This window comes from Vreelandella vilamensis, from assembly GCF_031451755.1.
GTDB lineage: Bacteria > Pseudomonadota > Gammaproteobacteria > Pseudomonadales > Halomonadaceae > Vreelandella > Vreelandella vilamensis.
This window is the reverse complement of sequence record NZ_JARWAN010000001.1, coordinates 115,343-173,013: the sequence shown is the minus strand read 5'-3', so window position 1 is coordinate 173,013 and position 57,671 is coordinate 115,343. Positions and strand designations below refer to the sequence as shown.

General features: G+C 55.1%; 50 protein-coding genes and 5 tRNA genes (2 of these 55 running past the window's edge). 22 read left to right on the top strand and 33 right to left on the bottom strand.

The window, feature by feature from the left end; genetic code table 11:
• The 16 genes from QC823_RS00800 to QC823_RS00725 all read right to left on the bottom strand — a co-directional run.
• Positions 1 to 479: the 5' portion of a DUF2189 domain-containing protein gene (locus tag QC823_RS00800; RefSeq protein WP_309654451.1), read on the bottom strand. The gene continues 340 nt to the left of window position 1, outside the view; the window shows 479 of its 819 coding nt (coding positions 1-479); its start codon is at positions 477 to 479; the stop codon falls past the left edge of the window.
• A gap of 233 nt (positions 480 to 712) precedes the next feature.
• The gene (locus tag QC823_RS00795; protein WP_309654450.1) at positions 713 to 1,141 is read right to left on the bottom strand and encodes a universal stress protein; all 429 of its coding nucleotides are present in this window, start codon (positions 1,139 to 1,141) and stop codon (positions 713 to 715) included.
• A gap of 13 nt (positions 1,142 to 1,154) precedes the next feature.
• Positions 1,155 to 3,749: a TRAP transporter permease gene (locus tag QC823_RS00790; protein ID WP_309654449.1), complete on the bottom strand. Its 2,595-nt coding sequence runs from the start codon at positions 3,747 to 3,749 to the stop codon at positions 1,155 to 1,157.
• Between the two features lie 136 nt (positions 3,750 to 3,885).
• A complete protein-coding gene (locus QC823_RS00785; protein ID WP_309654448.1) occupies positions 3,886 to 4,866 on the bottom strand; it encodes a TAXI family TRAP transporter solute-binding subunit in 981 nt (326 codons plus the stop codon).
• Between the two features lie 300 nt (positions 4,867 to 5,166).
• A complete protein-coding gene (locus QC823_RS00780) occupies positions 5,167 to 6,555 on the bottom strand; it encodes a KamA family radical SAM protein (protein ID WP_309654447.1) in 1,389 nt (462 codons plus the stop codon).
• 166 nt (positions 6,556 to 6,721) lie between these two features.
• Positions 6,722 to 6,961 carry a DUF2798 domain-containing protein gene (locus QC823_RS00775; RefSeq protein ID WP_309654446.1) on the bottom strand — a complete coding sequence of 80 codons (240 nt, stop codon included), beginning with the start codon at positions 6,959 to 6,961 and terminating at the stop codon, positions 6,722 to 6,724.
• Between the two features lie 93 nt (positions 6,962 to 7,054).
• A complete protein-coding gene (locus tag QC823_RS00770; RefSeq protein WP_309654445.1) occupies positions 7,055 to 8,356 on the bottom strand; it encodes a TRAP transporter large permease in 1,302 nt (433 codons plus the stop codon).
• Positions 8,346 to 8,825 (bottom strand): TRAP transporter small permease, encoded by a 480-nt coding sequence (locus tag QC823_RS00765; protein WP_309654444.1) that lies wholly within the window; start codon positions 8,823 to 8,825, stop codon positions 8,346 to 8,348. Before QC823_RS00765 ends, QC823_RS00770 begins: the two co-directional genes overlap by 11 nt.
• Positions 8,826 to 8,926: 101 nt before the next feature.
• Positions 8,927 to 9,937, bottom strand: a complete 1,011-nt coding sequence (locus tag QC823_RS00760; protein ID WP_309654443.1) for a DctP family TRAP transporter solute-binding subunit — start codon at positions 9,935 to 9,937, stop codon at positions 8,927 to 8,929.
• 118 nt (positions 9,938 to 10,055) lie between these two features.
• A complete protein-coding gene (locus QC823_RS00755; protein ID WP_309654442.1) occupies positions 10,056 to 10,604 on the bottom strand; it encodes a DUF192 domain-containing protein in 549 nt (182 codons plus the stop codon).
• Positions 10,605 to 10,634: 30 nt separating this feature from the next.
• The gene (locus QC823_RS00750) at positions 10,635 to 11,744 is read right to left on the bottom strand and encodes an ABC transporter ATP-binding protein (RefSeq protein ID WP_309654441.1); all 1,110 of its coding nucleotides are present in this window, start codon (positions 11,742 to 11,744) and stop codon (positions 10,635 to 10,637) included.
• On the bottom strand, positions 11,737 to 12,417 hold the full coding sequence (modB, locus tag QC823_RS00745; protein WP_309654440.1) for a molybdate ABC transporter permease subunit: 681 nt from the start codon (positions 12,415 to 12,417) through the stop codon (positions 11,737 to 11,739). The genes QC823_RS00750 and modB overlap by 8 nt, the downstream gene beginning before the upstream one ends.
• Complete coding sequence (gene modA / locus QC823_RS00740; protein WP_309654439.1) at positions 12,417 to 13,214, bottom strand: molybdate ABC transporter substrate-binding protein; 798 nt, start codon at positions 13,212 to 13,214, stop codon at positions 12,417 to 12,419. The genes modB and modA overlap by 1 nt, the downstream gene beginning before the upstream one ends.
• A 24-nt stretch (positions 13,215 to 13,238) precedes the next feature.
• On the bottom strand, positions 13,239 to 14,720 hold the full coding sequence (gene pyk / locus QC823_RS00735) for a pyruvate kinase (protein ID WP_309654438.1): 1,482 nt from the start codon (positions 14,718 to 14,720) through the stop codon (positions 13,239 to 13,241).
• A 211-nt stretch (positions 14,721 to 14,931) separates the two neighbouring features.
• A complete protein-coding gene (locus QC823_RS00730; protein ID WP_309654437.1) occupies positions 14,932 to 15,324 on the bottom strand; it encodes a phasin family protein in 393 nt (130 codons plus the stop codon).
• 128 nt (positions 15,325 to 15,452) lie between these two features.
• Entirely contained in the window at positions 15,453 to 16,154 is a 702-nt protein-coding gene (locus QC823_RS00725; protein WP_309654436.1) for a glutathione S-transferase N-terminal domain-containing protein, read from the bottom strand.
• 368 nt (positions 16,155 to 16,522) lie between these two features.
• On the opposite strand from QC823_RS00725, the gene QC823_RS00720 reads away from it, so the two are divergent.
• The 6 genes from QC823_RS00720 to QC823_RS00695 all read left to right on the top strand — a co-directional run bounded on the left by QC823_RS00720 (position 16,523) and on the right by QC823_RS00695 (position 24,702).
• Positions 16,523 to 18,226: an L-lactate permease gene (locus tag QC823_RS00720; RefSeq protein WP_309654435.1), complete on the top strand. Its 1,704-nt coding sequence runs from the start codon at positions 16,523 to 16,525 to the stop codon at positions 18,224 to 18,226.
• Positions 18,227 to 18,506: 280 nt separating this feature from the next.
• Positions 18,507 to 20,189, top strand: coding sequence for a D-lactate dehydrogenase (gene dld / locus QC823_RS00715; protein WP_309654434.1), 1,683 nt, complete (start codon positions 18,507 to 18,509; stop codon positions 20,187 to 20,189).
• Between the two features lie 167 nt (positions 20,190 to 20,356).
• Positions 20,357 to 21,856 (top strand): glycolate oxidase subunit GlcD, encoded by a 1,500-nt coding sequence (glcD, locus tag QC823_RS00710; RefSeq protein WP_309654433.1) that lies wholly within the window; start codon positions 20,357 to 20,359, stop codon positions 21,854 to 21,856.
• A gap of 19 nt (positions 21,857 to 21,875) precedes the next feature.
• Complete coding sequence (glcE, locus tag QC823_RS00705; protein ID WP_309654432.1) at positions 21,876 to 22,976, top strand: glycolate oxidase subunit GlcE; 1,101 nt, start codon at positions 21,876 to 21,878, stop codon at positions 22,974 to 22,976.
• Positions 22,977 to 23,005: 29 nt separating this feature from the next.
• Positions 23,006 to 24,238, top strand: coding sequence for a glycolate oxidase subunit GlcF (gene glcF / locus QC823_RS00700; protein WP_309654431.1), 1,233 nt, complete (start codon positions 23,006 to 23,008; stop codon positions 24,236 to 24,238).
• A 59-nt stretch (positions 24,239 to 24,297) separates the two neighbouring features.
• Positions 24,298 to 24,702 carry a heme-binding protein gene (locus QC823_RS00695; RefSeq protein ID WP_309654430.1) on the top strand — a complete coding sequence of 135 codons (405 nt, stop codon included), beginning with the start codon at positions 24,298 to 24,300 and terminating at the stop codon, positions 24,700 to 24,702.
• A 155-nt stretch (positions 24,703 to 24,857) separates the two neighbouring features.
• On the opposite strand, the gene QC823_RS00690 is transcribed toward QC823_RS00695, so the two are convergent.
• From QC823_RS00690 to QC823_RS00665, 6 genes are all read right to left on the bottom strand, one after another.
• Positions 24,858 to 24,934 (bottom strand) — tRNA-Asp (locus tag QC823_RS00690).
• Positions 24,935 to 25,002: 68 nt separating this feature from the next.
• Positions 25,003 to 25,078, bottom strand: a tRNA-Val gene (locus QC823_RS00685).
• Between the two features lie 19 nt (positions 25,079 to 25,097).
• A tRNA-Asp gene (locus tag QC823_RS00680) sits at positions 25,098 to 25,174 on the bottom strand.
• 41 nt (positions 25,175 to 25,215) lie between these two features.
• A tRNA-Asp gene (locus QC823_RS00675) sits at positions 25,216 to 25,292 on the bottom strand.
• An 88-nt stretch (positions 25,293 to 25,380) separates the two neighbouring features.
• Positions 25,381 to 25,456 (bottom strand) — tRNA-Val (locus QC823_RS00670).
• A 75-nt stretch (positions 25,457 to 25,531) separates the two neighbouring features.
• Positions 25,532 to 26,269, bottom strand: a complete 738-nt coding sequence (locus QC823_RS00665; RefSeq protein ID WP_309654429.1) for an alpha/beta fold hydrolase — start codon at positions 26,267 to 26,269, stop codon at positions 25,532 to 25,534.
• Positions 26,270 to 26,434: 165 nt separating this feature from the next.
• Between QC823_RS00665 and ccoN the strand changes: the two genes are divergently transcribed.
• From ccoN to fnr, 11 genes are all read left to right on the top strand, one after another.
• Entirely contained in the window at positions 26,435 to 27,862 is a 1,428-nt protein-coding gene (gene ccoN / locus QC823_RS00660) for a cytochrome-c oxidase, cbb3-type subunit I (RefSeq protein WP_309654428.1), read from the top strand.
• 18 nt (positions 27,863 to 27,880) lie between these two features.
• Entirely contained in the window at positions 27,881 to 28,489 is a 609-nt protein-coding gene (ccoO, locus tag QC823_RS00655; protein ID WP_309654427.1) for a cytochrome-c oxidase, cbb3-type subunit II, read from the top strand.
• Between the two features lie 3 nt (positions 28,490 to 28,492).
• Positions 28,493 to 28,711 (top strand): cbb3-type cytochrome oxidase subunit 3, encoded by a 219-nt coding sequence (locus tag QC823_RS00650; RefSeq protein WP_309654426.1) that lies wholly within the window; start codon positions 28,493 to 28,495, stop codon positions 28,709 to 28,711.
• Positions 28,708 to 29,637 (top strand): cytochrome-c oxidase, cbb3-type subunit III, encoded by a 930-nt coding sequence (gene ccoP, locus QC823_RS00645; protein ID WP_309654425.1) that lies wholly within the window; start codon positions 28,708 to 28,710, stop codon positions 29,635 to 29,637. Before QC823_RS00650 ends, ccoP begins: the two co-directional genes overlap by 4 nt.
• A 129-nt stretch (positions 29,638 to 29,766) precedes the next feature.
• Positions 29,767 to 31,206 (top strand): cytochrome c oxidase accessory protein CcoG, encoded by a 1,440-nt coding sequence (gene ccoG, locus QC823_RS00640; protein ID WP_309654424.1) that lies wholly within the window; start codon positions 29,767 to 29,769, stop codon positions 31,204 to 31,206.
• Between the two features lie 4 nt (positions 31,207 to 31,210).
• The gene (locus QC823_RS00635) at positions 31,211 to 31,717 is read left to right on the top strand and encodes a FixH family protein (RefSeq protein WP_309654423.1); all 507 of its coding nucleotides are present in this window, start codon (positions 31,211 to 31,213) and stop codon (positions 31,715 to 31,717) included.
• An 11-nt stretch (positions 31,718 to 31,728) separates the two neighbouring features.
• Positions 31,729 to 34,209, top strand: a complete 2,481-nt coding sequence (locus tag QC823_RS00630; RefSeq protein WP_309654422.1) for a heavy metal translocating P-type ATPase — start codon at positions 31,729 to 31,731, stop codon at positions 34,207 to 34,209.
• Positions 34,206 to 34,439, top strand: coding sequence for a cbb3-type cytochrome oxidase assembly protein CcoS (gene ccoS, locus QC823_RS00625; RefSeq protein WP_309654421.1), 234 nt, complete (start codon positions 34,206 to 34,208; stop codon positions 34,437 to 34,439). Before QC823_RS00630 ends, ccoS begins: the two co-directional genes overlap by 4 nt.
• On the top strand, positions 34,436 to 35,134 hold the full coding sequence (locus tag QC823_RS00620) for a sulfite exporter TauE/SafE family protein (protein ID WP_309654420.1): 699 nt from the start codon (positions 34,436 to 34,438) through the stop codon (positions 35,132 to 35,134). Before ccoS ends, QC823_RS00620 begins: the two co-directional genes overlap by 4 nt.
• Before the next feature lie 182 nt (positions 35,135 to 35,316).
• Entirely contained in the window at positions 35,317 to 36,744 is a 1,428-nt protein-coding gene (gene hemN, locus QC823_RS00615; protein WP_309654419.1) for an oxygen-independent coproporphyrinogen III oxidase, read from the top strand.
• Between the two features lie 129 nt (positions 36,745 to 36,873).
• Positions 36,874 to 37,626 (top strand): fumarate/nitrate reduction transcriptional regulator Fnr, encoded by a 753-nt coding sequence (gene fnr, locus QC823_RS00610; protein ID WP_309654418.1) that lies wholly within the window; start codon positions 36,874 to 36,876, stop codon positions 37,624 to 37,626.
• Here the strand turns inward: fnr and ttcA are convergent.
• The 3 genes from ttcA to QC823_RS00595 all read right to left on the bottom strand — a co-directional run bounded on the left by ttcA (position 37,613) and on the right by QC823_RS00595 (position 41,094).
• On the bottom strand, positions 37,613 to 38,518 hold the full coding sequence (gene ttcA / locus QC823_RS00605) for a tRNA 2-thiocytidine(32) synthetase TtcA (protein WP_309654417.1): 906 nt from the start codon (positions 38,516 to 38,518) through the stop codon (positions 37,613 to 37,615). The genes fnr and ttcA overlap by 14 nt on opposite strands.
• An 88-nt stretch (positions 38,519 to 38,606) precedes the next feature.
• Positions 38,607 to 39,203: a 3'-5' exonuclease family protein gene (locus QC823_RS00600; RefSeq protein ID WP_309654416.1), complete on the bottom strand. Its 597-nt coding sequence runs from the start codon at positions 39,201 to 39,203 to the stop codon at positions 38,607 to 38,609.
• Between the two features lie 73 nt (positions 39,204 to 39,276).
• Positions 39,277 to 41,094, bottom strand: coding sequence for a putative nucleotidyltransferase substrate binding domain-containing protein (locus tag QC823_RS00595; protein ID WP_309654415.1), 1,818 nt, complete (start codon positions 41,092 to 41,094; stop codon positions 39,277 to 39,279).
• 886 nt (positions 41,095 to 41,980) lie between these two features.
• On the opposite strand from QC823_RS00595, the gene QC823_RS00590 reads away from it, so the two are divergent.
• The 4 genes from QC823_RS00590 to QC823_RS00575 all read left to right on the top strand — a co-directional run bounded on the left by QC823_RS00590 (position 41,981) and on the right by QC823_RS00575 (position 48,877).
• The gene (locus tag QC823_RS00590; RefSeq protein ID WP_309654414.1) at positions 41,981 to 42,241 is read left to right on the top strand and encodes a DUF4212 domain-containing protein; all 261 of its coding nucleotides are present in this window, start codon (positions 41,981 to 41,983) and stop codon (positions 42,239 to 42,241) included.
• A gap of 6 nt (positions 42,242 to 42,247) precedes the next feature.
• Complete coding sequence (locus QC823_RS00585; RefSeq protein WP_309654413.1) at positions 42,248 to 44,044, top strand: sodium:solute symporter family protein; 1,797 nt, start codon at positions 42,248 to 42,250, stop codon at positions 44,042 to 44,044.
• A 130-nt stretch (positions 44,045 to 44,174) separates the two neighbouring features.
• Positions 44,175 to 44,690 (top strand): hypothetical protein, encoded by a 516-nt coding sequence (locus QC823_RS00580; RefSeq protein ID WP_309654412.1) that lies wholly within the window; start codon positions 44,175 to 44,177, stop codon positions 44,688 to 44,690.
• Positions 44,691 to 44,935: 245 nt separating this feature from the next.
• The gene (locus QC823_RS00575) at positions 44,936 to 48,877 is read left to right on the top strand and encodes a hybrid sensor histidine kinase/response regulator (RefSeq protein WP_309654411.1); all 3,942 of its coding nucleotides are present in this window, start codon (positions 44,936 to 44,938) and stop codon (positions 48,875 to 48,877) included.
• A gap of 65 nt (positions 48,878 to 48,942) precedes the next feature.
• On the opposite strand, the gene QC823_RS00570 is transcribed toward QC823_RS00575, so the two are convergent.
• The 3 genes from QC823_RS00570 to QC823_RS00560 all read right to left on the bottom strand — a co-directional run bounded on the left by QC823_RS00570 (position 48,943) and on the right by QC823_RS00560 (position 52,556).
• On the bottom strand, positions 48,943 to 49,605 hold the full coding sequence (locus QC823_RS00570; RefSeq protein WP_309654410.1) for a response regulator transcription factor: 663 nt from the start codon (positions 49,603 to 49,605) through the stop codon (positions 48,943 to 48,945).
• Between the two features lie 242 nt (positions 49,606 to 49,847).
• Positions 49,848 to 51,797 carry an acetate--CoA ligase gene (acs, locus tag QC823_RS00565; protein WP_309654409.1) on the bottom strand — a complete coding sequence of 650 codons (1,950 nt, stop codon included), beginning with the start codon at positions 51,795 to 51,797 and terminating at the stop codon, positions 49,848 to 49,850.
• Between the two features lie 177 nt (positions 51,798 to 51,974).
• Positions 51,975 to 52,556 carry a SprT family zinc-dependent metalloprotease gene (locus QC823_RS00560; protein WP_309654408.1) on the bottom strand — a complete coding sequence of 194 codons (582 nt, stop codon included), beginning with the start codon at positions 52,554 to 52,556 and terminating at the stop codon, positions 51,975 to 51,977.
• A gap of 35 nt (positions 52,557 to 52,591) precedes the next feature.
• On the opposite strand from QC823_RS00560, the gene QC823_RS00555 reads away from it, so the two are divergent.
• On the top strand, positions 52,592 to 53,248 hold the full coding sequence (locus tag QC823_RS00555) for a YecA/YgfB family protein (protein WP_309654407.1): 657 nt from the start codon (positions 52,592 to 52,594) through the stop codon (positions 53,246 to 53,248).
• Between the two features lie 5 nt (positions 53,249 to 53,253).
• Here the strand turns inward: QC823_RS00555 and QC823_RS00550 are convergent, their stop codons facing one another.
• The 5 genes from QC823_RS00550 to aceF all read right to left on the bottom strand — a co-directional run.
• Positions 53,254 to 54,378, bottom strand: coding sequence for a phospholipase D-like domain-containing protein (locus QC823_RS00550; protein ID WP_309654406.1), 1,125 nt, complete (start codon positions 54,376 to 54,378; stop codon positions 53,254 to 53,256).
• Between the two features lie 41 nt (positions 54,379 to 54,419).
• Positions 54,420 to 55,124, bottom strand: a complete 705-nt coding sequence (locus QC823_RS00545) for a class I SAM-dependent methyltransferase (RefSeq protein ID WP_309654405.1) — start codon at positions 55,122 to 55,124, stop codon at positions 54,420 to 54,422.
• On the bottom strand, positions 55,121 to 55,819 hold the full coding sequence (tsaB, locus tag QC823_RS00540; RefSeq protein WP_309654404.1) for a tRNA (adenosine(37)-N6)-threonylcarbamoyltransferase complex dimerization subunit type 1 TsaB: 699 nt from the start codon (positions 55,817 to 55,819) through the stop codon (positions 55,121 to 55,123). Before tsaB ends, QC823_RS00545 begins: the two co-directional genes overlap by 4 nt.
• A 123-nt stretch (positions 55,820 to 55,942) precedes the next feature.
• A complete protein-coding gene (adk, locus tag QC823_RS00535) occupies positions 55,943 to 56,599 on the bottom strand; it encodes an adenylate kinase (protein WP_309654403.1) in 657 nt (218 codons plus the stop codon).
• A gap of 271 nt (positions 56,600 to 56,870) precedes the next feature.
• A protein-coding gene (gene aceF, locus QC823_RS00530; protein ID WP_309654402.1) for a pyruvate dehydrogenase complex dihydrolipoyllysine-residue acetyltransferase crosses the window boundary here: on the bottom strand, positions 56,871 to 57,671 show its 3' end. Its footprint extends 1,242 nt past the window's final position; 801 of the gene's 2,043 nt are visible here — the last part of the coding sequence; its start codon lies off the right edge, out of view — the gene reads right to left on this strand; the stop codon is at positions 56,871 to 56,873.

Here is a 57,671-nt window from a genome sequence, read left to right as displayed (position 1 = left end):
GATGCATAAAGCACGTCAGCGCTTGGCGCCTCCAAGCCAAAAAATAGCGCAAACAGCAGTGTCGCAAGCCGAATCCAAGCGAGGAAAAAGATCATCATCATCACGCCCATCATCGCCAACTGCCCCGCGTGCGGTTTCCAACTGCCAAACGCATCGCCCAAATTGGGTGGGCGTCCCCGCTCAAGGGCTTGGCTTACGCCGTAAGCCCCCACGGCCACAAGCGGGCCAATAAACATAAAGCCCGCAATCAGCGGCAACAACCAATGCCAGTAACCCAATTTCAGGGCACCTACCGTGACCCCAATGCTTAGCCCCACCCAAAACATACCGTAAACAAGGCTAATGACCGGTGCACGCCGGAAGTCTTCTATGCCCGCCGTCAGCCATGCTCTGGGTCGATCCATGCCTACCGGGTTGATGCTAATTTTTACCGTCGGCCCATCTGCACGCTCGCGTGTTTTCGTTGTCGTTGAGCTCATCGCATGTCTCCTTCTGTGAGCATTGTAATATTTTCTTAATCACATTCTTTCTTCACTGTAGTTGACTTGCGTCAGTTAACGAGCCGAGTAAGCAACTTATGTACAAAAAATCCACCAGTGAGCTCTGTTGCGATAAAAAAGTTGGTGCATTAGCCATCATTAATAAAAAACCCCAGGCGTATACCTAGGGTTAAGGGCGTATCACTTGCTGACGTATCAGCTGCTTTGTGGTATTAACGCACGATCATCACCGACATTTTAGCGTGATGTACGACGTGCTCAGCATTGGGGCCGAGCACGTAATCGACAAATTTACGTTTGTTGTGCGAGGCCATCACGATGAGGTCAATATCAAGCTGCTTACCGGCTTTGATGATCGCCTCCCACGGCGAGCCATCCACAATGACACTTTGGGTCTGAATATCCTCTGGTACGTTCTCTTGAATAAACGCATGCTGTGCCTCTTTAATGGCGTCATGTGCCTTCTTTGAGAAGTTTTTGGGAAAATAAGCCCCCACCATCGGCATTTTAAAGTCCGGCAACACGGTCACCACATGCAGAGAGGCCCCAAACGTCTGGCACAGGGTAATGGCCGTGGGCAGCGCTTTTTTCCAGGACGCCTCTTCATTGAGGTCCACCGGCAACATGATCTTATGGTACATGACGATCTCTCCTTCAGGCGGACGTCGCGACGGTAACGCTGTCACGCCGCCGGCGTTGCATCATGACAATCAGGCCGAACACCAGAAAGGCCGGAATCCACATCAGCTCCTTGGTCCAGCGATCCACCGGGGCCAGCACCTCAATGATTTCCTGATCGAAATCAAATCCTAAATCCGAGGCCTGGCTGCCATAAGCCACCATATCGACCACGGCCCGCTCATCCTCGAAAAACAGCTCCAGGCCCAGATTTTCCAGACGTTGCTCACCGGTATCGCCGTCCGGTACTGGCAAGGTCATATAGGTAGTCATGGGGTCGCCGTAGGCGTCGGTCCCTGCAATTTGCAAGCGCATGGTGGCGTCATCATCGACATCGCCCAGGGCCTGGACGAATTGTGCCGGCGGCACGGATTCGTAGGGGTCATGGATCATGTCCATCCAGAATCCGGGCCGGAAGAGTGTAAACGCCACCAGCAGCAACACGATGGACTCATACCAGCGATTGCGGGCAATCATGAAGCCCTGAGTGGCCGCGGCGAAGATCAACATGGCAATGGTCGATACCACGAAAATCAAGATCCCCTGTAGGAATGACACATTGATCAGTAGCAGGTCGGTATTGAAGATAAACAAAAACGGCAGTGCCGCGGTACGCAGACTGTAGTAGAAGGCCTGAAAACCAGTGCGAATCGGATCGCCTCCCGAGACTGCCGCCGCGGCGAAAGACGCAAGCCCCACCGGCGGGGTGACATCCGCCATGATGCCGAAGTAGAACACGAACAGATGCACCGCGATTAACGGCACCAATAGACCGTTTTGTGCCCCCAACTGCACAATGACAGGCGCCAACAGCGCCGATACCACGATGTAGTTAGCCGTAGTGGGTAGCCCCATGCCCAGGATCAAACTGAGTACCGCGGTCAGCAGTAAGATCAGCATCAAGTTACCCATGGCGAGCGTTTCCACTACCTCAGCCAATACCAGCCCGACACCGGTCTGGGAGACCGCCCCGACGATAATGCCGGCGGTGGCCGTGGCAATCCCAATACCGATCATATTGCGAGCCCCCGTGACCAGGCCATTCCACAAGTCCATGGCACCTTCGCGAAGGTCCGCCCCCACATCACTACGGTGGCGAAATATCGACGTAATCGGACGCTGGGTGAGGATAATGAAAACCATGAACACCGTCGCCCAGAAAGCGGAAAGCCCAGGAGAAAGGCGCTCGACCATCAGACACCAGATCAGCACGATGACCGGCAGGATGTACTGCAGGCCAACCAGCACGGTAGGCCGCGTCTCGGGAAGCTTATAGATAGGGGTATCCGGGTCGTCAAGCTCAAGCTCGGGATAACCTGATGCCAGTTTCAGCAAGGCGACATAGACCACCGTCAACGCCACCGCAATGAACCAGGGTGTAGCATCGCCGAGCACTGGCTTTAGCCAGCCCAAGCCGTAATAAACGACCAGCGCAGTAATCATCATCAGCAATAGACCGCCGAGAAAACCAACCACCTTGCGCACCAGCGGCTTAGGCGGGTTACTGCTTTCCAGCCCCTGAAGGTTCGCTTTGAGCGCTTCAAGGTGGACGATATAAATCAGGGCAATATAGGAGATCAGCGCTGGCAGGAAAGCATGCTTGATGACTTCCACATAGGAGATACCCACGTACTCGACCATTAGAAAGGCCGCTGCCCCCATGACGGGCGGCATAATCTGACCATTGACCGAAGACGACACCTCGACCGCGCCCGCCTTTTCAGCGGAGAAACCAACACGCTTCATCATCGGCACCGTAAAGGTGCCGGTCGTCACCACGTTGGCGATGGAAGAGCCGGAAATCAGGCCAGTCATGCCTGAGGCCACCACAGCGGCCTTAGCCGGGCCGCCTCTGTAGTGACCCAACAGTGAGAAGGCGACCTTGATGAAGTAGTTACCGGCCCCGGCCTTGTCGAGCAGGGAACCAAAGAGCACAAAGAGGAAAACGAAGCTGGTCGACACCCCCAACGCGATGCCGAATACGCCCTGAGTGGTCAGCCACTGGTGGTTAACCAAACCATACAGACTCACCCCTCCGTGAGAGAGAATACCCGGCATCCACGGACCTGCCAGACTGTAAAGAAGAAAGACCGATGCCACGATCATCAACGGTGGCCCAAGCGCACGACGCGTCGCCTCAAGCAGCAGCAAAATCCCCGCCACCCCGATAATCACGTCCTGCAGTATCGGCGCACCGGGGCGCTGGGATAGTTGTTCATAAAACATGAACATATAGGCGCCGCAAAAAGCCGCCACTGCCGCCAGGACCCAATCCTGAATAGGAATGCGGTCACGAGGTGAGCGCTTGAGGGCCGGATAGGCCATGTAGGCCAGAAACAGCGCAAAGGCCAGGTGAATAGAGCGAGATTCGGTCGCGCTGAACACCCCAAAACCCAACATAAAGGACACCGGAGACGCAATCCACAGCTGGAAGAGTGACCACGCCGCCGCAATGCTTACTAATAGCTTGCCGGGCATGCCGGCCGGCTTACGAGCCCCTGAATCGGTCGAAGCGACCATATCCTCAAGATCAACCGCTGATCCCGAAGCCTTCTTGTTATCCTCAGTCATAAGCGTGACCTGCTCTTAACATTAGACTTGGAATTTTCGAGATGATGCCTTTCGGCATCCCAAACACAGAATGCGCGGCCCCCCTGAGGTGACCGCGCATTCTTCACCGAGGCATGCTTACCTCAGAAGAGCCGTCTTACTCGATCCAGCCCTGTTCGCGATAGTAACGCGCCGCGCCATCGTGTAGCGGCGCAGACAGACCTGATGACACCATTTCTTCCGGGTCAAGATTCTCAAAAGCCGGATGCAGACGCTTGAAACGATCAAAGTTGTCGAACACGGCTTTGACGGTCTGGTAGATGATTTCTTCATCGGCTTGAGCCGTCGTCACGAATGTCGCGGCCACACCGAAGGTCTCAACATCGTCTGGATTGCCTTTATAGAGGCCACCGGCAATGACAGACTTGGAGTAGTAGGGATACTCTTCGACGATGCCGTCAATATCTTCGTCGTTCATCGGGATCAGGCGCGAATCGACGGTCGTAGTGGCTTCCTGGATAGAGCCGTTGGGGTGACCCACGACATAGACCATTGCATCGACGTTGTTATCAGCCAGGGCAGCGGCCTGCTCAGCAGCATCCAGCTGAGACGCCAATGCAAAGGTGTCTTCAGTCCAGCCCTTCGCATCCATTACCACTTCCATGGTGTTGCGTTGGCCAGAACCCGGGTTACCGATATTGACGCGCTTACCTTCCAAGTCGTCAAGCGTCTCAATACCCGAGTCGGCGCGGGCTAGCAGGGTCAGCGGCTCACCATGGACACGGAAAACGGCGCGCAAATCCTCGTAGGCATCTCCCTCGAAGTTACCGGTGCCGTGGTAGGCTTGGTATTGCACGTCGGACTGGGCAACCCCCATATCCAACTGGCCGGACTTAATGCCATTGATGTTGGCCACCGAACCACCGGTTGAAGGCGCGTTACACTTGATGTTGGCGTCTTCCAGACGGTTGACCAGGCGACAGATCGACTGACCCACTACGTAGTAAACGCCCGTTTGGCCACCGGTACCGATGGTGATGAACTGTTCTTCATCCTGAGCCATGGCCGGTGAGGCAAACATGGCAGCGCCTAGCAGCGCGCCAGAAAAAGCCGCGGTAGAAAATACATGATGTTTCATGGATACACCTCTTTATCTTGATGTTATAAGCGTTTTACGCCGGGTAACCGTTAGCACTGAAATATCGTTGGGGCTCCTCTGCTAGGGCACCAAAGTCTTTTCAAGACAGCCTATTACACGCATCAGCTTCACACCGGCTATCTCTACTTTAGCGAAAAAAATGATTTTTAGCGAAGCATACAAAGAGCCGCTAGTGCTTTGCATCATGTGAACAGTCTAGCGGCTCGTAGCGTTTAGGAGACGTTTATTGCTATACGCAAATGACATAAGGCATAACAATGACATCGTTACACCGGTCAATCACGACGCTTTCATGATCAGCGATTTCTTGTCGTCTTTCATAGCGGCGAACTCAGCTTCATAGAAAAACTCGCTTTCGCCAAAGGCTGGTTCCAGATGGTGTAACCAGGTCGCCTCTTCGTTGTACTTGGCGAAAAATGGGCGCTGGATCCAATCGGCATCGCGACCTTGAATCAAGCGCAGCACAAAAACTTTCTCGCCATGAATCTCGGCAACGCCCTGAATTTCCACCTTACCCGGGTCGGCAGACATCGATGGCCCGCGGGCAGTACGCGCCAAGCCCGGCACGTGCTTCATGGCCTCGCGGTAGATCTCGTAAGCGCGCACCAGCGGTACTTCAAAGTAGTGGCGAGCACCGGTATCGCGCTCGACAAACATATAGTAGGGAATCATCCCCAAACGCACTTGTTGGGTCCACATCTTCGCCCACTGCGCCGCATCGTCGTTAATATGCTTTAAAAGCGGCGCTTGGGTGCGAATTTCTGCGCCCGTGGCACGAATACGCCGAATCGCCTCACGGCAAATCGGCGTTTCCATCTCTTGCCAGTGGTTGAAGTGCGCCATAAAGGCGACGTGCTTGCCAGCCGCTGTCAGCTCGCGGAAAAGTTCGAGGATATCCTCAGCGTCCGGGTCGGTCACAAAGCGGTACGGCCAGAAAGTCAGGCTCTTTGAGCCAATGCGAATATCCTGAACGTGATCGAGCTCGGGCTGCATCAGCCCTTCCAGGTACATGCGCAGGTGTTTGGCCTTCATCACCATGGGGTCGCCGCCGGTCATCAGCAAATCCGTGACCTCTATGTGTTCAGCGAGATAACGGTGCAGCGAATCAGCCTCGTTGGAGGCAAACTTCAAGTCCTTATCCCCTACGAACTGCGCCCAGCGAAAGCAAAAGGTGCAGTAACTGTGACATACCTGACCTTGGCTGGGGAAAAACAGCACGGTTTCTTGATATTTGTGCTGCATGCCCGGTAATGACTCGCCATCGAGCAGCGGCAGGTTTAGATCCATCTGCCCCGCCGGGTGCGGGTTAAGCTCGCTGCGAATGCGCTCAATAGCCGGTTTCATTTCAGCCACTGAAGCACCTTGCCGCACCAGCTCAGCGACTTCGTCGTAGTGTTCGGGGAGCAACATGCCACGCTGGGGAAAGGTGAGCTGAAAGACCGGGTCGGCGGGAATGTTGTTCCAGTCGATGAGCTCGTCAATCACGTACTCATTGACACGAAACGGCAGCACCTGGCTGACCACCCGCATATCAAACTGCAGGTCCTCAGGCAGAGACTGAAGCGCCTCAATCTTATCCAATTGGCGGTGGGTATAGACTTTAAACTGACGCGCTTCAAAGGCCTCGGCACTGGGGTCGCCAAGCGCAAAATTGACACGTTGATTCATAACCATCTCCTTGACGCAGCCCGCTATGACAGGCGCCAAGTAATGGTGCCTGCACGCGCGGGAAATAAGGGACGGCTATTGGTACAGACCTAGGGCAAGAGTTGCAAATTTCTGCATCGAATTGCAACGATCGTCGCCAAAAAAGGAAATAAATGAAACAAATGATTCATTTTTCGCTTGGCGTTTTTAGCAGTTTAGCGGTCACTTTTTGCAACTTGGGGGCGCCAATCAAAATTAACCCAAACGCAATCGGCCAGGCGATATAAAAAGCCCGCCACCAACGGCTCACAAAACCTTCCGAAAGCCCCGTATTTGCCCAAGTGATCACAAACGTCATTAACGTGACCATATAGATGGACATTAAAACCGCAAATACCCAACGGGAATAACGTGGCGGAAACAACATGAAGAACTCCCTAAAGCAGCAAATAACCAAAAAGAATATTTTAATTCTTAATTTACTTATTTGCTAACAAAATGCAATGCCAATGGGGAGGGGTCAAACGTTATAGCCCAGCATCGTCGGCAGCCACAGCGCGATGGCAGGGAAAACCGCCACCAACGCCAAGGCGCACGCCATCGCGAGCACAAACAACAATGCCCAGCCCAGCGTGTGCTCCAAGCGGATTTTTGCCACTTCGGTCGTCACCATCAAGTTCACCGCCACCGGCGGAGTGAATTGCCCAATGGCGATATTCATGGCCAGTAGAATGCCAAACCACACTGGGTTCCACTCAAAGTGCTGCATGACAGGGATTAAAATCGGCATCATGATCAGATAAATCGAGATCGCATCGAGCAACATGCCCGCCACCAGTACCGCAAGCATAACGAAGATCAACAGCAGCACGCCGTTGTCGGTCAAGCCGATAATCCACTCAGCCAGATGGCGGAAAGTACCCAGCATCGTACCCGCCCAAGCAAAAATACCCGCCAAGGCGATAATCAGCATGACCACGCCGGAGATAATGGCCGCTTCACCGAATAATTCCCACAAATCACGCCATGAGAGCTCGCGGGTAAGGTAAAGCCCGACTACCGCGCCATAAGCCACCGCCACCACGGCCGCTTCAGTCGGGGTAAAGAGCCCCGAGCGCAGGCCTCCTAGAATCAGCACAGGAGCAAACAGCGCTGGCAGCGCTTGCTTAAACGTCCCTCGCACACTGAGGCGTTCAACACTTTCCCCTGGCGAGCCCTCCCAACCATAACGCTTGGACACCCAAAGCGCCGGAAGCAAAAGTGCCAAACCCGCCAAAATCCCTGGAAACAAACCCGCAGCAAAAAGCGCGCGCAAATCGACCCCAGGCACCACAATCGAATACAGAATCAGCGCCACTGAAGGAGGAATAAGAATCGCCGTTGAAGCGGACGCCGCAATCAAGGTGGCGGAAAATGGCTTGGGGTAACCCGCTTTGGTCATACTCGGCAGCATGACCATCGCCACCGCGGCCGCATCGGCGGGGCCTGAGCCGCTCATGCCGCCCATGATCATACACACCAGTACCGCCACCAGCGCCAGCCCGCCGTGACGCGGGCCAATCAACGCCTGAGCAAAGCGCACCAGACGCAGCGCCACCCCGGCCCGCTCAAAAATCAGCCCGGTTAAAATAAACAGCGGAATCGCAATCAACGGGTACTTGGCAACACTGTTGTAGGTATTGGTGCCGAGCGTTGCCAGCATCTCCGGCGAAAGCCCAGCCAAAATGCCCACCGCCCCGGAAAGCGCCAGCGCAAACGCCACCGGTACTCCCGCGATCAGAAAGCCCGCAAAGGCCAAAATCATCCACACATCAGGGCTCATCGGTGAGCCTCCCGGTCAAACGATCACGGGTTTGCTCAAATAAACGCCATAGCATGGCGCCAGACAGCAGCGGCAGCCAAACGATATACCACCACTGCGGCAACCCAAGCCCAGGCGAGAGCGAGCCCCACTGGTACTCCTGCCAAGCCAGTATGGCGCCGTACCAGGTAATCAGCCCCAGCACGGCGGCGGCGCCTAAGGCTTGAAATACGATTAAAACCTTACGCGGCCCCGGCGGCAGCGCCCGCTCTAACAACCCAATACGAATATGGCGGTTACGCCGCAGCGCCACAGAGGCACCGGCAAAGGTCAGCACCACGAGAAGGAATACCGAAAACTCTTCCGTGAAAGAAAACGAACCGCCGGTCACGTAGCGTGTGACCACATTCGCCAAGCTAATCAACGCAATAATGATTAAAGCAATTGCCCCCAGCCAGCGTTCTGGGCGCGCATCGGGTCTCCCCTGCATCAGACGTACCTTTTAAAACAGTCCCACAGACTTCACCGCCCTTGGCTTTTAAAGGGCCATTCAAGGGCGGTGGAGAAGTACAACAAGCGTTTGGTCAACCGTTAACGGGCGTCGATGGCCGCCTGTGCCGCTTCAACGAGTTCGTCGCCGATTCGCGGCGCCCACTTTTCATAAACGGATTGCGTCGCGTCAACAAACGCCTGGTACTCGGCGTCGCTTAACTCCGTTACCGTCACGCCGCGTTCTTGAATGGCCGCAAGGCGCTCGCTCTCTTGTTCGCGGGTCATGGCGATTTCCCACTCGCCAGCCTCTACCGCCGTTTCCCGCAGCAACGTGCGTTCGTCTTCGTTAAGCGATTGCCATACGCGCTGGTTCACGGCAAAAATCAGCGGGTCATTCATGTAGTTCCAAAGCGTCAGGTGCTCTTGACCCACTTGATCAATGCGCGCCACATCAAACACCGAGAGCGGGTTTTCTTGGCCGTCTACTGCGCCAGTGGTCAATGCCGGCTTGGCATCCGCCCAACTCATTTGCGTGGGGTCGGCATCAAGGGCGCTAAACGTATCTTGGAAAAGCGGCGAGCCGACCACGCGGATTTTTAGGTTCTCCAAGTCGCTCGGCTCATTGATAGGGCCTTGGGAGTTGGATAACTGACGAAAACCGTTCTCACCCCAAGCCAGCGGTATAACACCGCGCGACTCAATGGCCTCAAACACCATTTCACCGGCTTGACCGCCGGTAACCGCATCCACCGCGGCTTCATCGGGAATGAAAAACGGCAGCGAGAAAAGATTAAGTTCTGGCACCTGCGGCGACCAGTTAATCGTTGACCCCACGGCGGCGTCGATCAACCCCGAGCGCATGGCGGAGAACTCGCGAGTCTGATCACCGGATACCAACTGCGAGTTGGGATACACCCGCAGCGTCAGCTCCCCGTCGCTGCGTTCCTCCACCAACTCTGCCCACTTTTCTGCCGCCTGCCCCCAGGGGAAGGCATCAGACAATACGGTAGAGACAGAAAGTTCACGTGCTTGCGCAGAAAGGGAAGCAGAAAGCAGGGCGGCACCGGCCAAGCCGGCAGTTAAACGAGCCATTGAGCGTGTCAGCGTCATAACAAATCCTATTGCGTTATTGTGTTGTCGTTTTTACTGGCGTGAGCCGAGCCAATCAAGGTCGGCTTAGTATTCTAGGCACGTCACAACCGTTGAAGAAAGTCGTACGTTGCGAACGCTACGGCGAACCGCAAGCCCCCGCGTTGCCGGAAAGCGACACACAGTCGCCCACCGAGATACCGCGCTGTTCAAAGTAACCAGCATTGACTTCCAGCGCTGCATGGTAAGGCGTGCCCGGCGCGTAGGCGCGGCAATTGCTCGGCGACGCGGATTCACACGGCGGCATCGTCATGATGGCGACAATCGTGCCGTCGCTATCGATAAAAGCAATATCCAGCGCAATCAGCGTGCGATACATCCAAAAGCCATTGTGGGGCGATTGCTCGCGCGCGTAGGTAAACAGCATACCGTGATCGGCGGGTAGCACTTCGCGCCCCATCAACCCTTTTTGCCGCTGCGCCTGAGTTTGCGCCATTTCCACACTCAGCCGATGCGGGCCTTGCGCGCTGTGAATGACCAACGGGCGCTGCTCTAATGGCGCGGCTTCCCCTTCGCCGTTACTCCCTTGACTAGCAAGCGTCTGCCCCATCCACGTTAGCGGCGTAAACGCTGCTACCAGGGGAAGCGCAAAGGCAGCTGTGAGTAACGCGCGACGTGTCAGGTTCATCGGTTTTTCCTCGTTTAATCGGCACGCGTGTTAATCGCTACGCGCGAGGTCGTGTGTGCCCGGCATGATATGAATCCCAGCCGCCAAAAGTGACACATTCACCATAGCACCGGGAGCAAGATGATTGCGCCGCGCCGCGTGGGTGGCAATGTCAAAACGTAGCATATCGCCGTGAGCAACGCGCAGCGTAACCAAGGTTATTCCGCCTAACGCCACCACTTCGCTGACCATGGCGGGTATCGGGTTTTCACGCTCGCCTCTAGAGGGGCGATCACGCCGATGCAACACAATATCCGACGGCGGCAGGTACCAGGTGACCGCTTCACCGACGGCAAAACGCGCAAGCCCTTCGGTCACTTCTAGTGAAAAACGCCCCCACTGCAAATAGCGCTGGCCATCCACTGTGACGACGTTGGCGTTAAACAGGTTATGTCGATCCAGAAGGCGCGCCACCGCAGGCGTCGCCGGTTGGCGAAAGAGCCGATCCGGCGTGTCTTGCTGGAGGCTCTCCCCACCATGCAGCACGCAAATCTGGTCGGCCAGTGCCGTGGCTTCGTCTAGGTCGTGGGTGACCAGCACAATGGGAATGGCGATTTGCTGACGTAACAACGCAAGCTCGCGCTGCAAACGCCGCCGGGTGACTTGATCCACCGCCGAAAAGGGCTCATCCAAGAGCAACACCTCGGGCTCGCGGGCCAACGCCCGCGCCAGTGCTACCCGTTGTCGCTGCCCACCGGAGAGCGCATGAGGGTAGCGCTGTCCCAGCCCCTCCAAACGCACGCTTGAGAGCCACTGCTCGGCGCGGTCACGCTGGGTCGGTTTAGGGAGGTGACGCAAAGGAAGGGCGATATTTTCCAGCGCTGTCAGATGGGGAAATAGCGCGTAGTCCTGAAACACAATACCAACGCGACGCTTTTGCGGCGAAAGTGAATACTTACTTTTGCCATCAAACCAGCTCGTTTCGCCGCAGACGATATGACCTTCGGCAGGCTGATAGAGCCCCGCAATCGAGCGTAAAAGTGTCGTTTTACCGCTACCGGAAGGGCCGACTAGCGCCAATAGCTCGCCCCGACGGCAAGTAAAATCAGCGGCCAGCGGAATCGGTCCATCTTGCGCCAAACACACTTTTAAATCAGTCACTGACCCACCTGCGGCGCCCGGCCAGCCCGTACACAATCCCCAAGGTAATAAACGACACGGCCAGTAACACCGCCGACATTAACGCTGCGCCCTGCTCGTCAAACGCCTGCATACGGTCGTAGATGGCAATGGCCAGGGTCCGGGTTTCGCCGTCGATTGAACCGCCAACCATTAAGATCACACCAAACTCACCGAGCGTGTGGGCAAAGGTTAACGCAAACGCCGACAGTACCCCCGGCCACACCAGCGGCAATTCGATGCGCCAGAGCGTTTGCCACGGGCCAAGCCCACTGCACCAAGCCGCTTCACGAAGGTTGCGCGGCACACTTTCAAACGCCCGCTGGATGGGCTGCACAGCAAAAGGAATGTTAGCGATCAACGAGGCGAGCAGAATGCCACTAAAGGTAAAATTCAGCCCACTGCCGGTGAGCTCCGACCAGAAAGCGCCTATCGGCGCATCGCGGCTAAAACTAAGCAAGAGATAAAAACCCAGTACCGTCGGCGGCAGCACCAGCGGCAGGGCGACCAGCGCCCCACACAGCCCTTTGCCACGAAAACGCGCGTAAGCTAGGGCTCGGCCAAGCCAGATTCCTAACGGCAGCAGAATTAGGCAAGTCAGCGCCGCCAGGCGCAGTGAAACCGAGAGCGCCGCCCAATCCATCGCGCCTGCCATTACTCAGGCACGCTAAAACCCGGGACACTAAAACCATAGTCCTGCAAAATAGCACGCCCCTTTTCACTTTGTAGCCAATGGTAAAAAGCGGTGGCCGTTTCGCCGGCGTTTTGTGTCAGCACCATGCGCTGGTTCAGCGGCGCATGCCAGCTTTCAGGAATTAGGACATAGTCGCTTTTCTCGGCAAGCGCTGGCGCTAACGCAAGCGAATACGCCACTAACCCGCCGCGCGTGTCATTCGACAAGGCAAATTGCGCTGCCTGCGAGACGTTTTCCCCTAACACCTGCAGCGGGGTCGTCGCATGCCACAACCCCGCGTGCTCCAGCGTCTGCTGCGCGGCAACACCATAAGGCGCATGCTCGGGGTTGGCCAACGCAATACGCTGACGCTCGCCCGAGGCTTGCGCGGCAATCGCCGCTTCTACCGCGGCCAGGGGAGCCTCTTGGCGCGGTAGCGTACCGGCGCCTTTCGGCTGCAACCACACGAGGCGACCCACCGCATAAAGCACCCCTTCATCGCGGGTGTAGCCTTCCTCATTCAGAGCAAAAACATAATCTTCATCGGCAGATAGGTAGAGTTCAAACGGGGCACCCTGAGCGATTTGACGGCGAAAATTTCCCGACGAGCCAAAATTAAGCCGCACCTGCTCACCCGTTTGCTGCGTGAACGCGTCAGCGGCCTCGCTTAACGCGAACTGCAAATCCGACGCCGCCGCTACCACCGGCGGCTTAGCGGATGCCGTGGCAGTGAACATCACACTAAACGCAAACGCGGCTATCCATCGTAATGCACCCATTAGCGAACTCCTTTTCGGCGATGATTATGCGGCGGGGTTTGCGTGTTTTTCGGTAATTGTCATGACTTTCATGGTATTGGTGCCGCCGTGAGCGTTCATGTGATCCCCACGGGTAAGAATCACATGATCCCCCGGCGTTACAATACCCTGCTCAACCAATAGTGCCAATGCGCGGTCATTAAGCTCAGTGGCTGACAAATCAGAGGTATCAAACGGCAAAGAGACCACGCCACGGTAAAGCGCCATGCGACGCTGGGCAACCGGGTTATGCGCCAACCCCACAATGGGCAACCCCGAGCGAATACGCGAGGCGATCAACGGGGTATACCCAGAGGCAGTCATGCAGGCAATGGCGGCCACCCCTTCCATGTGGTTTGCCGCGTACATCGCCGAGAGCGCAATCGTTTCATCAGGGCGCGTAAAACCTTCGTGGATGCGGTGGCCGGACTCTTGCGCGACTTTTTCGCGCTCGGCGCCTAGGCAAACACGCGCCATCGCTTCCACCGTTTCCAGCGGGTAATCCCCCGCTGCCGTTTCGGCGGAAAGCATCACCGCGTCGCTGCTATCGAGCACGGCGTTCGCGACATCGAACACTTCCGCTCGCGTGGGCAACGGCGCCGTGATCATGCTCTCCATCATCTGCGTGGCGGTAATCACGGCGCGATTAAGTGTCCTTGCCCGCTTAATCAACCGCTTTTGTATGCCCACCAATTTGGCATCGCCAATTTCCACGCCGAGATCGCCACGTGCCACCATCACGGCTTGAGAGGCTTCGATGATCGCATCCATGGTCGCTTCATCCGCCACCGCTTCGGCCCGCTCGATTTTGGCGACAAGACCAATCTCTTTACCCGCGTCGCCAAGCAGGCGCCGCGCTTCAAACATATCTTCTGCGTTGCGGGGAAAGGAGATAGCGAGATAATCCACGCCAATGTCGACGGCGGTCTTCAAGTCAGCCTTATCTTTCTCGGTCAGCGCTGGCGCCGATAGGCCACCGCCTTGCTTGTTGATGCCTTTGTTGTTGGAGAGCTTGCCGCCCACTACAACCTTGGTATGCACCTGCTGCCCTTCAACGCCGGTTACGTCCAGCACCACGCGGCCATCATCAAGCAACAAGCGGTCACCTGCGACGACATCATTCGCGAGGGTTTTATAGTCGCAGCCAACGTGCTCGGCATTGCCGGCTTCGCCGTCCATGGCCATGTCCAAAATAAATGGCTGACCTTCCTTAAGCGTGACCGCGCCGTCTTTAAAACGCGCGATACGAATTTTAGGGCCTTGCAGATCGCCAAGCGCTGCCACGCTGCGCCCAAGCTTGGCGGCGATTTCACGCACATTGTTCAGGCGATGACGATGATCTTCCGCTGTACCGTGAGAAAAATTAAGACGCACCACGTCAACCCCAGCAGCCAGCATGGCTTCTAAAACGCCCTCGCGGTCGCTGGCGGGGCCAAGAGTGGCCACAATTTTAGTACGACGAATGGAAGAGTAATGCAGTGCGTTCATAATGCTCCCGGGCCATGCAGGTAAACGTAACGGTGCTATTGATACGCCAGTATAAAGCACATCCCATGACAATTAGAGGTGCCACGCCTCCATACGCTTAAAACAGTATGCTTAAAACAGTACGCTTAAAAATAATTCGCCTAAACAGCACGCCTAAACCCAAAACGCCACGGCGGTTAGGCCGTGGCGTTTTGTGGTAAAAAAATCTCGCTTACAAATGCGTCACTTTCTGCGTTACTTCGCTAGCGGCTTTCTGCGAAACGTCAGTGACGTTTTTCATGTTTTCTTCCGCCATCTTTTGGCTTTCCTGCATGAAAGTCTGTCCCAGCGACGTGAGCTTTTCCGCATCGTTTTTAAAACGCTCGACCATGTCACCTGCAGCTTTCTGCTGGCTATCCAGCGCTTTTTTCAGGCTGTCAGCGTCACTGACCTCTAGCCAAAGACGCATCTGCGCAACTGACATGTCAGCGTAAGCACGGGCGGCGTCGAGCTGGGCACTCACGGCTTGATCATAGTAATCAAGCGCAGCGTTTGTATAGCTACGCATGGGCGAAACAAAAATAGTGTTGAGCTGTTGCGTGTTTTTTTCAGCGGCCTTACTCATGGCACATTCTCCTGCAGTGAGTTAACTCGTCAGCAGCAGCGCTGCTAGCGGTTTAAGAGGCATCAACCTCTTCTAATAATCAAGCTAGCAGGGCTTTTTGTGCAGCGCAACATGAGTTTTCTCATTTATTATGCCGCCGGCAAATCGCGCACCGTAAAGGCCCTAGCCGCTAACCCATCGTACTGGGCCAGCATGCGTTCAAACCAATGCGCCACCTCATCGGCAGGTGGCACAAGCGCCTGTTCTGACACGCAATACGCCCACATCATGCTGCCAAACAGCAGGTAATCGACACCGCTGGGCACCTCACCATCAAGAAACGGCGTTTCACGCAGTAATTCGCGCACGGGGGCCAATGTTTTCTGCAACGCTTGACGCCCTTGTTCCGGCTGATGAAATTCCTCTAGCGTGCAGCCAAAACGGGCTTCACGGGTTTCTCGAAAATAGGGGCGGTCATCAGGGTGAATGGCGGCAAGCAAATCCAGCGCCACGATGCGAAACAGCGCGGGTGTGACGCTACGCTCAACAAAGTGCTTAAAAAATAGCGCACGCTGATAGCTTACGCCTTCGCCTAAAAGCGGAGCTTCGGGGTAAGCGGAATCCAAGTAACGCATGATCTCGAAACTGTCGGTTACGACCTTATCGCCATCACACAGCACCGGCACTTTGTCGTAATCAGCAAAGGCAAGTTCGTCTTTTTGCAAAAACCGCCAAGGCTTAAATTGGGTCTCTAGCCCTTTATGCGCAAGCGACATCCGCACACGCCAGCAGTAGGGGGAAAAACGCAGGCGTTCATCGCGGCCACACAAATCATAAAGCGTACGTGTCATTGCAGTATCCTTATTATGCTTGTTAGCAAGCATGTCACCATGACCGTCCTTCGCGCCGTTAGCAAGTGGGTCAGCGCCTGCCTAAGTTACCCTATGTGTAACGCTGTCACTCGTGACTATCCATTAGTCTAACGGCTTATGCCGTCACTATTTTTCATGCCTGAATAAATACGTTTACGAAACAATATATTAGCGCCATAAACTTAACGGGGCGTGGCACTTTTGCTCCCAAAAAAATGGTAATACCAATTCCCCAACAGTAGTCATCTCCCCATCGACTCCGTATCTTTCACCGGAAAACACATGGCGCTTTTGCGGATTAATGCCTTTCTGGAGCACATCACCAATAACGAGGGGAAGTTCCTCACATGAATGAAACTACTCTTGCACTATTTGCTTTCGTACCGCTAGTGCTGGCAGGCGTGCTGTTGATCGGTTTTCGGATGGCGGCCAAAACGGCCATGCCGATTGTCTTCGTGGTCACCGCACTGATCGGCCTGCTCGCTTGGGACATGACGTTTTCGCGCGTTCTGGCGTCAACGTTCCAAGGGCTCATTCTCACCATTGCGATATTGTGGATCATCTTCGGGGCTATTTTGCTGCTGAATACGCTTAAGCATTCCGGCGGCATTACGGCGATTCGCAAAGGTTTTTCGGGCATCAGCCCTGACCGCCGCGTTCAGGCGATCATCGTCGCGTGGCTATTTGGCTGCTTTATCGAAGGGGCTTCTGGGTTTGGTACTCCGGCCGCGGTCGCTGCGCCGTTACTTGTGGCCCTGGGCTTCCCGGCACTGGCAGCGGTTGTCGTGGGCATGATGATCCAGTCCACACCGGTCTCCTTTGGCGCGGTTGGTACGCCGATTGTGGTGGGTGTCACCGGCGGCTTGGATCGCGGCGGCATTACCGAAGCGCTGGAAGCCGGCGGCTATACCTGGATGGAATATTTCCGTCTCATCGCGGGTGAAGTGGCGGTAATTCATGGCCTTGTGGGCGTTTTGATGCCGCTTATCATGGTTGTCATTATGGTGCGTTTCTTTGGCGCCAACCGCTCTTGGAAGGAAGGCCTTTCCATCACGCCATTTGCGCTGTTTGCCGGCGTGGCCTTTGTGGTGCCTTATATGCTGGCAGGCGTGCTGCTCGGGCCGGAATTCCCGTCGATGATTGGCGCGATGGTCGGCCTTGCCATTGTGGTGCCTGCGGCACGTCGTGGCTTCTTGATCCCGAAAGACACGTGGGACTTCCCGCCCTCCACTTCTTGGCCTGACGAGTGGATCGGCAAGCTTGAAATCAAGATGGACGACATCGCCGGCAAAGCACCGATCTCGACCTTCATGGGTTGGGTACCTTACGTACTGCTGGCGGTCTTCCTGGTGGCCTCACGCGTCATCGAGCCACTCAAAAATGCTTTAACCTCCTTTGCTTTCAGCTGGAACAATATCCTCGGCGAAGGCATCAGTGGCAGCATTCAGCCGCTTTACCTGCCAGGCGGCATTCTGTTGGCCGTGGTACTGGTGACCGCGCTATTACATCGCATGAAAGTTGGCGAGCTCAAAGCGGCGTTCAGCGACTCCACGAAAACGATTTTCGGGGCTGGCTTTGTGTTGATCTTTACCATTCCCATGGTGCGTATTTTGATCAACTCGGGTGTTAATGGCTCGGACCTTGCCTCGATGCCAGTGGCCATGGCGCGCTTCGTGGCTGACGGTGTTGGCGGCGTCTATCCGTTCTTCGCGCCGATGGTGGGTGCGTTGGGTGCCTTCATTGCCGGGTCGAATACTGTTTCGAACCTGATGCTGTCAGACTTTCAGTTTAACATCGCAAGCCAGCTCGGCGTTTCCACGGCCTTTATGGTAGCGCTGCAAGCGGTCGGCGCTGCAGCCGGTAACATGATTGCCATTCATAACGTGGTCGCTGCCTCTGCCACCGTTGGGCTGCTGGGCCGCGAAGGCACCACGATTCGCAAAACGATTCTGCCGACCATTTATTACCTTATCGCCACCGGCATCTTGGGGCTGATTGGCTTTTATGTCATCGGCATTAGCGATCCGCTTATGAGTGCGCTGAGCGGATAACACCTAGGTAGACACGGCTATCACCTTCGCCGGGGCAATCCCGGCGAAGGCGGTGGTTTTATCGAAAGCATCATGGGCACAGAGTTAGCGCCCTCCTAACCTCTTTCTAGCGCCATTTTCTTCAGTGACGCTGTATAACCTTGATACCCACCATCGCCAATACTATTACTGCTTACTGTTCACTGCCTACTGTTCACTGCCTACTGTTCACTGCCCACTACTCACTGCCCGTTAAGCGCCCCGTCATTCTCCGCTAACAGGTAGAAAAAGGAGCTTAGGAATGCCGACCTCTACTCTCATCGATGCCCTTTCTGCTGCCGTAGGCAGTGCCAATATCGTGACTGACGATGCCGCCAAGCGTCCTCATGAAACGGGATACCGCTCTGGGTATGGCAACGCCGCTGCGGTTGTCTACCCCACCCACTTGTTAGCCCTTTGGGAAACGCTTAAGGCATGCCATCAACATGACGCTGTGATCATTCCACAAGCCGCCAACACCGGCTTAACGGAAGGCTCAACCCCTAAAAACCAGTACGATCGCCCCGTGGTCATCTTGAGCACGATGCACCTTAAAGGGCTGCATTTCCTTGATGAGGGGCGCCAGGTCGTGTCACTACCCGGCGCGACGCTATTTGAACTCAGCCAGGCGCTTGCCCCCATGGGTCGTGAACCGCACTCTGTTATCGGCTCAACCTCCATTGGCGCTACCGTTATCGGTGGTGTGTGCAATAACTCAGGTGGCGCGCTGTGCCGACGTGGGCCTGCCTATACCGAACTTGCCCTCTACGCACGCATCAATGAAAACGACGAACTTGAACTGATCAATGAGCTGGGCATCGACTTAGGCGACTCCCCCGAAGAGATCCTTGCGCGCGTGGAGCAAGGGGACTTCCCAGCTGACGCCGTGCATCACGACGCGGGCAAAGCCTCCGACGATGACTATCCGTCGATTATTCGCGGTGTGGATCAGCCCGGCGCGGCCCGTTACAACAACGATCCCAGGCTACTATTCGGTGCCTCAGGAAGCGCGGGCAAGGTAGCGGTGTTCGCGGTGCGTCTCGATACCTTTGAGCAGGAGCAAGACGTCACCACCTATTATGTGGGCACCAATAACCCTGACGAGCTTGCAGATTTTCGTTTTCGCTTTTTACGCGAAGCTCAGCGCCTGCCCATTACCACGGAGTACCTGCATCGCGAACTTTTCGATGTCGCCAAACGCTACGGTAAAGATAGCTTTCTGCTTATCAAGTGGCTCGGCACGCAGCGCCTGCCCGGGGCTTTTCGCCTAAAAAACAAGGTTGATGCCTTTTTCAGAAAGCTGCCGCTGCTCCCCGCGCCGTTTACGGATCACTTTCTGCAGGCAGTCTCACGCATCGTTCCTTCTCCGCTACCCCAGCGACTTAACACATGGCGTGATGCGTATGAGCACCACCTCATTATTCGCGTTAACGGGGATATGGCAGAAGAAACCGAGCGATTCCTCGATGAATGTTTTGGTCATCAAGCCTGGTTTCAATGCACCGCGGATGAGGCCGAACGCGCCATGCTTCACCGCTTCGCCGCCGCCGGCGCGGCGGTGCGTTACCGCACCATCCACCATCAAGATGTCGAGGACATTCTAGCCTTGGATATCGCCTTATCACGCAACGACCCCAACTGGTTTGAACAACTGCCCGAGAGCATCTCGAAAGATATCGTCTACCGGCTCTATTACGGCCACTTTTTCTGCTATGTTTTCCATCAAGACTACATCTTTCGTCGGGGCGCCGACGTCAATGCGCTGAAGCAAGCGATGCTCGATATTCTCGACCAGCGCGGCGCTGAATACCCCGCTGAGCACAATGTTGGGCATCTTTACCCCGCCAAGGAGGCGCTGGCAACTTTCTACCGTGAACTTGATCCAACAAACCGCTTCAATCCCGGGATCGGCAAAATGTCGCGTGCGCCTTATTACCGGGATTGAGCGCGGACAAGAAACCTCACGCACAGAATGGTGAATCGCGACAGCACCACATTGGAATGCAGGGATACATTGATGGCTTGGATTTATGAATAGATTTATGGAAAACTATTCCATAAAATCAAAACCGCACCCTGCACCGCGCCCTCTTCTCTTTCGGGAGCTGCCCCATGAACATCCATTATGATGAACGTCTTGATGGCGAACTAAGGTCGTTTGAAAAAGCCGACGTCTTACGCGATCTGCAAGAAGCGGCGCCCTCGCTTACGCTTTTGCATCGCGAAGAAGACCTACGCCCTTTTGAATGCGACGGCCTTGCCGCGTACCGCATCCTGCCTATGCTGGTTGCGCTGCCGGAAACCCTCGACGACGTACAAACCCTGCTCAAGCGCTGCCATGCACTCGGCGTTCCGGTGGTGACACGCGGTGCAGGCACGGGCCTATCTGGCGGCGCGCTCCCACTTGAGCGTGGCGTTTTATTGGTCATGTCGCGCTTCAAACAGATTTTGAGCGTCGACCCAGACGCCCGCGTGGCACGCGTGCAACCCGGCGTGCGCAACCTGGCGATCTCGGAAGCCGCTGCGCCCTATGGGCTCTACTACGCGCCCGACCCGTCCTCGCAAATTGCCTGTTCGATCGGCGGCAACGTGGCGGAAAACGCCGGTGGCGTCCACTGTTTGAAATATGGCCTCACCGTGCACAACGTCATGCGTGTGGACATCGTCACCATTGAAGGCGAAACCATGACGCTCGGTTCTGAAGCGCTCGACGCGCCAGGGTTCGATCTTTTGGCGCTGATGAACGGCTCGGAAGGCATGCTCGGCGTGGTCACCGAGATCACGGTTAAGCTTCTGCCTAAACCGGAAACCGCCAAGGTGCTGATGGCAAGCTTTGACGACGTCGAGAAAGCGGGCCAAGCGGTAGGCGATATTATCGCTGCCGGCATTATTCCTGGCGGGCTTGAGATGATGGATAAGCTGGCGATCAAAGCCGCTGAAGACTTTGTTAAAGCAGGCTACCCGGTCGAGGCTGAAGCGATTCTTTTATGCGAGCTTGATGGGGTTGAAGCCGACGTCGACGACGACTGCGAGACGGTTCGCGCGGTGCTGGAAAAAGCCGGCGCGACCGATATTCAGCAAGCCCGCGACGAAGCCGAACGCGCCAAGTTCTGGGCCGGGCGCAAAAATGCCTTCCCCGCCGTGGGCCGCATGTCGCCAGATTACTACTGCATGGATGGCACCATCCCCCGCCGCGAGCTACCCCGCGTACTCAAAGGCATTGCCGCGCTATCAGAAGAAAGCGGCTTAAAAGTGGCCAACGTCTTCCACGCCGGTGACGGCAATATGCACCCGCTGATTCTGTTTGATGCCAACCGTGAAGGCGAGCTTGAACTCGCCGAGGACGTGGGCGGCAAGATTCTTGAGCTATGCGTAGCCGCTGGGGGCTCAATCACCGGTGAGCACGGGGTGGGACGCGAGAAAATCAATCAAATGTGCAGCCAGTTCCAGCCTGATGAACTGACGGTCTTTCACGCGCTAAAGGCAGCGTTTGACCCGGATCGCTTGCTCAACCCGGGCAAGAACATTCCCACGCTTGCCCGCTGCGCCGAATTCGGCGCCATGCACGTCCATAACAATGAGCTTCCGCACCCGGAACTGCCCCGTTTCTGATTGGCCCGCAGGAAAGACTATGACTAACACCGTGACTAAAACCGCTGACCGCGATATCGCCGAGGCGCTTTGCGAGCAGGTCAAAAAAGCCCACACGGACCGCACGCCGCTGCGCATCGTCGGCGGCAATACGCGCGCCTTCTATGGCCGCCCCGTAGAGGGTGAGACGCTAAATATCGCCGAACATAGTGGCATTGTTCACTACGACCCGGTAGAGCTTGTGGTAACCGTGCGCGCGGGCACCCACATCAGCGCGCTGGAAGCCTCGCTTGCCGAGCATAACCAGATGCTTGCCTTCGAGCCGCCGCGCTTCGGCGAGGCCAGCACCATCGGCGGCGCCGTGGCCACCGGCCTCTCCGGCCCGCGCCGCCCGTGGGCGGGGGCTGTACGCGATTTTGTCCTGGGCTCGCACGTGATTACCCAAGACGGGAAGCTTTTGCGCTTTGGCGGTGAAGTAATGAAAAACGTCGCCGGTTACGACATGTCGCGCTTGATGGCCGGTGCCCAAGGCACGCTCGGTGTGCTGGCGGACATCTCCTTTAAAGTACTGCCCAAACCAACCGCGAGCCACAGCCTGAAGCTTTCACTGCCGTTAAGTGATGCGCTGAAAAAGCTCGCCGAGCTTGGCCGCCAACCACTGCCGATTACCGCCGCGGCTTGGCACGCCGGTGAGCTTTTCCTGCGCCTGGAAGGCGGCAAGAGCTCGGTTAAGGCCACGCGTGAGCGCCTTGGCGGCGAAGAGGTCGATGCTAGCTTCTGGCAAGAGCTGCGTGACTTGGAGCACACGTTTTTCACCCAGAATAACGACAAGCCACTATGGCGGCTGTCGCTACCTCCCAATACCGCCCCGCTGGCGCTAGATATCCCGGAAAGCGATATTTTCTACGACTGGGCTGGCAGTCAGCGCTTTATCAAAACGTCGCTCGACAGCGAGACGCTGCGCCAGGCGTGCCAACGCGAAGGCGGTCACGCCACTTGCTACACCTCAGAAGCACTCGGCGGCGCCAAAGCCCCCTTCACCCCGCTCAACCCCGTGGTGGAGAAGTATCATCGCAACCTGAAGGCGGAGCTGGATGCCCACGGCATCTTCAACCCTGGTCGTCTTTATGCGGCGTTTTAATCCCGCGCGCTTTACTCAGGAGAGCTGACATGCAGACGAACTTTACCGACGCCGACCGCCAGAAACCGCATATCCAGGAAGCTGAGCGCATTCTTCGCACCTGCGTACACTGCGGCTTTTGCAACGCTACCTGCCCCACCTACCAGCTATTGGGCGACGAGCGCGATGGCCCGCGCGGGCGTATCTATTTAATGAAGGAGCTTTTGGAAAGCAGCGAAGATGACGACCAAGTCACCGAAGAAACACGGCTTCACCTCGACCGCTGCCTGACGTGCCAGAATTGCGAAACCACCTGCCCTTCCGGCGTGGAGTACCACAAGCTTCTTAATATCGGCCGTGCTGAAATCGAGCGCCGTGTGCCGCGCCCAGCCGCTGAGCGCGCGCAACGTTACGCGCTGCGCAAAATGCTCGTTGACCCCAAGCGCTTCGCCGCGCTTTTAAAACTGGGCCAAACGTTTAAACCGCTGGTACCGGGCAAGTTACGCGACAAAATGCCGGCGGCACCCAAGGATGCGGGCACACGCCCCGCCGCCGACCGCCATTCCCGCAAGGTGTTAATGCTGGAAGGCTGTGTGCAGCCGGGTCTTTCACCCAACACCAACGCCGCGACAGCACGCGTGCTCGACCGTTTAGGCATCAGCGTCACGCCAGTTTCTGAAGCCGGCTGCTGCGGCGCGATTGATTTTCACTTGAACGCTCAAGAAGAAGGCCGCGAGCGTATCCGCGCCAATATCGACGCCTGGTGGCCCCATGTCGAGTACGGCGCTGAAGCGATCGTGCAAACCGCGAGCGGCTGCGGCGCCTTCGTCAAAGAGTATGGCGACATGCTCAAAGACGACCCTAAATACGCCGAAAAAGCGCAAAAAATAAGCGCCTTGGCCAAAGATTTGGTCGAAGTGCTCCGGGAAGAACCGCTTGGTGAGCTGCAAATCAAAACCAGCCAGCGCTTGGCGTTTCATTGCCCGTGTACCTTACAGCATGCGCAAAAACTCAGCGGCGCGGTAGAAAGTGTGCTCATCAAGCTCGGCTTTACGCTAACGCCGGTACAGGACGCCCACCTATGCTGCGGTTCGGCGGGCACCTACTCTATCACGCAACCGGAATTGGCCACTGAGCTTCGCAATAACAAGCTCAACGCGCTGGAAGCCGGTAACCCGGAAACGATCGTGACCGCGAATATCGGCTGTCAGACCCATTTGGCTGGTGCTAACCGCACACCGGTGCGCCACTGGATTGAAGTCGTTGATACGGCGCTAGCCTAACACGGGTCAACCCTGCTCAAATTTAACGTAAACCCCTGAACCCAAAAAAGGACATCACGATGCAAAGCAAAGCTGTTTTAGCCCAAGCCGACGTCACCCAAGTACTCGACGCCGCGCAGCAAGAAGCTGAACGCGAAGGCTGGGCGATCACCGTTGCCGTGGCTGACGATGGCGGCCATCTGCTCGCCTTGCGCCGCCTAGACGGGGCAGCGCCGTTTACTGCCGACGTTGCCACGCAAAAAGCCCGCAGCGCCGCAATGGGGCGCAAGGAAACCCAAGTGTTTGAAGAAATGATCAACGGTGGCCGCACGGCATTTGTTTCCGCCCCGCTGCAAGGGCTGCTCTCTGGCGGTGTTCCCATCATTGTCGACGGTAACGTTGTCGGCGCCGTGGGCATCTCGGGCGTTAAACCCGACCAGGATGTGCAGGTGGCCAAAGCGGCGGTCAACGTTATCGCCAGCTGAAACAGAAACAAGACACAATAGCGGCCTGAGGGTCGCTATTTTCGTCACGGCAATTTTTTGCACGACGCACAACTTTTCTGCACAACGCATACGAAAAACCCCAGGCGGATGGCCTAGGGCTTTGGAATTCTTTCAGCAGTGCTGATAGTGCTTAATGGCGGACCGGACGAGACTCGAACTCGCGACCTCCGGCGTGACAGGCCGGCATTCTAACCAACTGAACTACCGGTCCGCAGAAAAAGCATTTATTGCTACCGTTTACGACTACCATTTAAAAGCGTTCAATTAAGCTCTCTTAAATGGTGGGTGGTACTGGGTTCGAACCAGTGACCCCCAGCTTGTAAGGCTGGTGCTCTCCCAACTGAGCTAACCACCCAAGGCGTGCAGGTTTATCGTGGCGGACCGGACGAGACTCGAACTCGCGACCTCCGGCGTGACAGGCCGGCATTCTAACCAACTGAACTACCGGTCCACGTAACGATAAAGTGAGAAATAACGATTGGCAGGTGATGTTGGCGGACCGGACGAGACTCGAACTCGCGACCTCCGGCGTGACAGGCCGGCATTCTAACCAACTGAACTACCGGTCCACATAAAACATCAAAAGCGCTTGCTTTTCTCTTACTGCATCTTTCACAACGACTTTCTACTACTCACGCAATCAGATGGCCACTAATGTGGTGGGTGGTACTGGGTTCGAACCAGTGACCCCCAGCTTGTAAGGCTGGTGCTCTCCCAACTGAGCTAACCACCCGCTGGTCACGTGGCGCTGCATTCTACCTAAGCAGCTTGATAAGTCAACCCTATTTCTTATCGCGGTGTAGATTTCTTATTCACCGCCAGCTGCTGTGCGAGCGCGGACGAAGGATGCCGCAAGTAACGCAGCCTCGTCAATTAAAACTTGCTGAGATAGCCCCGTTGAGCGCCGCGGCTTAAAGTCATGGTCTGCGTCTGTTAGCCACTCGAACTTCACATTGGCGGGAAGCGTATAACGCTCTACCTCTTGGCGAGTACCAAGGGGGTCTCGCTCGCCCTGAATAATTAACGCAGGGCATGTCACCTGCGGCCAATGGGCAAGACGGCGTTTTTCCGGCGCACGCGGTGGGTGAAAGGGATAGCCTGCCACAATCACGCCGGCAGCTGGCCGTTGGGTCGCTAGCATGCTCGCCACACGCCCACCCATCGACTTACCGCCCACCCAAACAGGGCCTTGAACCTCCCGTTCAACCCAATCCCACCATTGCGCTATTTCATCAACAAGCCTATCGACCTTAGGCGGTGGGCGTCGGCGACCACTTTCACGCATCTGCTGCATATAGCCAAAATCCAGCGTCAGCACCTGAACGCCATAGCGTGCCAAAGAGGTGACAAATTGACGCATGAAAGAAGAATCCTGCCCCGCACCCGCACCGTGAGCAAACAACAAATGACCCAAAATAGGCTCGCCTTGAAGCGTCAAAGGGCCGAAACCCTCGGTATAAAAGGCGCCACTACCCCCTTCCCGTAATTTTCGCTGCAATACCGTGCGATGAATTTTGGCATAGCGTTGCTGGTCATACTGGCACATATAATTCCTGCGTAATGTTAGCTAAACCAATTGGTGTGTTCAGCTTAGGCCTTAGCTGCGCTAGAATCTCTTACGGAACTTGACCTGCATCATCAAGCGGGTGGCCGCACCCGGGCACAATAACGTCGGGTTATCCCTCTCAACCGCGTTCGATGGGAACATGACATGAGCACAGCAATTGAACATCCGACCTACAACTACAAGGTAGTTCGGCAGTTCGCGATCATGACTGTTGTGTGGGGCATTGTGGGGATGACGATCGGAGTCATCCTCGCCGCACAACTGGTATGGCCAGAACTGAACCTTGGATTACCTTGGACAAGCTTTGGGCGTCTCCGCCCACTTCACACTAATGCCGTTATCTTTGCATTTGGCGGTTCGGCGCTTTTTGCCACCTCTTACTACGTTGTTCAACGTACTTGCCAAACTCGCCTGTTTTCCGACAAGCTTGCGGCATTTACGTTCTGGGGTTGGCAAGCGGTTATTCTCTCTGCCGTAGTCTCTCTTCCGTTGGGCTTCACCACAACCAAGGAATATGCCGAGCTGGAGTGGCCGATCAATATTTTGATTGCGGTTGTGTGGGTGACTTACGCGCTCATCTTCTTAATGACGATCAAGCAGCGTAAAACACCTCATATTTACGTGGCTAACTGGTTCTTTGCTGCTTTCATTTTGACGGTTGCCGTGTTGCATATCGTCAATAATGCGGCCATCCCCGTTACCGCCATGTACTCCACCTCCATCTACTCTGGCACCATCGACGCAATGGTTCAGTGGTGGTATGGCCACAATGCCGTGGGCTTTTTCTTAACAGCAGGCTTTCTCGGCATGATGTACTACTTCGTGCCCAAGCAGGCTGAGCGCCCGGTGTATTCTTATCGTTTGTCTATTGTTCACTTCTGGGCGTTGATCATGGTGTACATGTGGGCTGGCCCGCACCACCTGCATTACACAGCGCTGCCTAACTGGGCACAGTCGCTAGGCATGATCATGTCGATCATCCTGCTGGCACCCTCTTGGGGCGGTATGATCAACGGCATGATGACACTCTCCGGCGCTTGGCATAAGTTGCGCACCGATCCGACGCTGCGTTTCCTTGTTGTGGCGCTCTCCTTCTACGGTATGTCGACGTTTGAAGGCCCCATGATGGCTATCAAGACCGTCAACGCCCTGTCGCACTATACCGACTGGACGATTGGGCACGTGCATTCTGGCGCGTTGGGTTGGGTTGCCATGATCACGATTGGCTCGATGTACCACCTCATCCCGCGCTTATTCGGTCGTACCGAAATGCACTCGGTCAATTTGATTGCGGTTCACTTTTGGCTGGCCACTATCGGCACTGTATTGTACATCGCGTCCATGTGGGTCAACGGTATCTTGCAAGGCCTGATGTGGCGCGCCATCAACCCCGACGGCACGCTGATGTACTCATTTGTCGAGGCAGTTGAGGCTAGTGCACCGGGCTACTTTGTTCGCTTAGTCGGCGGCCTGTTCTGGGTCATTGGTATGTTGATCATGGCCTATAACGTTTACCGTACGGTCAATCGTCGCGAAGCCATTAGTCAGCAGCCGGCGCCGCAAGCCGCTTAAACGGGGAAGTTGAGACCAATGAAACACGAGATTGTTGAAAAGAACGTTGGCCTACTTGCCGTATTGATCCTTGTTGCGATCAGTTTCGGTGGCTTGGCCGAAATCGTCCCACTGTTCTTCCAAAAGCAAACCACAGAACCCGTTGAGGGGCTTAAGCCCCTCACCGCCTTGGAGCTTGAGGGGCGTGGCATCTATCGCCGTGAAGGCTGCGTGGGCTGTCACTCGCAGCAGGTTCGCCCTTTCCGTGCAGAAACCGAGCGTTACGGGCATTACAGCGTTGCTGGCGAGCAAGTGTACGAGCATAACTTCTTATGGGGTTCCAAGCGCACCGGGCCGGATCTCGCCCGTGTCGGTGGCCGCTATAGCGATGACTGGCACCGCGCCCATATGTATAACCCACGCGACGTAGTACCGGAATCAATCATGCCTGCCTATCCTTGGCTGTTTGAGAATACGTTGGATGGTGAAGATACGCCGGCGAAGATGCGCACGTTGAAAAGCTTAGGCGTACCGTATACTGATGAACAGATCGACAACGCAACGGTTGAAGTACGCGGCACTCAGGAAATCACGGCACTGATTGCTTACCTACAACAGCTAGGAACCGTGCTCGAGGGCACTCGCTAAATTATGGATACGGGAACTTTTCGCGGCCTCATCACGCTAATACTGCTTATCGCTTTTTTAGGAATCACTTGGTGGGCCTATTCCAAGCGACGCAAACCGGACTTCGATGAAGCAGCTAACCTGCCCTTCGCCGATGATGATGAGCAACCGACCCGTGACAAGCCTGCGTCATCGCAGGATGACGCAGATTCCCGCCACGATAGGGGAGATAAAAACACATGAACAATTTATGGGGCGACTCCTTACCCGGTTTTTGGAGTGCCTGGATCATCGTCATCACCTTGGGCACCATTGCGATCAGTGTTTGGCTTTTATTTGCCAACCGACGCACGGATAAAACGCCCGATGCCGAAGGCAATGTGGAAACCACAGGCCATGCCGCCGATGAAATTGAAGAGTACGATAACCCGCTCCCCAAATGGTGGTTCCAGTTATTTGTGGGTACGGTTATCTTCTCTATTGGCTACCTAATTCTTTACCCAGGCCTTGGTAACTTTGCTGGGGTACTGGGCTGGACGCAGGAAGGTCAGTGGGAAGAAGAAGTTGAGCAGGCCGAAGAGCGTTTTGCGCCTATCTTCGCTCAATATCAGGAGGTGCCGGTTCCTGATTTAGCAAAAGATCAAGAAGCCATGCGGGTGGCAGAGCGTATTTACCAAAACAATTGTGCGGTGTGTCACGGCTCCAATGCTCAGGGTGGCTACGGTTTTCCCAACCTGACCGATGACAACTGGCTCTACGGTGGTGAGCCGGAAAACATCATGGCGACGCTAAACAATGGGCGTAATGGCTTGATGCCAGCATGGCAGCAATTGGGTGAAGACAATATCGAAAACCTCACGCAGTACGTGATGTCACTTTCTAACCTCGAGCATGACGAAGACCGTGCTGAGCAAGGTGAAAGCACCTTCATGTCAGTGTGTGCTGCTTGTCATACGCCGCAAGGAACGGGTAATACCGCGTTAGGCGCACCTAACCTGACCAACGATATCTGGCTCTATTTAGCGCCTGGGCAAACGGTGGCTGACTCCATTCGCCAAACGCTGCGTAACGGGCGTAACGGCCATATGCCGGCTCAAGCCGCTTACATTGGTGAAGAGCGAGTACACCTGGTTGCCGCTTATGTTTATAGCCTACGCTTTGACAACTAATCGCTAACGTATAAATACTTTTATAAGTACTTATACAAGCACTTAAGGGTGCGGTCGCAGGCCGCACCCTTTTTGACGATTAAAGCGTTAAACTATGGTTCTCCTGCCTTATTGAGCTGCGATTTCGCTATGGAAAAGATACCCAGTAAAGACGTCACGCCCAAACCGAAAAAACAGCCATCATCCCAGGATGAAGTCGTCACGCAAAGCATGTATGCCGAGCGCAAACATATCTACGTGCGTGAAATTAAAGGCTTCTTTCAGAAGATTAGACGCAGTGCCAACTGGGGGTTGATGCTCGTTTTCTTTCTGCTTCCCTGGATTAATATTGGCGGAAGACCGGCAATTTGGTTTGATTTACCAGGGCGAGAGTTTCACATTTTTACTGCGACATTCTATCCGCAAGAATTTGTCTTGCTGTCGTGGTTATTGATTATTTGCGCCTTTGGCCTCTTTTTGATTACCGTTTTCGCCGGTCGCGTCTGGTGCGGCTACACCTGCCCGCAAAGCGTCTGGACATTTCTGTTCATTTGGCTAGAGCATCGTATTGAAGGGCCGCGGAATAAGCGCATTAAGCTCGATAAACAACCGCTAACCGCAAAAAAATTCACCCGTAAAAGTATAAAACACGTTGCCTGGTTACTCATTGCGTTAGCCACGGGCGTCACCTTTGTTGGCTATTTTACCCCCATTCGCGACCTTGTCGTGGATTTACCGACCCTACAAGCCCACGGTTGGTCTTATTTTTGGACCGGTTTTTTCTTGGTTTTTACTTATTTGAATGCTGGCTGGCTACGCGAACAAGTGTGCATCTATATGTGCCCATACGCGCGATTCCAGTCGGTGATGTTTGATCGCGATACCCTGATCGTTTCCTACGATGCCGATCGTGGCGAACCAAGGGGCAGGCGCAAAAAAAGCCTAACCCATGAAGAGGCACGCGCCGCGGGACACGGCGACTGTATCGATTGTGATCTTTGCGTGCAGGTTTGCCCCACAGGTATCGATATCCGTGATGGTTTGCAGTACGAGTGCATTACCTGCGCCGCTTGCATCGATGCCTGCGATAGCGTGATGGACAAAATGGGCTACCCACGGGGGCTGGTGCGCTACACCACCGAAAATGCACTGGAAGGCAAATCAACGCATATTTTCCGCCCTCGCTTAATGGGCTACTTAGCGGCTCTATTAGTGATGATCGGTGCTTTTGCTTGGGCAGTGAATGATCGTATGCCTCTTAACTTTGAAGCCGAACGCGAACGGACCCAGCTGTACCAAGTCACGCGAGATGGCCGCATTAGCAATGTTTACAGCCTGATGGTGCGTAATCTTGATGATCGTGATCACACCTACCGCCTCAACGCCGCAGGGCTTGAAGGCTTGCGCCTAGATCAAGACACCATTAGCGTGCCGGCGGGTGAATCGCGCTCGGAGGCCATCACGGTTACTGCTGACGCAGATGCCATCACCCAGCCAAGTCATGACATTGTGTTGACCATTGAATCCGAACTAGACAACAGCATTCGCTTAGAGCGCGACTCGCGCTTTATCGGTGATATTAGGAGATAACGCTATGTCATCCTCTTCGGTGACACCTTGGTACAAGCAGTTTTGGCCGTGGTTTTTACTCGGCCTGCTGTTCTCATCCATCGCGTTTAGCCTGCTATTTTTGTTCTTTTCGATCCGTTACTATGACGGGTCGATTTCAGGGGACTACTATGAGCGTGGCCTGGGTATCAACGAACAGTTAGCCAAGCAAGAACATGCCAACGAGCTTGGGCTATCAGCGACGCTAAAAGTCGACAACGTTACTGGTGATGTGGTGATTAATCTAGCCGGCGAACGACGGCCTGAAACACTTCATCTCGCGCTGATTTTTCCTACTGATGGCGACTTCGATCGGGAGTTAACCCTCACACACGTTCGCGAAGGCCGCTACGTTGGCACCATAGAAGAACCGCTGCAATATCGCTGGTACTTACAACTACAACCTGAGGCCGGTGACGCCGCCGAGTGGCGGCTCACTGGTGAAGCACGCTTTCCCAGCGAGGATGAAGCCAACCTAGTTCCCGGCATTTAGGCCGCTGACACATGACCGCGAACACCGCATCAGCACCGCCTGCGTCAACCTCTTGCTACCATTGTGGAAACCCGGTGCCCCAAGGGGCGCCGTGGCGCATACAAATTGACGATACGCAGCACCCCCTTTGCTGCCCCGGCTGTGAAGCGGTTGCTCACGCCATTGTCGAAGGCGGCTTAGAAAGTTATTACCGCTACCGCACCGAACTCCCCGAACGGCCTGACGAGCGTCAGGCCGCAAACGCGGATACCTGGCAAGTCTTTGATGATCCGGGGTTGCAGGCAAAGTTTGTCCATCCAGAGGCCGATAGTGATGCGGTTCACGCCACCCTTGCGGTTGATGGCATCACCTGTGCCGCCTGCGCCTGGCTGATTGAGCATCGCCTCAATGCGTTAGCGGGGGTTGAATCCAGCGCCGTCAACCTGACCCACCACCGCGTGCGTATTGGTTGGGACCCCAAGACGATCAAGCTTTCACAGCTACTCGCCGAACTCGCCGCGATCGGCTATACCGCACAGCCTTACGAGCCGGACCAAGCCCAAGCGCGCTTACAGCGCGAAGAGCGCATGAACGTGCGCCGCCTGATTATTGCCGCTGTCGGCATGATGCAGGTAATGATGTTCTCGATTCCCATTTATGTCGCCGGGCCAGAGGGCATGTCGGAAGACTTCTATGTCCTGTTTCACTGGCTTTCCTTTGCGCTGGCCACACCGGTGGTGTTCTTTTCCGCTTCGCCTTTTTTCCGCAATGCACTGCGCGATATTAAAACCGGCATACTGGGGATGGATGTTCCTGTGTCACTGGCGATTGGCTGCGCCTACGCGGCCAGCGCCTACGCGGTCATTTTTAATCAGGGCGAGGTCTATTTCGATTCGGTGGCGATGTTCACCTTCTTTCTGCTTTTTAGCCGCTATATCGAAGCCCGCGCGCGGCGACGTAACGGCCAGAGTGGTAACGTCTTGAGCGGCGTGCTACCGGTCTCTGCCACGCGGTTGGATGACAGTGGTAGCGAGCGCATTTTGCCTGCCAGCGAACTTCAGACAGGCGACCGCGTGTTAATCAAACCCGGGCACGGCGTCCCCGCCGATGGAGTGATTGAGGACGGCGCGTCCAGCCTCGATGAATCTATGCTTACCGGCGAATACCTCCCTGTCACCCGCGGTGTGGGCGAACGCATTGTCGGCGGTAGCCAAAACATGGAAAACCCGCTGATCATGCGAGTGACGCACGCAGGCAATGAAGCCCGCGTGGCCAATATTGTCGACCTCACTGACCGCGCTTTTGCCAGCCGGCCGCGTTTAGCCCAAATGGCGGCTCGGATGGCGCATCTTTTTGTGCTGCGTTTATTGATCGTCACGGTGTGTGTCACAGCGGTATGGTGGTGGATAGACCCGTCGAAAGTGCTTTGGGTCATGCTCTCGGTTCTCGTCGTCACGTGCCCTTGTGCGCTAGCGCTCGCCACACCGACGGCACTCACCGCCGGGCATGGGCAGTTACGCAAGCGCGGCGTGCTGATCACCCGCGCCGATGCGATGGAGTCACTCTCTAACGCCACACGGGTGATTTTTGACAAAACGGGCACGCTTACGCGGGGCGAGATGCAACTGATCGACACTCACCCCTGCACAAGCTCCCTAAGCGCTGACCGTGCCCGTGCGATAGCGGCAGCCCTGGAAGCCCACTCTGAGCACCCTATCGCCCGCGCATTTCGCCCCTTCCGTGATGCCACACTGCAAGCAAGCCATTTGCGTAGCGTGACAGGCCAAGGGCTTGAAGGGACGTTAACGCACCATCGTTGGCGTTTAGGCAAACCCCACTTTGCTTGCACCACGCCACCCGCCGCGCCCGGGGAGGGCCAGTGGCTACTGCTTAGCGAAGATGACATACCGCAAGCCTGGTTTCGCCTGCACGATGGCGTACGTGACGACGCGGCGCAGACTATCTCAGCGCTTCAGGCCAGCGGATTGGCCGTTGAGCTACTTTCCGGCGATACGCCTGACGCAGTTAAAGAGCTTGCTCAGCAACTGGGGATTACCACGTGGCACGCCGGCACGAGCCCTGAAGGTAAACTCGCGCGTATTCAATCTTTGCAGGCCGAGGGTGAATGCGTGGTGATGGTAGGCGATGGAATTAACGATGTGCCGGTGCTGGCCGGGGCGGATGTTGCTATCGCGATGAACAGCGCCACCGACCTCGCCCGCACCCGCGCTGACGCCGTACTGCTTAGCCCCCGGCTGACCCGCATTGCGGATGCGATTGAGATTTCTCGCGCAACGCGGCGTATTATGCGCCAAAACATGATGTGGTCAGTCTGTTACAATTTTACTGCTATGCCATTGGCGGCACTAGGCTTGGTGCCACCGTGGCTGGCTGCTCTTGGCATGTCATTTAGTTCGCTAGTGGTCGTGGGTAATGCTCTACGCTTATCACGCTGGAAGCGCCAGGCCCACGTGACTGACAAGGTTTCATCCCCAGCGCCGGTGTCCGCATGAAAATTCTTTATCTGTTAATTCCGCTCTCTTTGGTGCTTCTGGGTCTCGCCGTCTGGGCCTTTTTCTGGGCGGTCAAAAATGATCAGTTCGATGACTTAGAAGGGCCGGCACACCGCATTCTTTTTGATGAAGATGAAAATGACCTTCCCCCTGAAGAGCGCAAGCGTCGCCAGCAAGCTCGCGAGCAAAAAGCCGCAACATCCTCTGATGACGATAGCGATTCCTCATGAACCCGACCGGTCTCGATTTACCGCCGCTGCTCGCCGCTTTTGTTTTTGGCCTGATGGGCGGCGCCCACTGCATCGGCATGTGCGGCGGCATTATGAGCGCGCTGACTTTTGCCGTCCCTCCGAGCATGCGCCAGCCAGCGCGTTTGGGGGGGCTGCTTTTAAGCTATAACGTTGGCCGCGTGATGAGCTATATGCTCGCTGGCGCCTTGGTTGCGTCCCTTGGCACGTTTTTGTCACTCTCCCCTAGCGCGGGTATGGCGCTGCAAGCGTTTGCCGCAGTGATGCTGATTTTAATGGCGCTCTACATCGCTAATTGGTGGAAGGGACTGCTGAAAGTGGAAGCGGTTGGACGACGTTTTTGGCGCTATATCGAGCCCTTTGGGCGCCGGCTAATGCCTGTGGTCAAGCTACCGCAGGCATTTGCGCTAGGGGCTATTTGGGGCTGGCTGCCCTGTGGGTTGGTCTATTCAATGCTAGCGTGGAGTTTGGCCATTGCTGACCCGCTACGCGGTGCTTTGCTCATGGGGGCTTTTGGTTTAGGTACGCTTCCAGCGCTGCTGGCCACAGGCCTGGCCGCACGGCAATTACGTGATTTGATACGCCACCCCGCCACCCGTGCCATCGCAGCCCTTAGTATTATCGCGTTTGCCTTATGGCAATTGCTTACGCTCTTCGCTTCAGGCGCGACACTCTAGTTACAGAAACACTAGTTACAGAGACACTGGTTACCGAATGTTCGCCTACCATGACCTCAGCACAACAGATATAAACGCGTATAAGTAAGGGTGTACATCAACGCTTCATTGACGTAGCTCAACTCCTTCATAACAGCACAGCGCTAGGATAGGGCCATCATCATTGCACCGGAGCCCTCTTCATGGCCGTTTACGCCCACGCTGCTTCTTCGCCTTTTGACACTGCAGCGCCCCAACCCGCTGCCTGGGATGAAGAGTTATTGCGCCGCTACGACAAAAGCGGCCCACGCTACACCTCTTACCCGACGGCACTTTCATTTCACGAGCAGTTCGGCGCTGAGGACTTCACCGCCGCCCTTGAGCGCAGCAATCAGACTGACCGCGCGTTATCACTGTATGTGCACGTCCCGTTTTGCCGCAAAATTTGCTTTTATTGCGCCTGCAACAAAATAGCGACCAAAAACACGCAGTTAGCAGAGCCCTATCTGTCTCGGCTGGACCGCGAAATGGTGCTTACCTCCCGCCACCTAGACACATCGCGCAGTGTTGAGCAGCTACATTGGGGCGGCGGCACACCAACGTTTCTTACCCTAGACCAGATGAGCGATTTAATCGACAGGCTAGATGCTCGCTTTGGCCTCTCCTCTTCGCCTGATCGTGACTACGCCATCGAGATTGATCCACGAGAAGCGGACGTTTTTACCCTACGCCATTTGCAGACGTTAGGGTTTAATCGTATCAGTCTCGGCGTACAAGACTTAAACCCCGTGGTACAGAAAGCCATCAACCGTATTCAGCCACGGGTACTCACTGAAACACTGATGGATGAGGCGCACCGACTAGGCTTTCGCTCGCTTAATTTGGATTTGATTTACGGCTTGCCCCATCAAACCCAGGAAAGCTTTGCCGACACGCTACGTCAAGTCATTGAGTTAAATCCTGCGCGCCTTTCGGTGTTTAACTATGCCCACATGCCCCAGCGTTTCCCCCCCCAGCGGCGCATCAAAGACGATGACCTGCCAAGCGCAGAAGAAAAACTTGCGATTTTACATACCACGATCGACATGCTGACGCAGGCCGGTTACGTTCACATCGGCATGGATCACTTCGCTCGCCCGGATGACAGTCTCGCCGTGGCGCAGCGTGAAGGCACTCTGCAGCGCAACTTCCAAGGCTACTCAAGCCATGCTCAATGCGACTTAGTGGGCCTTGGCGTCTCGGCGATTTCACGGGTGAATGACGTATACGCGCAAAACCCTACCGACCTCGCCCGCTATGAGCAGGCGTTAGATGCGGGACAACTCGCCACGGTAAAAGGGTTACGCTTGAGCCAAGACGATTTGATTCGTCGCGATGTCATTGAACGCTTGATGTGTGATATGCAGATCGACTTTGCCGCCGTTAGCCAGCGCTGGAACATTGATGCGCCTCGCTATTTTGCTGATACGTTTGCGCGTTTAGAAGACGCTGAGCGAGACGGCTTAGTCGTGCATGAGGGTAACATCCTGCGGGCTACCCCTATTGGGCGGTTATTGATTCGCCACTTGGCCATGGCGTTTGACGCGCATTTACCCGGTGATACGACGAAACGCTATTCACGAATCTTATGAAGTGGATATGCCAACAGCCCATCTGACCTTCTAATCGCAAGCCGAATCACTGATGGATTCGTGATTACGCTTGTCGTCGGCGTGCCGTTCCTCTCATAATGAGAAAGATCATTTTTCATGGAGGAACGCATGTCGGAATCTATTAGCCGTCGACGCCCCTTGTTACAAGAGGCTCGTTGTCAAACCTGTAGCTTGAGTTCGCTGTGCTTACCCTTGGCACTAGAATTAGACGATGTCAGTCAGTTTGATGCCATCATTCGACGTCGGGCACCACTTAAAAAGGGCGAACCGCTATTTCGCCAAGGCGATACCTTTACTAGCGTATTCGCCGTACGTTCGGGCAGCCTAAAGCAGCTCACCACGGAAGGGGGCGGCAACGATCAGCTCACCAACTTTTATTTGCCCAGCGAACTTGTCGGGCTAGACGGTATCGATGAAGAGCACTACCCCGGCAGCGTAATCGCCTTGGAAACGACAACCGTCTGTGAAATCCCGTTTGATCGCTTGGACTTGCTCTCAGAAGAGCTGCCGGAGCTGCGTGGCCAGCTGTACCGCAGCATGAGTAAAGAGCTGCGTGATGATCGTCGCATGATGCGCTTACTCTCCCGAAAAACCGCCGACCAACGGTTAGCCAGTTTTTTGATTACGCTGTCAGACCGCTTTCGACGCCGCGGCTACTCGCCTTATAGTTTTCGACTTTCGATGTCACGAGCCGATATCGGCAACTATCTAGGCCTCGCTGTCGAAACCGTTAGCCGCATTTTAAGCCGGTTTCAAAACCAAGACGTCGTTGCCGTCTCAGGCCGAGAGGTCAATATTCTCGATATGCCGCGTTTAATTTGCCTTTCCGAAGAAGAAGAAGCGGACGTTAGCTCACATTAAACGCGCGAATACGATCGGCCATCAGATCGGCCTGTTTTGCTTCCAAGCCAGCAAAATCAAAGAGTTCGCGGTCAGCAAGCTGTGATGGCGCCACATTAGTTACTGCTTTAAACATGCTTTCCAAACGCCCAGGGTGCTTTTTATCCCACTCGGCAAGCATTTCTTTCACGATTTGACGCTGCATATTGGGCTGGGAACCGCACAAATTGCAGGGAATAATAGGAAATGCCATTAGGCGGGAAAATTCAGCGATATCAGCCTCTTTGCAGTACGCCAAAGGCCGAATGACCATGTTTTTACCGTCATCCGAAAGCAGTTTCGGCGGCATGGCCTTTAAACTCCCCCCAAAAAACATATTCAAAAAAAGCGTTTCTAGAATATCTTCCCGATGGTGCCCCAAGGCCACTTTAGTCGCGCCAATCTCTTCGGCAAAACCGTAAAGCGAACCACGCCGCAGACGCGAGCAAAGTGCGCAGGTCGTTTTACCTTCGGGCGTTTTCTCCTTCACCACCGAATAGGTATCACGTTCCAAAATATGATACGCAACACCTAGCTGATCAAGATAATCAGGCAGAACATGTTCAGGGAAACCCGGCTGTTTTTGGTCCAGATTCACCGCCACCAGCGAAAAATTGACCGGCGCATTGCGCTGCAAATTGCGCAAAATCTCAAGCATAGTGTAGCTATCTTTGCCCCCGCTCAAACACACCATGACCTTGTCGCCTTCATCGATCATACGGTAATCGATAATCGCGTTGCCGACTTCGCGGCGCAGGCGCTTTTGCAGCTTATTAAATTCGCGTTTCTGCTTGGCATCCCCCGCATTGGGCTTACCAGGCGCCGCGCGTGGTGTTGCAGAAACGGTCGGGTCGAAATGGTCAACGTGTTGCATAGCGATATCACTGCCGGTAAGAAGAAAACGGCGGCTATTCTAACAGCACTCAGCGCCAAACGCAGACGTCTCCCGCTACTGCGCAGGGCTAATCCGTCAAGCGCTGTAGCCGCTGATACAGCAGTGCGCTGGCGCTCGCTTGATCCAGCAAGCTACTGAAAGAATAAAGTGGAATTCGAAAGCGTGCCGCCGCGTGGCGAAGGCTTACCGGCGGGTCAATACAGGGCTGGCGACGCTGCAGCTCGCGCCGGTTGAACAAATCAAGATCGACCTGCGCATTGGGCAGGGTGAAGTCTAAGTGAGTATTTAACGCCTGGTTGAGCAAACTAAGTTGACGGCGCAACCCCCAGCCCAAAAGCGGCCGGTTACCTATATGGGCCACTAGCTCCCCCAGGTTTGTTTCATCCATGATCTCGGTACGCTGTGGCACATGCTGTAACTGATGTTGGCGCTGCGACAGCATCAAGGAGAATTGGCGCACAGCCGCTTCAGAAGGCAACAGCGTCATGACATAAGCATCGCTGGTTTTAATCGTCCGCTGAGTAAAAGGGACTGCCGCCACACTGAGCACCCCGTGTTCAACACCATGGCACGAGAGCGCTACCAACTCTTCGCCCATATAAGGCTGAAACAACCACGCGTAAGGAGAGTTAGCATAGCGGCGGCGATCACTTTCGCGGCGCAACAACGTTCGCAAGGAGCCGTTAAAAAAGAAACGTGCCGATCTAGCAACGCTATATGACTCATCAACGCCCCTGTCATGAATACTCCAGATGATAACGGTGGGATAAACGTTGTTTAAAGTCTTTGACGATGTGCAACGCTTCACGCAATAAATCGCGTTCTAACGAGGACATTTCTTGTACTACCACGCGGTCAGAGCGTTTTTGCCCGTTTTTCCCCTCTTGGTCTAATTGTTGTTTTAGCCTTAGCTCGGTGAATAATGCCAGTGCCTCACCCAGGTCGTCGGCAAAACGGCGCTTTAAACGGCCATCTTCTACTAGCGCGTCTAACCGGTCTAGCGTTGACGTTGCCGTGATACGCCGTTCAAGCGCCATGGTTCGCACACCGTGCACAATAGGGAAAATACCGCCTTTTTTAATATCGATCCCGTGCTGAGGCTTTTTCAACGACCCAAATAGCGTTAATGGCGTAGAGAAACTTAACGCAGCGCGAGCAAAATACGACAGTAATAGCTCGTCTTTAGACCCATACTCAAATAGCGCATTGCGTACCCGTTCAAGCAGTTCCGGGTTGCCCGCCACAGCATGCGCATCAAGCATAATCGCCAGCTTCATTAAACTATCGCCGTCGCGCGCCTCTACCCAGCGCGCAATGCGGTTCGTCCACTGAGTGACGGTGCCTACCCACTCTGGATTTGACACCATAATATTGCCCGGGCAAGGCGGATACCCCAACTTCACTAGCGTATCAGTGAGTCGTTGCATATCACCTTGAATATCGGGCCACGCTAAGTCGTCATCGAGGATCAGGCCATTATCCTGATCGGTTTTCAGAATCTGCTCGCCGCGCCCTTCACTACCCATGACCATCATGCAGCTGTCGTCGAAATAGCGCTCATCCACCGTAAACTGCCACGCTTTGTTGATGATACGGCCATTAAGGGCAGCAAGAAGGTCCATGGCAAAGCGCAATTTTACGCCTTGAGCCATGAGCGCGTTCACCAGTTCCGGCGTGCGGTGGCTGGCGGCAGAAAGACTCTCAAGATCATTGGCCTGCTCCACTTGCAGGCTCACCACATAACTACGGCTGGAGAAGTAGCTCAACACATCGGTGAGCTCTACCACACCTTTCAGTGCCTCGCGCTCAATCACCACTACGCGCGAGACTTTATGCCGTGTCATCTGCACCAGCGCTTCAAACAAGTACTGTGCAGGTGCGACGGCAACCAAGGAGAAATGCGCGATGTCGACAACCGGACAACTTTGCGGCAATCCCTCAAGCACTAACGCATTGAGCAGATCCGTTTTGGTTACCACACCTAAAGCCGCATCGCGGCGGACTAACAGACTATCAGCATGACTGGCATTAAGTTCACGAACCGCGCTGGCAATGTCCGTATCCGCTTCCATTAAAAGCGGCTCTCGCATGCACTCACTCACCCGGGCGAGCATAAACCCCGCCATGGTGACGCCCCCTTCGGCACGTTTTTCCGTCAGCAGCCTTGCCTTATGAGCGAGCGACTGACGGAAAAAATCGTTAAATTCAGGGTAGGTGCGACACAGCTGCTGAAACAGGACTTTGGGCAGTAAGTAGCACAGACACTCTTGCTCGGCGATAAACCGGTAGCGACTTTTGCCATTGATAATACTGATCGCCCCGAACAGATCGCCGGCGGTATAGTGCCCAATACGCGCGGTTGAAGACGGCAGTGTCGGGTCAATCTCGGCGACTTCACCCTTATGAATCAAAAAGACGTATTCGCCAGCCTGACCGGTTTCCAAAATCACCTCGTCGCGGTCAAAGTACGCCATGTCCATGCCGCGGCGCACGTGCTCCCTACCCGCTTCATCGAGTAGCGTGAATGGGGGTTGCGAAAGATCCACTTCGACCATGGTGGTCACCTCTTATTTAGCGCGTGGAAGTGCGCGCGCGGCGGTTTTGGCCACCAGCATGAAATATTGCCGATGGAAATGATCAAGAACGACTCAACGCTTTTTTATTGCTTTTGTAATGCGAGATTGCTTTTTGTCGCGAGATAATGCGATGCAGTGCTAGCTCAAACGATGCTAAACAGTCGTGACGTTGAACATCGTTTTTTTGAACATCGTGCTTATTGAACAACCATGACTTTTATGAGCCATGATTTTTATCAACCATTTTTTTACAGCCATAGTGGATATACCGATTTTACGGCGAACTAAGCAAGTCTATTTATCTTATACCTTGCGCTATTATCCTTTCGTTGCGTTTAATATTGAACGCGTTGGATACAACTAACGTTGAGCATACTACTAAAGATAAATAGCCTCACCACAATATAAAGAAGCATGTTTATACAGCCAACCCATCGGTCGGGTCGCTGGCAACTTGAGGACACTCAACAGCATTGCGAACAATGTAACAATGTGCCTAAAAGCGCCCAAAAAGCCATTATCCCATAGTGCTATCAAGGCCCGAAGCTCACCCCCTAAAAGTCATCAAATCATTTAATTTCAATAATTTAAAAAAATATTTTTTTCTTAAAAGCCACTTTGATACCAAAGTCTGGGATTTAATTTTCGCATTTATTGCCCACTATGATTTGCGAGTCATTCAGGTTAATCGCACGTCACTAACGACCTCGGTGCCATCAACTGAATACAACAACTCAATAGTGTAAGCACACAGGCAGTAGATGTGATCAATGAGTGACTTCCAAACGTGCGATTGCCCTGGTGGGTCATACGCTATTTTGGGTTAACTTTCCAAACCTTAAAATCACAAGTGGAGAGCAACACAATGGCAGACGATAAATCTAATGCTGCTGAATACTGGAAGGCTAACGTCCGTACGATCATCGGATGCCTGGTTGTCTGGGCATTTGTTTCGTATGGCTGTGCCATCCTGTTTCGCCCGCTACTCGCTGGCATTCCCGTCGGGGGAACCGATCTGGGCTTCTGGTTTGCTCAGCAAGGCTCCATTCTGACCTTCATCGTGTTGATCTTCTTCTACGCCTGGAAGATGAACAAACTCGACGAAAAATACGGACTGGGGGAGTAAGCCAACATGAGTCAGTTTGCAATTAACTTACTGTTCGTCGGCGCATCCTTCGCCCTCTATATCGGCATCGCCGTATGGGCACGTGCCGGCTCAACCAAAGACTTCTATGTCGCCGGCGGCGGTGTTCACCCGATCACCAACGGGATGGCCACCGCGGCTGACTGGATGTCCGCGGCCTCTTTTATCTCTATGGCGGGCCTGCTCGCGTCAGGGGGTTACGCTAACTCAACGTTCTTGATGGGCTGGACCGGCGGCTACGTCATTCTGGCAATGCTGCTTGCCCCTTACCTGCGTAAGTTCGGCAAGTTCACCGTACCCGACTTTATCGGCGACCGTTTCTACAGCCGTACCGCGCGCCTGGTGGCGGTTATCTGCTTGATCGTGGCGTCAGTCACGTATGTTATCGGTCAGATGACCGGTGCGGGCGTTGCCTTCTCACGCTTTTTGGAAGTCCCCAACACCGCGGGCATCTGGATCGCCGCGCTGATTGTTTTCCTCTACGCCGTATTCGGTGGTATGAAAGGCATCACCTACACTCAGGTGGCGCAGTACGTGGTACTGATCATTGCTTACACCATTCCGGCGGTGTTCATTGCCATGCAGCTGACCGGCAACCCGATCCCGATGTTTGGTATGTTCAGCACGCACACTGAATCGGGTATTCCGCTGTTGACCAAACTTGACGAAGTCGTCAACGCATTGGGCTTCCGTGACTACACCGCCGATGTGGATAACAAGCTCAACATGGTCTTGTTCACCCTCTCGCTGATGGTTGGTACCGCGGGTCTTCCGCACGTCATCATTCGCTTTTTCACCGTACCTAAGGTGGCTGACGCACGTTGGTCAGCAGGCTGGGCATTGGTCTTCATCGCGCTGCTCTACCTCACCGCCCCGGCGGTTGGCTCTATGGCGCGCTTGAACCTGGCGACAACGGTCTATCCCGACATGGCTGGCCAAGTAGAGAGTTATGAAGACGCCGCCACTAATCCGATTCAGTACGAAAACCGCCCAGAGTGGGTGCGTACTTGGGAAGAGACGGGCCTGATCCAGTTTGACGACAAAAACAACGACGGCCGTATCCAGGTCTACAACGATAGTAATGAAGAGTACGCCGAGGTTGCTGAATCACGTGGCTGGGAAGGCAGCGAGTTAACCGTCAATAATGACATCCTCGTACTCGCCAACCCGGAAATCGCCAATCTTCCGCCCTGGGTTATTGGTCTGATTGCTGCTGGTGGTATTGCTGCCGCGCTATCAACCGCTGCTGGCCTGCTCTTGGCGATCTCGTCGGCGATCAGCCACGATTTGATCAAGACCATGATCAACCCGAAGATCAGCGAGAAAGGCGAAATGTTGGCCGCGCGTATCTCCATGGCGGGGGCTATCCTGTTAGCAACGTTTCTGGGCCTCAACCCACCCGGGTTTGCCGCGCAAACCGTGGCCCTTGCCTTCGGTATCGCCGGTGCTTCGCTCTTCCCGGCGCTGATGATGGGCATCTTCTCCAAGCGCATCAACAATAAGGGCGCCGTTGCCGGTATGCTGGCAGGCCTTATCACCACTCTGCTGTATATCTTTACGTACCTGGGCTGGTTCTTTGTGCCAGAAACCAACATGTTGGCGAACACACCGGACAACTGGATCTTCGGTATCTCGCCGCTCTCCTTCGGTGCGATTGGTGCTATCATCAACTTTGCGGTTGCCTTCGCAGTGGCCAGCGTCACTGAAGAGCCTCCGCAAGAGATTCAGGACCTGGTGGAAAGCGTTCGCTATCCCAAAGGTGCTGGTGTTGCCGTCGACCACTAATTCTTATTAGTATGCTGGCAACAAAGAAGCCGGGCGCGGTATATGTGTCACGTCCGGTCGAGTAACGCTTCGGGCTTCCTTAGGGAGGCCCGATTGCTTTCAGAAAGCCCCCTTTTTTAAAGGATAACGTATGATCTGGCACTTAATTGCCGCCGTCTTTGCCGGCCTTGCCGCTGCAGGCATAGGCCTACTACTGCGCACCTTAAGCGCCAAGCGGCTCCCTAAATGGATCGTGCCGGTTTTCGGTGGTTTGGGGATGCTTAGCTACCAGGTTTATACCGAATACTCTTGGTTTGACCACAAGCAAGCACAACTTCCAGACTCAGCGGAAATCGTCTCCACCCAGACGAGCAGTGCGGTATGGCGCCCCTGGACCTTTGCCTTTCCGATCATCAAGGAATTTACCGTAATCGACCGTGACAGTGTGCGCTTAAGCGAGGGCACTCCCGTCTTGGCCGAATTCATGCTTTATCACTTTGAGCGCTATCATACCGATGTAGTCACACCGCAAGCGTATGTACTCAACTGCCGTTCACGCGAGTTAATGCCACTTGACAGTGAAACCGGCGAGGGTGATGTCGATGCCATGCGCATGCTGCGCCAAGATTCCGGTATTTACTCAGCGATTTGCCATTCAGAGGACTAAACGGGAAATCAACCGCGCATCCTGAGTTGGCCGAAGGATAGGCTGACCAATCGATAGAGCGTCACACTTAGCGAGATGCCTCCCTTCGACAAGCTCAGGGTGATCGGATGTCAACGGCAAAGCCCTGGACTCCCCCGAACCTTGCCCCCTGGCGCTGACGCTTAGGGCAATTTCCCCTAAAATGAGCCTTTTTAAGTGGCAATGGTCAAGCTGCGGTGCTTTAAGGCTTTGCGCGGGAGCGTCTTATGTTTCATGGTGGGCTACTGGTTACAGTATCGCTTTTATACATTGCGATACTCTTTGGTATCGCATGGTACGGTGATCGCCGGGCGCGACTCTATGGCGCTAGCCGTCGTCGGCCGATTATCTACAGCTTAGCGCTGGCGATTTATTGCACGTCGTGGACATTTTATGGAGCCGTAGGACAAGCTGCCACCTCTGGCTGGTCGTTTGCCAGTATCTTCGTCGGCCCAATTCTTACTTTCTTACTCTTTTGGCCGGTACTGGCCAAAATGATCCGTGTCGCCAAGCACCAAAATGTCACCTCCATTGCCGACTTCATTGCCTCGCGCTACGGCAAAGCCCAGTCGCTTGCCGCCTTTGCTAGCCTTATTGCGCTTGTCGGCACCCTCCCCTATATCGCCTTACAGTTAAAAGCGGTTTCCACCTCTTTTAACGTGCTGACCGATGCCACTGATGTCACTCATACACCGCTTTTTGGCGATACCGCATTTTACATCGCCATTGTCATGGCAGTCTTTGCCATACTTTTCGGCACGCGCCATACCGATGCCACCGAGCACCATGAAGGGCTGATTCACGCCGTGGCGTTTGAATCGCTGGTTAAATTGGTGGCGTTTCTCGTGCTCGGGGCGTTCGTTACCTGGGGAATGTTTGGCGGACTTGGCGAGTTAATGGGCTTTGCCGAAACCCAGTTGAAGCTCCAGCGTCAGCTGGCAAACCAAGATTTCGGCCAAGGTTTCTGGGCACAAACACTACTCGCGATGCTGGCGATTCTCTGCCTGCCGCGCCAATTCCATGTCGCTGTGGTAGAAAACACGCATTCCGATGATGCCAGCAAAGCACGTTGGCTATTTCCGCTTTACCTTGTGGCGATCGCGTTCTTCGTCGTTCCGCTGGCCGCGGCGGGGTTATGGATGTTCGCCGATACCTCGGTGGAGCCTGACAGTTACGTCCTCTCATTGGCCATGGCCTCAGGTCAGGAGTGGCTAACGCTGTTGACCTTTATCGGCGGATTTTCCGCGTCTACCGGCATGGTCATTGTGGCAGCGGTCGCCGTGTCGATTATGATCTCTAACGAAATCGTCATACCGGCGCTATTTCGCTTACGCTGGTTTGACACTAAAGCCCGCGACTACGGTCGTTTGGTGCTGCGCACGCGTCGGCTGACCATTGTTGCCGTACTCGCCATGGCATACGGCTTCTATCATTTGATTGCCGGGTTTTCCTCGCTGGCCTCTATCGGCATGCTTTCCTTTGCCGCTGCGGCACAATTTGCACCGGCTATTATCGGGGGCCTTTACTGGAAGCGCGGCAACCGCCTGGGGGTTATTGCCGGCATGAACATCGGCTTTGCCATCTGGGCCTATAGCCTGCTCATGCCCGCCATGATTAACGCCGGTGTGCTACCAAACACTTGGTTTGACGGTGGCCCTCTCGGCTTAACGTGGCTTTCACCGACATCGCTGTTTGGCCTTAATCTCGGTGACAGTTTTACCCACGGCGTGATGCTCTCTCTTGGCGTCAATCTGTTCTGCTACATCTTTGTTTCCCAGGTGACCTCGCAGCGCGTGATCGAGCGCATTCAAGCTTCTTTGTTTGTCGATAGCGTTGAGACCCGCCAAACATCGGTCAATCGCCCGTGGACAGGCGCTACTACTGTGGGCGACTTAAAAGTTCTGTGTGAGCGCTTTTTAGGCGCCGGTCAAGTGAAACGCGCCTTTGACGACTACGCGCGACGCAATGGTAAACCGCTGGAAGAAAGCACCCGCGCGTCCATCGATGTTATCCAGTTTACCGAGCGCTTCTTGGCTTCGGTGCTCGGGGCATCCTCCGCCCGTATCGTGGTCAACTCAGCGCTTCAAGGCCGCGGCATCGGCATTTCCGATGTTATCTCGATTGTCGACGAAGCCTCGCAGGTGCTTGAGTTTAACCGCGCGCTGTTACAAGCCACGATTGAGAACATTAATCAAGGCATCAGCGTCGTCGATCAAAACCTGCGTTTAGTGGTATGGAACCAACGCTATTTGGAGCTTTTCCGCTTTCCTGATCACCTGATTCGCGTCGGCGCGCCGATGGATCGTATTTTTCGTTATAACGCTCACAACGGTGAATACGGCCCCGGCGACCCGGAAGAACACGTACAACTATTGCTCGATAATATTCGCGATGGGCAACCCCATCGTTACGTACGCTACCGCCAAGATGGCAGCGTACTGGAAGTACAAGGCAACCCCATGCCTGGCGGCGGTTTTGTCTACACATATCAAGACATTACCCAGCAAAAGCGTATCGAAGAAGCGTTAATTCGCTCGGAAAACAATATCCGTATTTACACCGACAACGTCCCGGCATTGATCGCCTATTTTGATAAAGAGGGGCGTTACCTGTTTACTAACCGGGCCTATGAGCAAGCCTTCAACATCGACCGTAACGCGGTGATTGGTAAACGTTACGAAGACGTTTTGCCGCTGAAGCAGGCCGAAGAACGCACTCCCTGGGTAGAAAAAACCCTGCAAGGCGAGCGCGTCAGCTTTGAAGTGGCCCTGCGCTTAAACGGGACGATGCGCTATATGCTGGTGACCTATACACCGCACTTTGGCGATAGCCAGTCGATTCTTGGCTTTTTTGCCCTCTACCAAGATATTACCGAACGTCGCCAAGCCGAAATTGCACTCAAAGAGACCAACGAAACCTTGGAAGAACGCGTGCGCGAACGCACACAAGAGCTTTCAGAAGCCAATGCGGCGCTACGCCAGGAAAACCGCGTGCGCGCCGAGGCCGAGCAGGCACTACGCCAAGCCAAGCAGGTAGCCGAAGATGCCAACGCATCGAAAACGCGCTTTTTAGCCGCAGCGAGCCACGACTTACTGCAACCGCTTAACGCCGCGCGGCTGTTCACCTCGGCGCTGCTGCACGATATGCAAGAGGCAAAGCATCAGCGCACCATCGGCCATATCGATAACTCGCTTCAAGCCGCTGAAGAGCTACTGGGCACGCTGTTGGATATTTCTAAGCTCGATGCCGGTGCCCTGACTCCGCGACGCAGCCATTTCGCCTTAGCCGATATTTTTCGACCGCTGCGCGCGGAGTTTGATGTCATGGCGGATGATCGCGGGTTGGATTTAGACGTCGTCACGACTCAGCAGTGGGTCGATTCCGACCCGCAAATGCTGCGCCGAATTATTCAAAACTTCCTTTCCAACGCGTTGCGCTACACCCAAGAGGGCCGCGTACTGCTCGGGTGCCGCCGCCATGGCGAGCGTTTGAGTATTGAGGTGTGGGATTCTGGCCCTGGGATTCCGGAATCCAAACTTTCCGAAATCTTTCAGGAATTTCGCCGTTTAGACCAAACATCGCGGCATAAAGAGAGCGAAAAGGGGTTGGGGCTGGGACTGTCGATTGCTGATCGCATGAGTCGTGTGCTCGACCATCCGATCAAAGTACGCTCATGGGAAGGAAAAGGGACTGTCTTTTCCGTCAGCGTACCCGTTGTTGCCGCCAAAGAGATAAGCGAGACCGAACAGGAGCCGAAATTACGCCGCGCCAGCAACAAACTCGCTGGCACACGGATCGTCTGCATCGACAACGAGACCCTCATTCTGGAAGGCATGACGGCCATGCTTAATGGCTGGGGCTGCGAAGTGTTTACCGCTACCAGTATCGGCGGCGCTAAATCAATCTTGCGCAATATGGACGGCGACCCAGACGCCATTTTGGCTGACTACCACCTCGATAACGAAGTCACCGGATTGATGGCGTTAGAAGCACTCAGTGAGCGATTAGAAGGGACAGTGCCGGGAATTGTGATCACCGCCGACAGGACGGAAGCCGTCGCGGAGGAGGTAAAGCGTACCGGTTACCAGCTGCTACTTAAGCCAGTTCGCCCGGCGGCACTGCGCGCCCTGCTTACCCGCACACTGCAAGCAAACCGGGCGGCACAGTAGTCGTTACGTAAAAACAGTCATTACATGGAAGCAGCCGTTACGTGAAAGTCAGCGTTTGAAGCCGCTTATGACTCTACCTTGGGTGGCTCGACTTCAAGCTTTTGCGCTGCAATGACAGCCTGAGTGCGAGAGTGAACGCCAAGCTTACGTAAAATTGCCGTCACGTGCGCTTTAATGGTTGCCTCAGACACACTCAGCTCGTAGGCAATTTGCTTGTTCAACAACCCTTCGGTGAGCATATTCAATACGCGAAACTGCTGCGGCGTAAGCGATGCAATCGCCTCAGCAAAACGTGTTTCTTCTTCGTTGGTTTCTTCAAGCACGCCCGCTAGCGCTTCAGGCAGCCATACTTCTCCGTCTAAAATCTCACCCACCGCTTCCGCAATCAGCTGCAGCGAAGAAGACTTGGGGATAAAGCCAGAGGCACCATAATCAATCGCACGTCGCACCACGTAGCGCTCGTCGCTGCCAGATACCACCGCGACGGGAATATCGGGCATTTGACCGCGCAGTTGAATTAACCCGGAAAACCCGTGGGCGCCCGGCATATGTAAATCCAGAAGAATTAAATCGGCGTCAGGATGGCGATTAACGACCTCCGTTGTTGCTTCCATGGTGTCAGCTTCGACAATTTCCGTCTGTGGGGCTAGTTGACGCAGTGCTTGTGTCAACGCAGCACGAAACAGGGGGTGGTCGTCTGCGACGATAAATTTCTGGGCAATTGCCATGGATATTCCTCCGGTTTCTTATGCAGCAGTCACAACACGCTACTCGTCGCGACGCTAAGCCACACGCTTGCAACGTATTCGTTGGCAGCATGGTACCCCATGCCCTTCTCTATTCCCAAGCCTCGCGTAGACAATTTGTCACATTTACTGCGCTAGCTCAAAAACAACTGTGCCGGCTTGTTAGCCGGCACAGTATTAACTGCTAAACAATGCGCAGTCGTACGTTATTTCAGCATTAACAATCACTGATTAACGCGGTGTTCAATAAGCTCATCCACGACACTGGGATCTGCCAAGGTGCTGGTATCCCCAAGTCCGTCACACTCATTGGCGGCAATTTTACGCAAGATACGGCGCATAATCTTGCCTGAGCGCGTTTTCGGCAGCCCTGGTGCCCACTGAATCACATCGGGTGAGGCAATCGGGCCAATGTCTTTACGCACCCATTTGGTCAGCTCTTTTTTGAGCTCATCAGTGGGGTCAATGCCATCGTTGAGGGTGACATAGATGTAGATACCCTGGCCTTTAATGTCGTGCGGGTAACCCACCACCGCAGCTTCAGCCACCGCATCGTGTGCCACCAGCGACGACTCGATCTCCGCCGTGCCCATGCGGTGACCAGAAACGTTAAGAACGTCGTCTACACGGCCGGTGATCCAGTAATAACCGTCTTCGTCGCGACGGCAACCGTCACCGGTGAAGTACATATTGTCGTAGGTCGAGAAATATGTCTGTACGAAACGATCATGGTCATCCCAAATAGAACGGGCCTGACCCGGCCAGGAATCAAGGATCACCAAATTACCTTCACTCGCGCCTTCGAGCATGTTGCCTTCATTATCCACCAGCGCAGGCTTCACACCGAAAAACGGTTTGGTCGCTGAGCCTGGCTTTAGCGGGGTGGCGCCCGGCAACGGCGCAATCATGATGCCGCCGGTTTCGGTTTGCCACCAGGTATCAACAATCGGGCACTTTTCGTTGCCGATTACGCGGTAGAACCATTCCCATGCCTCAGGGTTGATCGGCTCGCCCACCGACCCCAGCAGGCGCAGCGAATCGCGCTTGCTTGAGTCCATGACATTGTCGCCGTGGGCCATCAAGGCACGAACGGCGGTCGGTGCGGTATACAGAATATTGACGTTATGCTTGTCGACAATCTCGCCCATTCGACCATGGCTTGGGTAGCTCGGCACGCCCTCAAACATGAGCGTCGTCGCGCCGTTGGCGAGCGGGCCGTAAACAATGTAGCTATGGCCGGTTACCCAACCCACATCGGCAGTACACCAGAAAACTTCGCCATCTTGATAGTCAAAAACATACTGGTGCGTCATCGCGGCATAAGTGAGATAACCGCCTGTCGTATGTTTAAGGCCTTTCGGCGCGCCGGTAGAACCAGAGGTATAAAGAATAAACAGCGGATCTTCTGCGCCCATCGCTTCGGGTTCACACTCAGTCGACTGCTTATCGACCAGATCGGCGAACCACAGATCGCGACCTTCTTTCCACTCGATATCGCCGCCGGTACGCTTTACGACCAATACGTTCTCGCACACGGCGGTACCGTCACGGGTCAACGCCGCATCCACGTTATCTTTTAGCGGTACTTGTTTACCACCACGCACGGATTCATCAGCGGTGATGACGAGCTTAGAGTTCGCACCAATCACACGCTGGGCCACGGCATCAGGCGAGAAGCCCCCGAAAACGACCGAATGCACCGCACCGATACGCGCACAGGCAAGCATGGCCATGGCTGCTTCAGGAATCATGGGCATGTAAAGCGTGACGGTATCGCCTTTGCTCACGCCTAGCTCTTTAAGGGCGTTGGCCAACTGGTTGGTACGCTCGTAGAGTTCACGGTAGGAAATATGCTTAGCGTCGTTCGGATCGTCGCCTTCCCAAATGATCGCGGTTTGGTCGCCGCGCTTTTCAAGGTGGCGATCGATGCAATTCACGGCAACGTTCAACTCGCCGTCTTCAAACCACCGGATGTCCACGTTGTTCCGGTCAAACGACGAGTTTTTGATTTTGTTTGGGGCTTTTATCCAGTCAAGGCGTTTTGCCTGCTCGGCCCAGAAGCCTTCCGGGTCATCTACCGAACGCTGGTACATGGCCGCATACGTTTTCTCGTCGGCCCAAGTATTGGCGGCGATATCGTCGCGCACCGGATAGACATTCTGTTGTTCGCTCATGAAATTGCCTCTGTCCGTGGAAATGCACTCTCTATAGGAATGTAGCCGGTATTATTATTTACTGCACCGGCGCTATTATTATGAATGTCTTACTAGCATAAACCCCCAAGCGCGCCCTTCCCTTTAGACATTGGTATTAACATTTTTTATTTAAATAACAAAGGCTTATGTAATATTTCAGGGCGCCTCGCAGCCACAATAGACCAAGGTCTGAGCACACTGACGGCAATAATAACGCCGCCCACTGCGAACGCGTGCGTGGCGCTGTGCGGTAAAGGCGTGTTGGCGACACGCACACGCATAACGATAAGGTGCTCGTTGTGAGCGTTTAGTATCGAAACGGTGGGTCACATCCGGCGCTAAGCCAAAAAGGCCACGCATGATGGTTTGCCATTCACGGCCATGCGGCTTTAAGTGAGGACCTTCTTGAAGATGAAAGACCAGCCAATGCGCCATTTCGTGAGGAATCACCTGATCAAAAAATGCACGACGGTTCTCACTGAGCAGCACCGGGTTAAAGCGCAACCCACCACGGCCTAGATGCGCCTGCCCGGCTGAAGCGCCTTTCAGGTCAAACCACACTTTGGGTGGCGGCAACGCCGGGTACACCTCGCAACAACGCTGCCAGGCTTGCTCCACTCGGGTATTGGCGGCATCAATAAGCGCCGACTCGTCTAGCGCGACTAACTCGCCTTCAGGCCAAGTAGGAAGTGGCGCCGCTTGGGTTTGAAGACCGCCGTTTAATGATAGACTGCTCACATTCTCCCTTTTGATTTTTCTGCTAGAGGCTCTGTATGTCACCGCGCGACAACGCCCCAGACGCGACGCCCCCACAGCCGCTACTCGACGACGAACAGCTTGATCGCCTGGATGACTTTCTCGACTCTGAGCGGGTCGATGACGACGCCCTTGATTTGATTTCAGCCCATGGTTTTATGGTTGCGCTAGCGGTGGCGCCTAGTGAACTCCCCGCGACTGAGTGGCTAGCCGAGCTCTTTCAGGGCGAGCCGCGTTATGCCAGTGATATCGAACGCAACGAGATCATCAGCTTGCTGGTTGCTCTCCGTGACAACGCCATGGCCGTGCTTGAGCAGGGTGGGCTGCCGGAGCTTCCGTTTGAGCTAACGCTCGACGGCCTTCCCGCCGAAGAAACCCCCATTAGCGACTGGTGCGCGGGGTTCATGGAAGGCGTCTTTTGCGATGAAGACGCTTGGTTTGCTGACGACGAAGAAGCCGCCGCCACGCTTTTACTGCCGTTTATGCTGCTCTCAGGCCTATTTGATGATGAGCCCGATATGGCGGAATTGACAAGCGACAGTCCCCGTCAAGAGGCCCTCGTCGTTCAACTTCCTGAACTGCTTCTCGACCTTTACTTGCACTATCGTGTGCCGCCGGAAGCCCCTAAACCCAAACCCCGCAAGAAAACCCCGGCCAAAGGCAAAAAACGTTAACCTCATTATTTGAGACGGGTCACCATGCTATCAAGCGTGCCGTATAACCACTCTCTGGCACGCTGTCTCCAGGGTCGGGCCGCCCACGCGGTGGCATCCACTTCATCACTGGTGGCAAAATTACGTTCAAACAACTCGCGCACTTCCTGTGCAAACTGCGGATCGTCAACTTCTTGATTGGCTTCTAAGTTCCAGTGCAAGTTCCAGTGATCGAAATTGCACGAGCCAATGCTGCTCCAGTTATCAGCCAAGACAAATTTGGCATGGATAAAACTCGGCTGAAACTCGAAAATGCGCACGCCCGCTTTCAGCAGCGCATGATAAAAGCGCTGCGACGCGTAACGCACCCCTGGGTGATCATTTTCGCCACCGGGTACTAGCAAGCGCACATCCACACCACGCCGGGCGGCTCGGGCCAATCGACGCCGCAGGGTAAACGTGGGCACAAAGTAGGGCGTGCAGAGCCATAACCGCGTTGCGGTGCCATCCACGCGTTGGTGCAACGAACGGCGAATGGCCTGATAGCGATAGCCGCGCCCATCCATCGCGCGCCCCCGCATCTCCCCCCTCGCGCGCTGCGTATCGGCGCGCAATAGCGGAAGTGTCATGGCAGGCTTGTCGCTTACATAGTCGCGCGTCATGCGCGAGCACCAGAGATGGCGAAAAAGCGTCTCCCAATCCGTCACTACCGGCCCTTCGGCACGCACGGCGATTTCATACCAGGCGTTAAGAAACGCATCTACGGCACCAAAACCGCCCACAAACGCCACCTGGCCATCCACTAACATGATTTTGCGATGGTCACGGCTTAAATTCCGCGCTAAAGAGTGAAAGCCCAAGGGGTTAAAAAAGCGCAACGCCACACCTCCCGCATGCAAACGCCAGCGATCAGCATTTGAAAGCCCCATCGCACCGTAACCGTCCAACAAAAGCGCCACGTAAACCCCACGACGAGCCGCGTTTACCAACGCATCGATGACTCGACTAGCCAGCGTTCCTGACTCCATAAGATACAGCTCGACAAACACATAGTGCTTTGCCTGCGTCAGTTCGGCAAACATCGCGGGTAAAAACCGCTTAGACTCCGGCAACAGCGTAAACTGATTGTGGACGTGCCAGGGGTGGCGCATATGCAGTGGGGGCTCCTAACTCAGATTGGCTAACACTGAACCTAGCGCTTTAACGAGCGATGCACATACACATCATAGCGGCTGGTTTTGCCTTCGAGAGTATGTTGCGGCGCTGGCCCCTCAATGGGAGGTGCTTTGCGCGGACGCTTGACCACGACGCGATGGGTCGCCACTGATAGGGCCGTCTGCAGAAGCATACCGGCGTCGTTATCATCACCAGCGAGCTCGCGAAATAGGCGCATCTCTTTTTTCACCAACGCCGACTTCTCACGATGGGGAAACATCGGGTCGAGGTGAATCACGTGTGGGGTAAAATCAGCCTCTGCCACGATAGCGGCAAGATCCCGCTCGGCATCACCTACGTGCAGCGACATACGCGCCACAATACCCGCGGTTTCCGGCTCCTTGCGCGCACGAACTACCCCGTCGGCTAACAGGGCGGCAATCGCGGGCACGCGCTCCACCATGAGGACTCGCGTGCCTAAACTTGCCAGCACAAACGCATCGCGGCCAAGCCCTGCCGTGGCATCCACCACGTTCGGGGTCACGCCTTTTGCCAACCCACACGCTTTTGCCACAAGCTGCCCGCGCCCACCGCCGAACCGACGCCGGTGACCGGCTTTACCGCCAACAAAATCAACCCATAGCGGCTTACCGTAGCGCGCCTCATCAGCTGCCAACACGAGGCCGTTCTCTCGCGACTCAAGGACAAACCCTGGCGGCAAAGGAATCTTGTCGTGCCTCATGCGGGCTTTTTCCACGCCACTTCATTCCGTAAGTAAACCGGCTGGGCATCATACGCTGCCTGCCCGAGGCCTGCGTCAAAGTCACGCGCTGCCAGCCACGCCATCTCTTCGGCGCGAGGCTCTATGTCGCTAAGGTGCTGCGACATCGCCACCTGCACTTCGGCGGCAAACTGCTCCCAAAGGGCAAAGCCTGAGCCCACCCCCGCCCAATCCGTATCTTGGCGGGGCAGTAACAAGCGCGCAGGCGGTAGCACCGCTTCGTTGCTTTGTGCCGTGACACGGTCATCGGCGCAGTGCCACGCTGCGGCGTATATTTCTCCCATTCGGGCATCAATCGCCGTCACGATATAGCGGTAGTGAAAACGACGGTGAGCCTGCAGCGCTAATGCTTCCAACGTCGAAATACCGATGAGCGGGCAATCCAAGCCAAAAGCCAAGCCCTGTGCGGTTCCCGCCGCAATACGAAGACCGGTAAAAGACCCCGGCCCACGGCCAAACGCGACGGCATCCAGCTGGGCGGGCGTCACGCCACCGTCGGCAAGCACGTCATCCACCATCGGCATTAGCCGCCGGGTATGGGCGCGCGGTGTCATTTCAAAGCGCGTAAGGCAGGTTTCGCGCGCTCCGTCACGACGCAGCAGCGCCGCCGAGCATGCACTGGAAGAGGCGTCTAACGCCAACAGGTGTAGCGACATATAGTGAACCTACGTGAAAGCCAGTTAACGCCGAGATTATACCCATGCCATCCCTAAACGACGATGGCCCGCACGCGGCGGGCCATCATCAACTGCATTTTATCACGATGAGCGCATCGCCACTTACGAGCTGAGGGCTTCTTTCACTTGGCGCGTGATATCGTCCACGTTACCAACCCCTTCCACGCGATGATACTTAGGCGCAGCCTCAGGATCCTCTTTTGCCCACTGCTGGTAGTAATCAACCAACGGGGCGGTCTGCTCATGGTAAACCGCTAGGCGGTTACGCACGGTCGATTCTTGATCATCGTCGCGCTGAATCAGCGATTCGCCAGTCACATCATCTTTGCCCGGCTCTTTGGGCGGATTGTACTCCACATGGTAGACGCGACCCGATGCCGGGTGGACACGACGGCCCGCGAGACGATTGACAATCTCCTCATCCGGGACGGCGATTTCTAGCACATGGTCCAGTTTAACGCCCGCCTCTTTCATGGCATCCGCCTGCGGAATGGTGCGCGGGAAACCATCAAACAGGAAGCCATTATCACAATCCGGCTGGCTGATACGCTCTTTCACTAGGTCGATAATAATATCGTCAGAGACGAGGCCACCCGTATTCATGATCTCCTTGACCTTGAGGCCAAGCTCACTGCCCTCTTTAATCGCTGTACGTAGCATGTCCCCAGTGGAAATTTGCGGGATGTTGTACTGCTCGCAAATAAATTGAGCCTGAGTCCCCTTGCCTGCGCCCGGGGCGCCTAACAGGATCAAACGCATGGCACTGCTCCTTGAATGACAAATAAAAAATAAGATTCACGACAATACCCGCGCCAATGAAGCGACACAACTCTCCAAAAGCCTGAGAGTGATACTTTTTATCGCCTTTTACACTTCAAAAACAGCACTCTATTACTAACGCTGCACTTTGGTCGTAACGCTTTGGTCGTGTGTGGGTACGCATAAAACTCCAACGACGCCCGAAGGCGCCGTTGGGGGTCGTGCTTTGGCATGCAGACTCAGGACCGCGTCTACAAGCAGAGTGCCAAGTCTACAGCAGCAAGCGCCGGATATCGGTCAACGCATCGGCCAAGAAGGCGGTAAAGCGCGCCGCATCGGCGCCGTTAATGGCACGGTGGTCATAAGAAAGCGACAGCGGCATCATTAAGCGCGGCTGGAACTCAGCGCCATCCCATATTGGTTTCATCTGCGATTTCGACACGCCCAAGATTGCCACTTCCGGTGCGTTGACGATCGGCGTAAACGCTGTACCGCCAATAGAGCCAAGGCTCGAAATGGTGAAACAGCCACCGGTCATCTCATCACGCTTCAGCTTTTTGCTCTGCGCTTTTTTGCCCAGTTCGGCCATATCCTTGGCGATCTCGATCAAGGACTTCTTATCCGCGTCGCGCACCACCGGCACCATCAACCCTTCCGGCGTATCCACGGCAACACCGATATGGACATATTTCTTCCACACCATTGTTTCGCCGTCGCCTTTTAAGCTGACGTTAAACTGCGGGAACTTACGCAGCGCAAAAGCACATGCTTTGACCAAAAACGGCAGCGGTGTGAGCTTGGCCCCTTGCGCTTCGGCTTCGGCCTTCATCGACTTGCGGAAGGCTTCAAGCTCGGTGATGTCCGCTTCGTCAAACTGCGTGACGTGCGGCACGTTGAGCCAGCTGCGATGCAGATTGGTCGCGCCCATTTTGAGCAAGCGCCCCATTGGCTTCTCTTCGACCTCACCAAACTGGCTGAAGTCGACTTGCGGGACCGGCGGAATGCCGTCACCGCTCGCCGCTGCCGCAGGAGCTGCTGCCTGCGCGCTGCCTTTGTTGGCCAGCGCCTGCTT

Coding starts and splice junctions, on each gene's coding strand:
- QC823_RS00795 (WP_309654450.1), bottom strand. CDS start 1,141: ATGTACCATAAGATCATGTTGCCGGTGGACCTCAATGAAGAGGCGTCC.
- QC823_RS00790 (WP_309654449.1), bottom strand. CDS start 3,749: ATGACTGAGGATAACAAGAAGGCTTCGGGATCAGCGGTTGATCTTGAG.
- QC823_RS00785 (WP_309654448.1), bottom strand. CDS start 4,866: ATGAAACATCATGTATTTTCTACCGCGGCTTTTTCTGGCGCGCTGCTA.
- QC823_RS00780 (WP_309654447.1), bottom strand. CDS start 6,555: ATGAATCAACGTGTCAATTTTGCGCTTGGCGACCCCAGTGCCGAGGCC.
- QC823_RS00775 (WP_309654446.1), bottom strand. CDS start 6,961: ATGTTGTTTCCGCCACGTTATTCCCGTTGGGTATTTGCGGTTTTAATG.
- QC823_RS00770 (WP_309654445.1), bottom strand. CDS start 8,356: ATGAGCCCTGATGTGTGGATGATTTTGGCCTTTGCGGGCTTTCTGATC.
- QC823_RS00765 (WP_309654444.1), bottom strand. CDS start 8,825: ATGCAGGGGAGACCCGATGCGCGCCCAGAACGCTGGCTGGGGGCAATT.
- QC823_RS00760 (WP_309654443.1), bottom strand. CDS start 9,937: ATGACGCTGACACGCTCAATGGCTCGTTTAACTGCCGGCTTGGCCGGT.
- QC823_RS00755 (WP_309654442.1), bottom strand. CDS start 10,604: ATGAACCTGACACGTCGCGCGTTACTCACAGCTGCCTTTGCGCTTCCC.
- modB (WP_309654440.1), bottom strand. CDS start 12,417: ATGGCAGGCGCGATGGATTGGGCGGCGCTCTCGGTTTCACTGCGCCTG.
- modA (WP_309654439.1), bottom strand. CDS start 13,214: ATGGGTGCATTACGATGGATAGCCGCGTTTGCGTTTAGTGTGATGTTC.
- pyk (WP_309654438.1), bottom strand. CDS start 14,720: ATGAACGCACTGCATTACTCTTCCATTCGTCGTACTAAAATTGTGGCC.
- QC823_RS00730 (WP_309654437.1), bottom strand. CDS start 15,324: ATGAGTAAGGCCGCTGAAAAAAACACGCAACAGCTCAACACTATTTTT.
- QC823_RS00725 (WP_309654436.1), bottom strand. CDS start 16,154: ATGACACGTACGCTTTATGATTTGTGTGGCCGCGATGAACGCCTGCGT.
- QC823_RS00720 (WP_309654435.1), top strand. CDS start 16,523: ATGAATGAAACTACTCTTGCACTATTTGCTTTCGTACCGCTAGTGCTG.
- dld (WP_309654434.1), top strand. CDS start 18,507: ATGCCGACCTCTACTCTCATCGATGCCCTTTCTGCTGCCGTAGGCAGT.
- glcD (WP_309654433.1), top strand. CDS start 20,357: ATGAACATCCATTATGATGAACGTCTTGATGGCGAACTAAGGTCGTTT.
- glcE (WP_309654432.1), top strand. CDS start 21,876: ATGACTAACACCGTGACTAAAACCGCTGACCGCGATATCGCCGAGGCG.
- glcF (WP_309654431.1), top strand. CDS start 23,006: ATGCAGACGAACTTTACCGACGCCGACCGCCAGAAACCGCATATCCAG.
- QC823_RS00695 (WP_309654430.1), top strand. CDS start 24,298: ATGCAAAGCAAAGCTGTTTTAGCCCAAGCCGACGTCACCCAAGTACTC.
- QC823_RS00665 (WP_309654429.1), bottom strand. CDS start 26,269: ATGTGCCAGTATGACCAGCAACGCTATGCCAAAATTCATCGCACGGTA.
- ccoN (WP_309654428.1), top strand. CDS start 26,435: ATGAGCACAGCAATTGAACATCCGACCTACAACTACAAGGTAGTTCGG.
- ccoO (WP_309654427.1), top strand. CDS start 27,881: ATGAAACACGAGATTGTTGAAAAGAACGTTGGCCTACTTGCCGTATTG.
- QC823_RS00650 (WP_309654426.1), top strand. CDS start 28,493: ATGGATACGGGAACTTTTCGCGGCCTCATCACGCTAATACTGCTTATC.
- ccoP (WP_309654425.1), top strand. CDS start 28,708: ATGAACAATTTATGGGGCGACTCCTTACCCGGTTTTTGGAGTGCCTGG.
- ccoG (WP_309654424.1), top strand. CDS start 29,767: ATGGAAAAGATACCCAGTAAAGACGTCACGCCCAAACCGAAAAAACAG.
- QC823_RS00635 (WP_309654423.1), top strand. CDS start 31,211: ATGTCATCCTCTTCGGTGACACCTTGGTACAAGCAGTTTTGGCCGTGG.
- QC823_RS00630 (WP_309654422.1), top strand. CDS start 31,729: ATGACCGCGAACACCGCATCAGCACCGCCTGCGTCAACCTCTTGCTAC.
- ccoS (WP_309654421.1), top strand. CDS start 34,206: ATGAAAATTCTTTATCTGTTAATTCCGCTCTCTTTGGTGCTTCTGGGT.
- QC823_RS00620 (WP_309654420.1), top strand. CDS start 34,436: ATGAACCCGACCGGTCTCGATTTACCGCCGCTGCTCGCCGCTTTTGTT.
- hemN (WP_309654419.1), top strand. CDS start 35,317: ATGGCCGTTTACGCCCACGCTGCTTCTTCGCCTTTTGACACTGCAGCG.
- fnr (WP_309654418.1), top strand. CDS start 36,874: ATGTCGGAATCTATTAGCCGTCGACGCCCCTTGTTACAAGAGGCTCGT.
- ttcA (WP_309654417.1), bottom strand. CDS start 38,518: ATGCAACACGTTGACCATTTCGACCCGACCGTTTCTGCAACACCACGC.
- QC823_RS00595 (WP_309654415.1), bottom strand. CDS start 41,094: ATGGTCGAAGTGGATCTTTCGCAACCCCCATTCACGCTACTCGATGAA.
- QC823_RS00590 (WP_309654414.1), top strand. CDS start 41,981: ATGGCAGACGATAAATCTAATGCTGCTGAATACTGGAAGGCTAACGTC.
- QC823_RS00585 (WP_309654413.1), top strand. CDS start 42,248: ATGAGTCAGTTTGCAATTAACTTACTGTTCGTCGGCGCATCCTTCGCC.
- QC823_RS00580 (WP_309654412.1), top strand. CDS start 44,175: ATGATCTGGCACTTAATTGCCGCCGTCTTTGCCGGCCTTGCCGCTGCA.
- QC823_RS00575 (WP_309654411.1), top strand. CDS start 44,936: ATGTTTCATGGTGGGCTACTGGTTACAGTATCGCTTTTATACATTGCG.
- QC823_RS00570 (WP_309654410.1), bottom strand. CDS start 49,605: ATGGCAATTGCCCAGAAATTTATCGTCGCAGACGACCACCCCCTGTTT.
- acs (WP_309654409.1), bottom strand. CDS start 51,797: ATGAGCGAACAACAGAATGTCTATCCGGTGCGCGACGATATCGCCGCC.
- QC823_RS00555 (WP_309654407.1), top strand. CDS start 52,592: ATGTCACCGCGCGACAACGCCCCAGACGCGACGCCCCCACAGCCGCTA.
- QC823_RS00550 (WP_309654406.1), bottom strand. CDS start 54,378: ATGCGCCACCCCTGGCACGTCCACAATCAGTTTACGCTGTTGCCGGAG.
- QC823_RS00545 (WP_309654405.1), bottom strand. CDS start 55,124: ATGAGGCACGACAAGATTCCTTTGCCGCCAGGGTTTGTCCTTGAGTCG.
- tsaB (WP_309654404.1), bottom strand. CDS start 55,819: ATGTCGCTACACCTGTTGGCGTTAGACGCCTCTTCCAGTGCATGCTCG.
- adk (WP_309654403.1), bottom strand. CDS start 56,599: ATGCGTTTGATCCTGTTAGGCGCCCCGGGCGCAGGCAAGGGGACTCAG.